This window comes from Blastochloris tepida (assembly GCF_003966715.1).
Classification (GTDB): Bacteria; Pseudomonadota; Alphaproteobacteria; order Rhizobiales; family Xanthobacteraceae; genus Blastochloris; species Blastochloris tepida.
On sequence record NZ_AP018907.1, the window covers coordinates 2,653,453 to 2,711,123 of the forward strand.

Sequence of the window (57,671 nt, forward strand, 5' to 3'; positions counted from 1 at the left end):
CGTCCCGCATTCGGGATGATTGCGAAGCTTCAGCAAATTCTGGAGCGTCCGCCAATCCGATGGAACCGGGCGGACGCTCCAGACGTCCGCGTGGTCGCATTCTCTACCGCAAAACCGGTTCCCACTTTTGCGGAGAATGCTCCTGGGCCTTTTCCACCGCGCGGGTGGCGGCGTGATGACGGGCAAACCCCGCCGCCGCGCCGATGTCGTGCTGGTGGAGCGCGGCCTGTTCGACAGCCGCGCCCGCGCCCGCGCCGCCATCGAGGCCGGGCTGGTCCGCGCCGACGGCGTGGTGCTGGCGCGCCCCTCCGACACCATCGCGCCCGATGCCGAGATCATCGCCGCGGCGCCGCACCCGTGGGTGTCGCGCGGCGGGGTCAAGCTCGCCCACGCGCTCGACGCCTTCGCCATCGATCCCCGCGGCCTCGTCTGCCTCGATCTCGGCGCCTCGACCGGCGGCTTCACCGATGTCCTGCTCGCCCGCGGCGCGGCGCGCGTCCACGCCGTCGATGTCGGCCACGGCCAGCTTCACCCCAAGATCGCCGCCGACCCGCGCGTCGTCTCCCACGAGGGCGTGGATGCGCGCGAGGTCACGCTCGAGCGTCTCGGCGCGCCGCCCGCTCTCATCGTCATCGACGTCGCCTTCATCGCGCTCACGCTGGTGCTGCCGGCGGCAACATCGGTGGCGGGGCCGGGCACGCGGCTGGCGGCGCTGATCAAGCCGCAGTTCGAGGCCGGCCGCGAGCGGGTGAAGAAAGGCGTGGTGCGCGAGCCGGCAATCCATGCCGAGGTGTGCGACAAGGTGGCGGATGCCGCGCGCGCGCTGGGCTGGACGGTCGAGGGCGTCATCCCCTCGCCGATCGAAGGCGGCGACGGCAACCGCGAATTCCTGATGGCCGCACAGTTCCTGGCGCACACATGACCACAGAAACCTTTACCATCGCCTCCCTCGGCCATCGCGGCGACGGCTGCGCCGAGACCGCCGCCGGGCCGCTCTACGTACCCTTCACCCTGCCCGGCGAGGTGGTGGAGGTGAGCCCAGTGCCGGGCAAGGACCGCGCCGAGCTGGTTGCCGTGCTCCAGCCCAGCGCCGACCGCGTGGCGCCGCCCTGCCCGCATTTCGGGGTGTGCGGCGGCTGCGCGCTGCAGCACGTGGCCGAGCCGGCCTATCGCGCGTTCAAGCGGCACCTCGTGGTCTCGGCGCTGGCCGATGCCGGCCTCGAGGCGGAGGTTGAAGACCTCGTGCCGGCGCACGGGCGCGGCCGGCGGCGCGCCACCTTCCACGCCCGTCACACCACCCACGACGTGCTGGCGGTCGGCTTCATGGCGGCGCGCGCCCACCGCGTGGTGCCGATCTCGGCCTGCCCGATTCTCGACCCGGCGCTCGATCGGGCGCTCAAGGCATGCTGGGCGCTGGCCGAGGCCCTGGTGTTCACCGACAAGCCGCTCGACCTGCAGGTCACCGCCACCGAGGGCGGCCTCGACATCGACATTCGCGGCGCCGGGCCGATCGCCGAGCGCCGCCGGCAGGATCTGGTGCGCCTCGCCGACGAGCAGGATCTCGCCCGCCTGACGCTGCACGGCGAGCTGATCGTTCGACGCCGGCCGCCGGTGGTGGTCATCGGCCGCGCCTCCGTCGAGCTGCCGCCGGGCGCCTTCCTGCAGGCGACCGCGGCGGCCGAGACGACGCTGGCGGCGCTGGTGAGCGAGATGATCGGCAAGCTGCCGGCCAAGGCCGGCGTGCTCGACCTGTTCGCCGGCGTCGGCACCTTCGCGCTGCGGCTGGCCGAAACCGTGCGGGTCTCCGCCATCGACGGCGATGCGGCGGCGATCGCCGCGCTCCAGGCCGCCGCGCGCGCCACGCAGGGGCTGAAGCCGGTCGCCGCCGAGGCGCGCGACCTGTTCCGCCGACCGCTGATCGAGCGCGAACTGGATGGTTTCCGCGCCGTGGTGTTCGACCCGCCGCGCCAGGGCGCCGAGGCGCAGGCCAAGCGGCTGGCGGCGAGCCGCGTGCCGGCGATCGTCGCGGTGTCGTGCAACCCCTCCACCTTCGCCCGCGACGCGGCGCTATTGGTGGCGGCCGGCTACCGGCTGGTGCGCGTGGTGCCGGTCGACCAGTTCCTCTATTCGCCGCATGTCGAGGTGGTGGCGCGGTTCGAGCGGTAGCCGTCAATTGTGCATGCGCTCGCGCCACATCCGCTCGCCGATGGCGCAGTCGACCCGCGGCGCGGACATCGAGGCCCGGATCACCGGCGGCATGGCCGGCGAGATGCCTGCGACCTCCATCACCAGCTTGCGGCGGATCGCCTCGGCGAACTGCTCGGGCGCGCGCACCGGCACGACGAAGGCGCCGGGACCGCCGATGACGCAGTCCTCGTAATAGAGGTCGAGGTCGGCGACATCCATCATCGCCGCGTTCGGCCGCTTGAGCTGCAGCGGCAGGCCGTTGATGACGATGCCGTCCTTCAGCACGCGGTCGCGGGCGCTGGTGACCGGCTCGCCCTGATTGTTGGCGCCATCGCCGGAAATGTCGATCACCCGGCGCAGGCCGCGATAGCCGTTGCCGTCGAACATCAGCTCGGCATAGGCGATGGCGCCGGAGATCGAGGTGCGGAAGGCGCGCCGGAGCGGGATCCGCGTGATCTTCTCCGCAATGTCCCGGGCGCTCTGCGGCCCGTCGAGCAGGGACCAGTCGAGCACCGTCTGCTGCTCGAACGCGCCGGCCCATTCGACATAGGCGATGGCGATGCGGCCGCTGGGGCCAGCCTTCACCGCGTCGAGAAACTCGCCGGACACCAGCGCCTGGGCATAGCCGTCGCGCTGGAGGCGCTGCTCGTCCTCGTCCATCGAATAGGAGATATCGACGGCGAGGATCAGCTCGACATCCACCGCGATCTCGACATCGGCGCGCGCCGGCACCGCCAACAGGGCGCCGAGCGCGGCCAGGGCGAGAAGCGGCGGCCACGGACGACGGGGGTTCGTCACGACCGGCCTCCAGCGAGACGCGGAGGAGCCGCGTCCCCGCCAGTGTGGCGGCAAGCCGTGCCGCCGTCAGGCGGTCCGGCGATCACGAATTCGCGCGGACAGGGCCGGGATGCGAATGACGGTGCAGCGGTTCAGGCTTCGTCGCCGTCGCGCGGCGGCTCACCACCGGTGCGGTTCATGAAGCGATCGAATGCAGCCCGGTCGCCGCGCGCCGCCCGCTCGGCAAAATAGTCGGCGGTTTTAAGCGCAGCGACTTTCTCGGCCACCGCCGAGACGATGAACTGGTTGAGCGTCGTGCCATCGGCGCGCGCGATCTCGGCGGCGATCGCCTTCAGCGAAGCCGGCAGGCGCAAAGCGTAATTGCTCGAGGCCATGTCAGGTCTCCTCTCGCAGGCGGGCGAGGACAGTGCCCGGACGGGCGATTTCCATACCGAACTCCGACGCTGCGGCGCCGAAATCGGCGACATTGAACGTCGCAATCATGGTTGCCCGGCCGTTCACTGCTGTCTCCAAAACCATATCGTCGTCCGGATCGCGCAATCGAGGCCGCCACAGAAAGAAGATCTCGACAGGCTCAATCCAACCGGCAAGCACGTCGAGAGTATTCCTGATATCTGCCTCGGTTGCGCCCGCAGCAATCAGATGCTCGCTCCGAGTGGCAACGGCTTCGTATTCGGCGAATAAGGCCACGCTGGCGAGCAATGTCAGCCGCCCTGTCACCGCCCGGCGCAGCAGCTCCGCCGACGCCCCGTGCGGACTTCGGATCGCAGCGACAAATGCGCTGGTATCCAGGACAACTCGCATATCATATACAATATGATGAACAGGTGTCTCCTGCAACCACTGCGGCAAGTCGATCCCGCCGTCTCGCCTCACACCAGCTCGGTGGCCAGGATCTCGATGTCGAAACCGGCGACGCCGACATAGGTGCGCGACTTGGAGGCCAGGAGGCGGATCGACACCAGCCCGAGATCCTTGAGGATCTGCGCCCCCAGGCCGATCTCGCGCCACTGCTCCTCGCGCTTGCGGGCGGATTCGGACTCCTCCGTCCCGCTTGGCGCCAGCGTCTCGTGCGGCACGCCGGCCGTGCCCTCGCGCAGATACACCAGCACGCCGCGGCCGAGCCTGGCGATACGCTCCAGCGCCCGGTCGAGCGAGCGGTCGGCGCCGAACACGTCGCGCAGGATCTGCTCGCGGTGCAGCCGCACCAGCACGTCGCGGCCGTCGCCGATGTCGCCGAACACCAGCGCCAGATGCTCGACATTGTCGAATGGCGTCCAGTAGCTGAAGCCGGTGGCGCGGCCATGGGCGGTCTCGACCGGGAACTCGGCCATGCGGCGCACAAGCTTGTCGCGGCGCTGGCGCCAGGCGATCAGGTCGGCCACCGCGAGGCGGGTGAGGCCGTGGCGCTCGGCGAATGCCTTGATCTCGTCGCCGCGCATCACCGTGCCGTCGTCGTTCATCAATTCGCCGATGACGCCGACCGGCGGCAGGCCGGCGAGCCGGCACAGATCGACCGCCGCCTCGGTGTGGCCCGAGCGCATCAGCACGCCGCCCTCGCGGGCGATCAGCGGGAAGATGTGGCCGGGCCGCACGAAATCGCCGGCGCCCATATTGCCGTTGGCGAGCGCGCGCACGGTGGTGGCGCGCTCCTCGGCCGAGATGCCGGTGGTGACGCCGTGGCGGGCGTCGATCGAGACGGTGAAGGCGGTGCCGAGCGGGGCGTCGTTGCGCGCCACCATCGGCTCCAGATTCAGCCGCCGGGCGTCGGCGGCGGTGAGCGGCGCGCAGACGATGCCCGAGGTATGGCGGATGATGAAGGCCATCTTCTCCGGCGTGCACTGCGAAGCGGCGACGATGAGGTCGCCCTCGTTCTCGCGGTCGTCATCGTCGGTGACCACGACGATCGCCCCGGTGCGGAACGCATCGATCGCGGTACGCACCCGCTCCTGGCTGTCGGTCATGGCGGCCTCCCCCTCCAGTCGAACGCGGCTCATCCGGTCTGTCCTCTATGTCGCAGATAATGGTCGGCGAGCACGGCCGCCATCATCGCCTCGCCCACCGGGACGGCACGGATGCCGACGCAGGGGTCGTGCCGTCCCTTGGTGAGGATTTCGGTGTCATTGCCGTCGCGGTCGATGGTGCGGCGCGGCGTCAGGATCGACGAGGTCGGCTTGACCGCGAAGCGCACCACCACCGGCTGGCCGGTGGAAATGCCGCCGAGAATGCCGCCGGCATTGTTGGACAGGAACTGCGGCGCGCCGTCACGGCCCATGCGCATCTCGTCGGCGTTGTCCTCGCCGGTAAGCGCCGCCGCCGCGAAGCCGGCGCCGATCTCGACGCCCTTGACCGCGTTGATGCTCATCATCGCGCTGGCGATGTCGGAATCGAGCTTGCCGTAGAGCGGCGCGCCGAGGCCGACCGGAACGCCCTCCGCCACCACCTCGACGATGGCGCCGATCGAGGAGCCGGCACTGCGGATGCCGTCGAGATAGGCCTCCCAGCGCTGGGCGGTCTCGGCGTCCGGGCAGAAGAACGGGTTCTTGGCCGTCTCCTCCCAGTCCCAGCGGGCGCGGTCGATGGCGTGCGGGCCGACCTGGATCAGCGCACCGCGAATGGTGACGAACGGCACCACCTTGCGCGCCACCGCCCCGGCCGCGACGCGGCAGGCGGTCTCGCGCGCCGAGGAGCGGCCGCCGCCGCGCGGATCGCGGATGCCGTATTTGGCGTCATAGGTGAAGTCGGCGTGGCCCGGCCGGTACTTCAGCGCGATGTCGGAATAGTCCTTCGAGCGCTGGTCGACATTCTCGATCATCAGCGCGATCGGCGTGCCGGTGGTGCGCTCGATGCCGTCGGCCGGGTCGACATAGGTGCCGGACAGGATCCTCACCGTGTCGGGCTCGCGCCGCTGGGTGGTGAAGCGGCTCTGGCCGGGGCGGCGGCGGTCGAGGTCGGCCTGGATGTCGGCGGCCGAGAGCGCGATGCGCGGCGGACAGCCGTCGATGACGCAGCCGATCGCCGGCCCGTGGCTCTCGCCGAAGGTGGTGACGCGGAACAGATGGCCGTAGGTGTTGAAGGACATTCGCGAAATGCCGGGGCTTCATACGGTTTCCGGTTGATCCCTTCGGGATACCGGGAACGGTCTCGCCGAAAACCCCTTGTTCGATAACGGGGTTTTCGGTGATCGGACTACGAAACTCCGGCCTGATCGGCCGGATTTCGTATCAGGGCATCCACCAGTCGGGCTGTGTCCGACCGGCGCGCCGGCCCTTTTGATACGGTTTCCGGCCCGCACGGCCGGACAGCGACATCCCTCTATAGAGCACTGCCGGGGCGGTGGAAACCGGCGCGCTGGGGTCCTTGGTCCAAGGTACTACCTTTGGTCCGAGGCCCTTCCTTGGTCCAAGGTCCTACCAGGGAACGCCGAGGCTCGCGGCCGCGGCGGCGGCCAGCTCGTCCAGCCGGTCGGTGGTGGGGCGGGCGGCGAGCTGCTCCCGGTCGACCCAGGCGATCTCGGGCGCCTCGGCGCTCGGCGCCGGCTCGCCGGCCGCCCATTCGGCGGCGAAGCAGGCGACCACCAGATGGCGGGCGACTCGGCCGTCCGGATCGCGGTGGATGATCTCGGCATGGCCGATCAAGGCGCAAAGCCGGATCTCGCAGCCGATCTCCTCGCGCACCTCGCGGCGGACGGCCTCGTGCAGCGTCTCGCCCACTTCCACGCCGCCGCCAGGCAGGCTCCACAGCCCTGCCATCGGGGCGCGGCCGCGGCGCGCCACCAGCATGCGGCCGTTGCGGAAGATCGCCGCGCTGGCGCCCAGCACGGGCGCTGCCGGATAATAACGGGAGACGCTCACCGCGCGGGCGGATCGGCGAACAGGGCGTCCACCCCGTCCTGGGTCTCGCGGGTGGAGGCAGCCTCCTGCAGCGGCTTGCCGTGGATCACGGCGCTCGCCTCCGACAAATATTCCTTGAGGTCGGCCAGCGCCGCCTCGACCAGCGCCCGCGCCTCGTCCTCCGCCGGGCCGGCGGCCAGCGCCGCCCGCGCCTGGACGATGATGTCGGTCATGGTGGCGCCGATCTCGTTCAGCCGGTGGCGCAGCACCGCCGGCGCCCGGTGATAGGCCTCTATCGCGAGATCGCGCGCCTTGAAGCTGGAGCGGGAGAAGTGCTGCACATAGTCCGCCGGCTCCCAGTGCGCGAGTTCCTCGGCGCAGCCGGGATCGTCGGGCACCAGTTCGAGCAGCATGATCGCTTCGTTGAAGCGGTTCAGATAGTCGGTGGCGAGCCCGGTCTCGGGGTGGAGATTGGCCGCCCTCAGGCGCTCCGGATCGAGCCGCGGCGCGGAGGCATCCGTGTGGTTTGGCTCAGCCAGGGTCATCGGTCGGACTGGTGTGTGGTCGAAACTGACCGGCGATCATCGGCCTGATCGTTAAACATCCGGATAATGCGCGGCGGCGCGACAATCCAGCGGCTGTCTTTCACACGGTTTCCGGTTGATCCCTTCGGGATACCGGAAACGGACTCGCCGAAAACCCCAGGTCCTCAAGAGAGTCTCGATACCGGGATTTTCGGCGATCGGAATACGGTTCTCCGGCTCGATCAGCCGGAAACCGTATCACAAGACCTTGCCCGGATTGAGCAGGCCGTCCGGGTCGAGCGCGCGCTTGATGGCGCGCATCAGATCGAGCTCCACCGGATCCTTGATGCCGGGCAACAGCCCCCGCTTCAGCCGGCCGATGCCGTGCTCGGCCGAGATCGAGCCGCCGTGGCGCATCACGATGGCGTGGACGAGGGCGTTCACCTCCTCCCAGCGGGCGAGATAGGCGGCGGTGTCGGCGCCCGGCGGCTGGGTGATGTTGAAATGGATGTTGCCGTCGCCGAGATGGCCGAACGGCACCGGACGCGCCGCCGGCATGAGATCGGCGACGGCCGCCGTCGCCTCGGCCAGGAAGGCCGGCACGGCGGTGAGCGGCACCGAGACGTCGTGCTTGATGGAGCCGCCCTCCGGCTTCTGGGCGGCGGGGATCGATTCGCGCAGGCGCCACAGCCCGGCGCGGGCATCGAGGCTCGCGGCAACCACCGCATCCGCGATCAGGCCGCGCTCCAGCGCCTCGGCCAGCAAGTCCTCGATTCGGCCTCGCAGCTCCGCCCCGCCGTGCGAGGACACCTCCAGCAGCACGTACCAGGGATGCGTCCCGGCCAGCGGATCGCGCGTACCCGGAATATGGGCGAGCACGAAATCGAGGCAGATGCGGGCCATCAGCTCGAAGCTGGTGACGGTGCCGCCGGCCCGCGCCTGGGCGAGGCCGAGCAGCGCCAGGGCATCGGCCGGCGAGTCGAGGCCGATCAGCGCCGTCTCGACGGCGGTCGGCGCCGGAAAGAGCTTGAGGACGGCGGCGGTGATGATGCCGAGCGTGCCCTCGGCGCCGATGAACAGATGGCGCAGGTCGTAGCCGGTATTGTCCTTGCGCAGCTTGCGCAGGCCCCGCCACACGCGGCCGTCGGCCAGCACCACCTCCAGCCCGAGAACGAGGTCGCGGGCATTGCCGTAGGCGATGACCTGGGTGCCGCCGGCATTGGTGGCGAGGTTGCCGCCGATCGTCGCCGTGCCCTCGGCGGCGAGCGACAGCGGAAACAGCCGGCCGGCCTCGGCCGCCGCATCCTGCGCCCGCTTCAGCGTCACGCCGGCCTCGCAGGTCATGGTCGCCGATTCGAGGTCGAGTTCGCGAATGCGGTCGAGGCGCAGCGTCGACAGCACGAGCTCGTGGCCGGTATCGTCGGGGATCTGGCCGCCGACGAGGCCGGTATTGCCGCCCTGCGGCACGATCGCCGTGCCGGTCTCGTGGCACAACCGCACCACGGCGGCGACCTCATCGGTCGAGCCCGGCCGCACCACCGCCAGCGCCCGCCCGGCATAGAGGCCGCGGCTCTCGGTCAGATAGGACGCGGTGTCGTCGGGCGAGACCAGGACGTGCCGCGGCCCAACCAAAGCGGCGAGGCGGTCGAGAAGGGCGGCGGGCAGGCGGCTGTCGGGCGAGACGGTCATGCTCCCAGCTTAGCGGCGCGGTGGACACTGGCGCCATAGCCGGTCCCGATGACGGCACCGTCATCCGCCACCGGACAGAGGGGGCGGGCAGCCCGGAGCGGCGGATCAGCCGCCGCTGCGGACCTTGTCGTTCTCCGCCTTCGGCTTGGCCGGGATCTGCAGGCCGTTCTTCAGCTTGGCCTCGATCTTCACCAGATCGTCAGGCTCGGGCTTCAGGTCGCGGGCGTGGCTCCACTGGAACAGGGCTTCCAGCTTGCGGCCCACCATCCAATAGGCGTCGCCGAGGTGGTCATTGATCACCGGATCGTCCGGCTTCAGCTCGATGGCGCGCTCCAGCTCGTCGACCGCCTCCTCGAAGCGGCCGAGCCGATAGTGCGCCCAGCCCAGGCTGTCGACGATGTAGCCGTCGTCCGGCCGAAGCTGCACGGCGCGGCGGATCATCTCGATGCCCTGTTCGAGATTGACGCCCTGGTCGACCCACGAATAGCCGAGATAGTTCAGCACGTGCGGCTGATCGGGGTAGAGTTCCAGCGCCTTCTTGAAATCGGCCTCGGCCTTCGGCCAGTCCTTGAAGCGCTCGTAGCAGATGCCGCGAAAATAATAGATCATCCAGTTGCGACGCTCGGGCTTCTCCAGGCTGTCGATGCCCTGGGTGTAGACCTTGGCCGCCTCCTCGAACTGCTTGCGCCCACGCAGCACGTTGCCGAGCGCGATCACCGCGTCGAGATCCTCGGGATCGTCCTTCACCAGCGCCTCGAGATGCTCGCGCGCCTCGTCGGTGCGGTCGAGCTGGTCGAGATTGAGCCCAAGCTGGATCTCGGCATTGCGCTTCAGCGGCGACGATTCGGGGACGCGTTCATAGACCTCGATCGCCAGTTCCGGCTTCTTCAGCGTTTCGAACAGGTCGGCCAGCGACAAGAGCGCCAGCGGATGCTGCGGCGTGAGATAGAGCGCGAACTGCAGATAGATCAGCCCGAGATCCTCGCCGCCCTGGCGGGCGAGCGCGGCCCCGAGGCCATAGAGCACCTCGGACGCCCCCTCCTGGGCCGAGCGCACCGGCGGCGGCAGGCTCTTGCCCTTCTCCAGCGTCTCCATCGCCTCGACCACTAGCGGGTGCTTGGGCAGCAGCTTGTCGAACCCGCGATAGACGTCGAGCGCCACCTCGCGCTGGCCGTTGCGCGAGGCCCAGCGGCCATAGGCATCCACCACCCGCAATTCGGTCGGGCTGGTCTTGTAGGCGCGCTCCAGCCGCTTGCCGGCCTCCTTCTTCTGGCCGGCGAGATCGAGAATCAGCCCGGCGTGCAGATCGCGGAAGGTGGCGTACCATTCCGGCCCCTGCAGCCGGTCGAGCAGCTCGATCGCGCTCTTGATGTCGCCGGCGCCATAGGCGGTCCAGGCGGCGAGCAGCGTCGCGGTGAGGTCGGCGATCGGCGTGCGCACCGACTGGGCGAGTTGGGCGCGCGCCGTCTGGTACTGCTTGGCCTTGATGGCGCGTACCGCGATGGCGAGGCGGGCGATGCGGTGCTGGCGGTCCAGTTGCACCAGCCGCTCGGCAAGGTTGGCGGCGTCGTTGATGTCGCCCTGGGCGAGCATCACCAGGAAGGCGCGCTCGACGACCTCGGGGCTTTTCGAATCGACCTTCAGCGCAGCCTTGAAATAATCGGTCGCGGCAGCATTGTCGCGCAGCGTCCCGGCAAGGCGGCCGGCGAGATAGGCGCCGGACAGCGACACGAATTCGGTACCGCCACCCTGGGCCATCTGCGGGCGAGCCATCGCTGCCTCCCCCGCAACCGACGACAGGACCAGGGCAGCGACCACCAAACGGCCAAGTTTCGTCAAGGAGGAATCCTCTGTTGCCGGACAGTCCGGCCAGTTGCGCGGAGAATGGACGCTTTCCCCGGCGCCGGCAAGGTTGCGGCCCGTCGCAGTAAAAGACTCTTGAACCCGCCGCAAAATTGCGGTTCATCGGGCGCCCGTATGCCATACATCGACCGCGCCCCAGCCAAAATCAATCTCACGTTGCACGTCGCCGGACGCCGCAGCGACGGCTGGCATATGCTTGAAAGCCTCGTGGTGTTCGCCGGATTCGGCGACACGCTGACGCTGGAGCCGGACGGGCCGCTGGCGCTCGACGTCGCCGGGCCGACCGCCGCCAAGGCCGGCCCGCAGGACGACAATCTGGTGCTGAAGGCGGCGCGCGCGCTCGCCGCCGAGGTCCCAGGCCTGACCGCCGGCCGGTTCGTGCTGACCAAGCGGCTGCCGGTTGCGGCCGGGCTCGGCGGCGGCTCGGCCGACGCAGCCGCCGCGCTGCGGCTTCTCGCCCGCGCCAACGGGCTGGCGCCGCACGATCGGCGGCTCTACGCCGCCGCCTGCGCCACCGGCGCGGACGTGCCGGTCTGCCTGTCCCACTGCGCCCGCATCATGCGCGGAACCGGCCATGACCTCGGCCCGCCGCTGGCCCTGCCGCCGCTGCCGGCGGTGCTGGTCAATCCCGGCGTGCCGGTGGCAACCGTGGGGGTGTTCCGGGCGCTCGCCATCCCGCCCGGAACCGACATCGGCTCGGACCATCCCGCCGAGGACCGCATTCCCGGCTCGCGCGAGGCGCTGATCGCCGCGCTGACCGGGCTGCGCAACGACCTTGAGCCGCCGGCGCGGGCGCTGGCGCCGGAGGTCGGCACGGCGATCGAGGCGGTGGCGGCGACCGCCGGGGTGCGGCTGGTGCGGATGTCGGGCTCCGGCGCCACGGTGTTCGGCCTCTACGCCACGCCGCGCGATGCCTCGCGGGCGGCAGCAAAGCTGCGGGCCGCCCATCCCGGCTGGTGGGCGCGGGCGACCCTGCTGCGCTGACCCGGAACAATTTCGGAAAAGCTGGAAGCCGCCCTGCGCGGACTGCGCCGGGGCGCCCGTCCCTGGCCGTGGATGAACGGCGACGGGGCCATTCATCGACTCCAGCACCAGACACTGGCTGCAACCGGGCGCCAGAACGACAATGGCCGGGACGAGGCCCGGCCATTGCGGAATTGTGCGTCCGACGTATGCGGCGCGCTCAGTGCACCTTGGCGACCGGCTCGTTCTCCGGCAGCTGCTGGGTGCCGCCGCCGCAGGCCATGATCTTCTCGGCCGGCGGCACGACGATGTCGTCCATCTGCTCGGTCGAGCCGCCGCAGGCGCGCATCTCGGCCACCGCCGCCGCGGTGGTCGCGGCCGCGGTGTCCTGCTTGCGCTTGGGCGCGCTCTTCCAGTCGGCCGACTGCTGGGCGATCGGCGCATCCGCCAGCTTGCGCGAGTTGTCGAACTCGAACTTGAGGAACTTCTTCGACAGCGGACCCCAATAGCCGCGCTTGCCGAGGTCGTAGAACTTGCGCTCGAACGCGCTCTTGAGGAACGCCTTGAGGCAGCCGACGAGGTAGCTGCGCCGCAGCGGGTCGCGCTCCCACATGTAGCCGAACAGCGCCTTGTTCATGTAGAACCGGCGATAGTTCTTCATCACCAGATCGAGCAACTCGGCGCGGTCGAGCGCCTTCGAGCGCATGATCGGCGTGACGAAGTTGTACTTCTCGAAGTCGAACACCTCGACCTTGTCGCCCATCTCCTTGAACAGGTCGGAGAACGGCCAGGGCGTGTACATCGACCAGTTGGCCATATCCGGGTTCCAGTCCCGGACCATGCGGTAGGTCTCCTCCAGCGTCTCGGCGGTCTCGTTCTCGAGACCGACGATGAACTGGGCCTCGGTGACGATGCCGGCGTTGCGCAGGAGGTCGATCGCCCGCTTGTTCTGGCCGACCGTGGTCTCCTTGTTGAAGATGTCGAGGTTGAGCTGCGCGGCCGCTTCCGTACCGAGCGAGATGTGGACGAGGCCGGCCTTGCGGTAGAACGGCAGCAGTTCCTCGTCGCGCATGATGTCGGTGACGCGGGTGTTGATGCCCCACTGCACCGGCAGATTGCGCTTGATCATCTCCTCGCAGAATTCGATGAACTTCTTCTTGTTGATGGTGGGCTCTTCGTCAGCCAGGATGAAGAAGCCGACCTTGTACTTGGTGACCAGCTCCTCGATCTCGTCGACCACCTTCTTGGGGTCGCGGACGCGGTAGTCACGCCAGAACTTCCATTGCGAGCAGAAGCTGCAGGTGAACGGGCAGCCGCGCGCGAGATTGGGGGTGGCGACGCGGGTGCCGGTCGGGATGTAGATGTACTTGTTCCAGTCCAGGATGCCCCAGTCGGCGACGATGGTGTCGACGTCGCGGATCGGCGGCTCGGCCTGGGTGGCGATCACCTTGGTGCCGTCGGCATAGGCGATGCCGGCGACCTGACCGCGGCAGTCGGGCCAGCGGCCTTCGTCGACCGCCCGGGCGAGGTTCAGCATCACCGCTTCGCCCTCGCCGCGCACCACGGCGTCGATCCAGGGCGCCTCCATCAGCACCTGCTGGTACATGAAGGTGCCGTGGATGCCGCCGAGCACGGTGACCACCTTCGGGTTCACCTCCTTGGCGATCTGCAGCACGCGCTCGGCCTTGTAGATCGCCGGCGTGATGGCGGTGGTGCCGACGATGTCCGCCCCCGACGCCGTAAGCTGCGCGCGCAGCTCGTCGTCCGTCAGATTATCGGTCATCGCATCGATGAAGCGGATGTCCGAATAGCCGTTGGCCTTCAGGTAGCCGGCCAGATAGGCGACCCAGGCCGGCGACCATTTGCCGGCAATCTCGGCGCCGCCGGAGTGATAGTTGGGATGGACGAGCACAATCCGCATGCGAGCCTCCGCGGGGGCGATACCCCAAACCGGCCCCCGGCCATCGAGGCGGTGGGGCGGGAGTGCTTTTTGACGGGGGCGTTGGTATGTGCGTGGCAAACAGGTGTCAACAGCGCTTTCCACGGGCGCGGCCTCATCCGTGTCACGTCGGATGGACAATTCGCCGCTTGCGGTGACGTTGCTGACCGAGCCGGCCTCGTGGCCGAAGGGTGCGGGCTTGCGGCCCATCCGCAAGCGCCGGAGCCGCAAGCGCAGAAGTCGAGGGGCGATGGGCCATCTGACATACCTGACCGGCCCCACCCGCAGCGGCAAGAGCCGGCGGGCGGTGGAGATCGCCCAAAGCTGGGGCGACGGCGTGGTGTTCGTCGCCACCTATCCAGTCGATCCTACCGACGCCGAGATGGCCGAGCGGGTGCGCCGGCATCAGGCCGAGCGCCCGCCCTCCTGGCGCACGCTGGAGGCGCCGGAGCGCGTGGCGGCGGCGCTCGCGGCCCTCGCCCCGGCGCCGGCCGGCGCCGTCATCGACAGCGTGGTGCTGTGGACGGCAACGCGCTTCGAGCAGGCGGACGACGACATCCTCGCCGCCTGGGAGACGGAGCTTGCCGCGCTCAGGGCCGCGCCCTTTCCCGTCATCCTCGTCGGCGACGAGATCGGCTGGAGTCCGGTGCCGATGGACGCCTCCCTGCGTCGCTTCCGCGATCTGGTCGGCGTGCTCGGCCAGCGCGCGGCAGCCGTGGCGGATGAGGCATGGCTGATCGTCGCCGGCTGCCCGGTGCGCCTGAAATGACCCTGCAGACCGATCCCTCCCCCCTCCCCGACAGCCCGTTCGCGCGCGAGCGCCGGGCGCTGCTCGGCGCGGTGATCTATTTCACCCGCATTCCCCTGCCGCCGCTGCCGCCGTTCGCCGACGACGACTGGCGGCGCGCCACCAGCTACTGGCCGCTGATCGGGGTCGGCGTCGGCCTCGTCGCGGCCGCCATCTATGCGCTGGCGTCGCTGGCGCTGCCGGCCGGCGTCGCGGCGGGGCTGGCGCTGGCCAGCGGCGTCGTGCTCACCGGCGCCCAGCACGAGGACGGCTTCATCGACGTGTGCGACGGCTTCGGCGGCGCAACCCGCGAGCGCATGCTCGACATCATGCGCGATTCCCGCATCGGCGCGTTCGGCGCCATCGGGCTGGTGCTGCTGGTCGGGCTGAAATGGCAGGCGCTGGCCGCCCTGCCGGCCGATGTCGCCGCCGTGGCGCTGATCGCCGCCCATGCCTTCAGCCGCGGGCTCGGCGCCATGGTGATGGCGGTGCTGAGCTATGCCCGCACCGATGCGAGCCGCGCCCGGCCGATGGTGAGCGACCTCAAGGGCGACCGGCTGGTGCTGGTGGTCGGGCTTGCCATCGTGCCGCTGATCCTGCTGCCGGCGGCCGCCATCCTGCCGGCGTTCGCGGCCGGCGCCCTGGCCTGGACCGGCTGCGTCGCCACGTTCAACAGCCGCCTCGGCGGCTATACTGGCGATTGCCTGGGCGCCACCCAGCAGGTGACCGAGCTGGCGATCCTGCTCGCGGTGCTGGGCTCGGTGGTGCTGGGCGCACATTGATGCTGGTGCTGGTGCGCCACACCCAGGTTCAAGGCGTCGCGGGCCTTTGCTACGGCCGCTTCGAGGCCGGCCTGGCCGCGACGTTCGCGGACGAGGCGGAGGCGGTGCGTGGCGCGCTCCCGGCCGAGATCGCCGCGGTCTATTCGAGCCCGGCCGCCCGCTGCCGGGCGCTGGCGGCGCAACTTCATCCCGCGCCGGTGCTCGACGACCGCCTGCACGAGCTTGATTTCGGCCAGTGGGAAGGCCGGCGCTGGGACGACATTCCGCGCGCCGAGCTTGACGCCTGGTGCGGCGATTTCGTCACCCTTGCCCCGCCCGGCGGCGAGACCTTCGCCGCACTCGCCGGCCGCGCCTCTGCCTTCGCTGAGGACATCACGCGCCGCCATGGCGATGCGCCGGTTGCCGCCATCACCCATGCCGGCGTCATCCGCGCGCTTCTCGCCCGCGGCCTTGCCTTGACGGAGGCGTTCTCCATCGACGCCCCGCCCGGCAGCGTCCACCTTGTCACGCTTGCCCCGGCCGGCGCGGTCTCGTAGCAAGCGCCACCCCCTTCGAGCCCGAGTGCCCCCGCGTGACCCAGTCCCTCGCCGACGTCGTCTTCACCCCCGCCCCCGCCGACCTGCCGAAGCGCGCCCGCACCCTGATGATCCAGGGCACGGCCTCGGACGTGGGCAAAAGCATGGTAGTGGCGGCGCTCTGCCGCGCCTACACCCGCCGCGGCCTGATCGTGCGCCCCTACAAGGCGCAGAACATGAGCAACAATGCCGCGGTGGCCGCCGACTGCGATCCCGGGCCGGACGGCGCGGTCACCCATGGCGAGATCGGCCGGGCCCAGGCGCTGCAGGCGCGCGCCTGCAAGGTGCCGCCCTCGATCCACATGAACCCGGTGCTGCTCAAGCCGCAGACCGACATCGGCTCGCAGGTGGTGCTGCGCGGCCGGGTGCTCGGCAACTGCCCGGCGCGCATCTATCACAAGATGCGCCACGCCTTGATGCCGGCGGTGCTCGACTCCTTGCGCCGCCTGCAGGCGGAGGCCGACCTCGTCATCGTCGAGGGCGCGGGCTCGGGCGCCGAGGTCTACCTGCGCTCAAGCGACATCACCAACATGCGCCTCGCCGAGTCGGCGGACCTGCCGGTGGCGATCCTGTCGGACATCGACCGCGGCGGCACCATGGCCGCGATCGTCGGCAGCCACGCGCTTTTGTCCGAGGCCGACCGCGCCCGCGTCGTCGGCTACATCATCAACAAGTTCCGCGGCGACTTCTCGCTGTTCGAGCCCGGCTGCAGGACAATCACCGAGCATACCGGCTGGCCGTTCCTCGGCGTGATCCGCTGGTTCGACCGCGCCGACCGCCTGCCGGCCGAGGATTCGCTGGCGCTTGAGCGCCCGGCCGAGTTTGGCGGGCGGGGACTCAATGTCGCGGTGCCGCGGCTCTCCCGCATCGCCAATTTCGACGATCTCGACCCGCTCGCCGCCGAGCCCGGCGTGTCGCTGAAATTCGTGCAGCCGGGCAACCCGATCCCGGCCGACACCGACGTCATCATCCTGCCCGGCTCCAAGGCCACCCGCACCGACATCAATGTGCTGCGGAAAGAGGGCTGGGACGTCGACATCCTCGCCCATGTCCGCCACGGCGGCCGGGTGGTGGGGCTGTGCGCCGGCTTCCAGATGCTGGGCAAGGTGGTGCGCGACCCGCTTGGGCTCGAAGGCCCGGCCGGCGAGACGGCGGGGCTCGGCCTCCTCGATGTCGAGACCGAGATCACCCCGGACAAGCAATTGATCGACCTCGACGTGACCGACCGGATCTCCGGCCAGCGCGTCACCGGCTACGAGATGCACATGGGCCGCACCATTGGCCCGGGCCTGGACAAGCCCTGGCTGATGCTGGGCAATGGCGCGAATGCCCGGCCCGAGGGCGCGGTGTCGTCCGATGGCCGCGTCACCGGCGCGTACGTCCACGGCCTGTTCGGCTCGGACGCCTTTCGCGCCCACTGGCTGACGACGGTGGGGGCGCAGGCCTCCGCGCTCGATTTCGAGGCGCGCACCGAAGCCGCGCTCGAAGCCTTGGCCGATCATGTCGAGGCCAATCTCGACCTCGACGCGCTGTTGAAGCTGGCGCGATAGGGCCCGGCCGGTTGAACCGGCCGGCATCCGCCCCATTTCGGAACGACACCCAACCAGCGGACCGGGAGCGGACACGAGGCGCGATGGAGCCCAAGGACACTACCTACAACGAGGCCTTCAAGGGTTTCACCAACACGGCCTGCCCGTTCTACCCCTGCCACAAGGGGGTGGAGCGCGAGTTCAACTGCCTGTTCTGCTACTGCCCGCTGATCGCCTATGAGTGCCCCGGCCCCTACAAGGTGTTCACCGACAAGCACGGGCTGAAGCGCAAGGACTGCTCGGACTGCACCCTGCCGCACAATGGCTATCGCCAGTCGTGGAACTTCATCCAGAAATGGCTGGAGCGGCCGGTGGTCTGGGACGGCCACGAGCAGACCAGCCCGCCGGTCCAGCGCCCGCGCGAGGACGAGACGGAGCGGGGGTGATCGCCCCGCCGCTCAACCCGTATGACCGCCCTCCAGGCGGGCCGACAGAACCCGCGCGATCGCCAGTTCGCGGCCGAACGGGCCGGCGGGGCCGGCGTCGATCGCAGCCGCGGCCTTGAGCCCGACCGCGCCGAAATGCGCGCGGATGCCCTCCTCCACCCAGGCCGCCTCCTGCGCGAGGCGCCGCTGAGCGAGCCGCCCGCCGGCCGCGAGATGGGCACGGTGGCGCTCGACCGCCTCGGTCAGCGCGTCGAGGCCATCGCCACGGCCGGCCGCCACCAGCACCACCGGCACCGGCCAGTCCTCATGGCCGGTGTAGAGCGTCAGCGCGCCCTTGACATCATTGGCGGCGCGCTGGGCCGGCGCGCCCATGTCGGCCTTGGTCACCGCCACGATGTCCGGCACCTCCATGGCGCCGGCCTTCATGAACTGCAGCGAGTCGCCCGAGCCCGGCTGGATGCACAGCACCACGGTGTCGACGGCAAACGCGATGTCGGTCTCCGACTGGCCGATGCCGACGCTCTCGATCAGCACGCGGTCATAGATCGCGCGCATCATCACCATGGCGGCCACCGTCTGGTCGGACAGGCCGCCGAGCCGGTCGCGCGCCGCCATCGAGCGCACGAAGATGCCGCGATCCTCGGGATCGGTGACGATGCGGGCGCGGTCGCCGAGCAGCGCGCCGCCGGTGCGCTTCGAGGACGGATCGACGGCGATCACCCCCACCGTCTCGCCGCTGCCGCGCCAGTGCTTGATCAGCGCATTGGTGAGGGTCGACTTGCCGACGCCGGGCGGGCCGGTGAGGCCCAGAACGTGGCCGCGGGCGGCGCGGCAGGCCTCGTCGAGCAGCGCGGCCAAGGCCGGCTCGCCGGCATGGGTCTCGATGGCGGCGAGCGCGCGCGACAGCGCCCGTTTGCCGCCGGCGGCGATGTCGGAAAGCGAGGGAAGCGTCATGGTGCGGGTTGCGCGAACATCTGGATGGCGAGCCATTGCGCGCCGAGAAAGCCGGCCAGCGCCACGCCGCAGCCGATGACGATGGCGCGGCCGCTGATCACCTCGGTGAGCGGGCGGCGCACCGACAGCCGAAGCGCGATCAGCGCGAGGCAGCCCAGCGCGAACAGCTCATAGAGTTGGTCGGGATCGAAGCCGCCGGGCGTCGCGCCGGCATTGAGCCCAAACGCGATGCCGAGGATCGCCATGCCGCCGAACCACCAGGTGAGCACGCGCGGCGAGACCGGCGGCCGCGGCGGCTCGGGCGTGCGGAACTTCGGCGGCGGATAGACGGGTTTGGTGGGCAGCCAGCGCATGGATCACATCGGACAAGCGCGCCGGTGACAGGCGCGACGCCACCCTCTCCCCTTGCGGGAGAGGGTGGCGAGGATGGAGCGAAGCGACATCCGAGCCGGGTGAGGGGTAACGGCGAGACGATAACGCCTCTTGCCCCTCACCCGCCCTCAGCTTCGCTTCGGGCACCCTCTCCCACGAGGGGAGAGGGAAGAAGAGGCGGCGCCGGCGCCCTCATCCTTCGAGACGATGGCTTCGCCACCTCCTCAGGATGAGGTCAAGGGCGCGAGCCCTCATGGTGACGAGCCCTCACGCCGTGCCGGAGGTGGCCGCGCCGATGGCCGCCTGCGCCGCGGCGAGGCGGGCGATCGGCACGCGGAAGGGCGAGCACGAGACGTAGTTGAGCCCGGTCTTGGCGCAGAACACCACCGAGGCCGGATCGCCGCCATGCTCGCCGCAGATGCCGAGCTTGATGTCCGGCCGCGTCTTGCGGCCACGCTCGGCGGCGATCTGGATCAGCTCGCCGACACCATCCTGGTCGATCGACACGAACGGATCGCCGGGGAAGATGTTCTTCGCGGTGTAGCTGTCGAGGAACAGCGCCGCGTCGTCGCGCGAGATGCCGAAGGTGGTCTGCGTCAGGTCGTTGGTGCCGAACGAGAAGAACTCGGCACTGGCAGCGATGTCGCCGGCACGCAGAGCCGCGCGCGGCAGCTCGATCATGGTGCCGATGTGGTAGTCGAGCTTGGTGCCGGTCTCCTGTTCGACCAGCTTGGCCATCTCGATGATGTGGCTCTTGACGAAATCGAGCTCGGCCTTGGTTGAGACCAGCGGCACCATCACCTCCGGCACCACCGGCTGGCCGGTCTTCTTGCCGGCGATCACCGCCGCCTCGAAGATGGCGCGCGCCTGCATCTCGGCGATCTCGGGATAGACCACCGCCAGACGGCAGCCGCGGAAGCCCAGCATCGGGTTGAATTCCTTGAGCTGGTTGGCGCGGGCATCGAGCTTCTGCGGATCGGCGCCGATCTCCTTGGCCACTTCCGCGATCTCGTCGGCGCCGTGCGGCAGGAACTCGTGCAGCGGCGGGTCGAGCAGGCGGATAGTGACCGGCAGGCCCTTCATGATCTCGAACAGCTCGACGAAGTCGTCGCGCTGCATCGGCAGGAGCTTGGCGAGCGCGGCGCGCCGGCCGGCCTCGTCGTCGGCGAGGATCATCTCGCGCACCGCCAGGATGCGCTGCTCGTTGAAGAACATGTGCTCGGTGCGGCACAGCCCGATGCCCTCGGCGCCGAAGGCGCGCGCGGTGCGCGCGTCGGCCGGCGTCTCGGCATTGGTGCGGACCTTCAGCGCGCGGCGCGCATCGGCCCAGGCCATCAGCGTCGCGAACTCGCCGGACAGTTCCGGCTCGATCATCGGCGCCAGACCCAGCAGAACCTGGCCGGTGCCGCCGTCGAGCGTGATGAAGTCGCCCTTCTTCAGCACCTTGCCGCCCGCCGTCATGGTGCCGGCGGCGTAATCGACGCGGATGGCGCCGGCACCGGAGACGCAGGGCTTGCCCATGCCGCGCGCCACCACGGCGGCGTGCGAGGTCATGCCGCCGCGGGTGGTGAGGATGCCCTCGGCGGCGTGCATGCCGTGGATGTCCTCCGGCGAGGTCTCGACGCGGACCAGGATGACCCGCTTGCCCTGGCCCTTCAGCGCCTCGGCCTCGTCCGAGTTGAACACGATCTCGCCGGCGGCGGCGCCGGGCGAGGCCGGCAGGCCGGTGGCGAGCACGGTGCGCGGCGCCTTGGGATCGATGGTGGGATGCAGAAGCTGGTCGAGCGAGGCGGCATCGATGCGCAGCACCGCCTCGTCCTTGCTGATCATGCCGGATTCGGCCATCTCCACGGCGATGCGCAGCGCCGCCTTGGCGGTGCGCTTGCCGGTGCGGGTCTGCAGCATCCACAGCTTGCCGCGCTCGACGGTGAACTCCATGTCCTGCATGTCGCGGTAATGGTGTTCAAGCGTCTGGGCGACGATGGCGAACTGGTTGAACACCTCGGGCATCACCGTCTCCATCGACGGCTTGTCGGAGCCGCCGGCGATGCGGGCCTCCTCGGTGATCTCCTGCGGCGTGCGGATGCCGGCGACCACGTCCTCGCCCTGGGCGTTGATCAGGAACTCGCCATAGAGCTTGTTCTCGCCGGTCGAGGGGTTGCGGGTGAAGGCGACGCCGGTGGCCGAGGTCTCGCCCATGTTGCCGAACACCATGGCCTGGACATTGACCGCGGTGCCCCAGCTCTCCGGAATGGAGTGCAGGCGGCGGTAGGTGATGGCGCGCTGGTTCATCCAGCTGCCGAACACCGCGCCGATGGCGCCCCAGAGCTGGTCATAGGGGTCCTGCGGGAAGGGTGCCTTGAGCTCCTCGCCGACGCGCGTCTTGTAGCGCGCGACGATCTCCTCCCAGTCGGCGGCGTTGAGGTCGGTGTCCTGAACGTAGCCCTTGGCGTGCTTGTACTCCTCGAGGATCTCCTCGAACACGTCATGATCGATGCCGAGCACGACGTTGGAATACATGGTGATGAAGCGGCGGTAGCTGTCGAAGGCGAAGCGGCGGTCACCCGAAGACTTGGCCAGGGCCTCGACGGTGACGTCGTTGAGGCCGAGATTGAGCACGGTGTCCATCATGCCGGGCATCGAGGCGCGCGCGCCGGAGCGGACCGACACCAGAAGCGGGTTCTCGACATTGTTGAAGCCGCGGCCGGTGATCTCGCCGACGCGCAGCAGCGCGGCCTCGACCTGGTCCCGCAGTTCCGGCGGGTATTGCCGGCCATTGGCATAGTAATAGGTACAGACTTCGGTGGTAATGGTGAAGCCCGGCGGTACCGGCATGCCGAGATTGGCCATCTCGGCGAGGTTGGCCCCCTTGCCGCCGAGCAGATTCTTCATGTCGGACTTGCCCTCGGCGGAACCGCCGCCGAAGCTGTAAACCCATTTCGCCATGTCGCCTTCCCCTCGCGATAGAGCATTCTCCGCAAACCTGGACCCGCTTTGCGAAAGAGAATGCGAAAACTCTAGACCTCGAGACGCGTCCGTTCGGAGCAGTTAAATTTTTGGACGCGACAGCCCGCGTGCAGTGGGATGCGGCCTCCGGCACGATCGACCGGAAACCGCATGAAGAACGTCCGGCCCGGGTTGGTCCGTTGGCTGGCGCGCGGCCGGCCGGCGGGTCGCCCGAAAGGCCAAGCCTTTGTGCAACATCGACTGCATTGCGGCAAGAAGACTCAGCCTTCGCCGGTGCGGCCGTAGCGACGCAGGGTGGTCGCAGTCGCATCCATTCGCGCGCACGGTGCCGCCAATCGGCGATTGAAGCCGGCTGAATTTCCCGCCGGCATGGCTGGGGACCCGCCATTGCCGGCGGAGCGGCCGCCAGAGCTGCGCGCCTTCTTCCTTCCCTCTCCCACCCGGGCCGCGCTTGCGCGCGCCCGGGCGCAGGCTCTTGCAGGAGAGGGTGGTGAGACCGAGCGAAGCGAGGGCGAGCCGGGTGAGGGTACGCTCGGCGCATGCCGGAAGATTCACCCCTCACCCGCCTCGCGATCCAAGGATCGCTCGGCACCCTCTCCCGCAAGGGGAGAGGGAAGAACACGACCGCCGGCCGGCAGACCACCCAAGCGATCGAACGCGGCCGGTCAGCCCTCGATGCGACTGAAGTCGGCCACGGTGCGGGTGGCGGCGCGGATTTCGTTCAGGAGCTTCAGGCGGTTCTCGCGCACGGCGGGATCGTCGGCGTTCACCGTCACCTTGTCGAAGAAGGTGTCGACGGGACCGCGCAGGCGGGCCAGCGCACCCATGGCGGCGGCGAAGTCCTCGGCGGCGACGGCGGCGGCCGCATCCGCCTTGGCGGTCTCGATGGAAGCGGCCAGCGCCCGCTCCTCGTCTTGGGCGAAGAGGGCCGGGTCCGGGGTGCCGTCGAAGGTGCGGCCGTCCTTCTTCTCCTCGATGCGCAGGATGTTGGCGGCGCGCTTGGTGCCGGCCAGCAGGTTCCTACCGTCGTCGGTGTCGAGGAAGGCGGCCAGCGCATTGATGCGGCGGACGATCAGCACGAGGTCGTCCTGGCCCTCCAGCGCGAACACCGCATCGACCAGATCGTGCCGCGCGCCCTGGTCACGGAGTTGGACCTTCAGGCGATCGGCGAAGAAGGAGAGGAGATTTGAAGTGATGTTCCGAAGCACCGCTCGTCCAAATTCATCCCGCTCAAGGACATCAACCGCGCGCTTGACAGACGACTTCCTCTCTTCAGGGGGGGATTCGATATCGTCAAACGCAAAAGAAAAACGCACTTCATCAAGGAGACGCAGACGACGGATCAACTCTTCGTATGCAGCCGCTCTTCTACGATAGGTTTCATCGTCTCCGTCTTCTGGGCTGAGATCCGGATCACCGATCTGATGCATGCCGATATCCGCATCAGAGCGATCAAGGAAACCATCAGAATTCAGAATGGAACGATACTTTGAATCACTCCACGAAGGCCCGGCAGACTCTGAAGTCTCCGGATCCTGGAAAGGAGCAAGACTTTCGAACCCACCTCGACATTGTTGAAGTCCAAGATCTATTAAGGAAACAAAAGTCCCTTTAAGCACATCGACAAGAGCAAGCCGCAGCCCGTTCTCCAGCACCAGCCGGATCACCCCCAACGCCGCACGCCGCAGCGCATAGGGATCCTTGCTCCCGGTCGGCTTCTCGTCGATCGCCCAGAAGCCCACCAGCGTGTCGAGCTTGTCGGCCAGCGCCACCGCGATCGAGGCCGGATCGGTCGGCACGCGGTCGGAGGGACCGACCGGCTTGTAGTGCTCCTCGATCGCGGCGGCGACCGACGCATCCTCACCCTGGGCCAGGGCGTAATACTTGCCCATCAGGCCCTGGACTTCTGGGAACTCGCCGACCACTTCGGTCACGAGGTCGAGCTTGCACAGGCGCGCCGCGCGCTTGGCTTTCTCGACATCGGCACCGACCAGCGGCGCGATCTCCGCCGCCAGCCGCTCGATGCGCTCGATGCGCTCGCCCTGGGTGCCGAGCTTGGCGTGGAACACGATCTCGGAGAGCTTGGGCAGCCGCTCCTCGAGCTTTTTCGCCAGATCGGTTTCGTAGAAGAACTTGGCGTCCGACAGCCGCGCCCGGATCACCCGCTCATTGCCGGCGATGATGGCGGCGCCGCCATCGGAGGCGATGAGGTTCGACACCAGGATGAAGCGGTTGGCCAGCCCCTCGCCTTTTCGCAGCACGAAGCACTTCTGGTTGGCGCGGATGGTGGCGCGGATCACCTCAGGGGGAATCGTCAGGAACGCCGCGTCGAACGTTCCCATCAGCGCCACCGGCCACTCCACAAGACCGGAGACCTCCTCCAGGAGGCCAGCGTCCTCCACCAGTTCGAAGCCCTGCGCGAACGCCAGATTGCGGGCGTCGTGCAGGATCATGGCGCGGCGCCGCTCGGGGTCGGCCACCACCTTGGCGGCCTCCAGCTTGGTCAGATAATCGTCCCAGCGCCTGACCGTGATCGGGCCGGGCGCGAGAAACCGGTGGCCGTAGGTGACGTTGCCGGCCCTTATGCCGTCGACCTCGAACGGCACGATCTCCGGCTCCTCGGTTTCGGGACCGAAGGTAGCGACGATGGAGTGCAGCGGCCGCACCCAGCGCAAGCTGCCCCCGCCCCAGCGCATCGACTTCGGCCAGGGGAAGGCGCGCACGATCGCGGGCAGCACCTCTGCCAGCACGTCGAGCGTGGCGCGGCCGGGCTTCTCGATCACCGCGACGTAGAACTCGCCCTTTTTCGCATCGCTCACCACCTTGGCGTGGCCGATGTCGGCAAGCCCGGCGGACTTGAGGAAGCCCTGGATGGCGGCCTCGGGCGCGCCGAGGCGCGGGCCCTTCTTCTCCTCGATCACGTCGGGCTGGCGGGCCGGCAGGCCGTGGATGGTGAGCGCAAGCCGCCGCGGCGTGGCGATGGCCTTCGCGCCCTCATAGGTGAGGCCGCGCTCGACCAGCGCATTGGTGACCAGCGACTTGAGATCCTCGGCCGCACGCGGCTGCATGCGGGCGGGAATCTCCTCGGAGAACAGTTCGAACAGAAGATCGGGCATGGCTCAGCGCTTGAGGTCGGAGGCGCGGCAGACGATGGCGAAGCGGTCGGCCAGCTCGGCCAAGGCGACGCGGTGAATCTCGGCCGCCGGAATGACCGGGCCGCCGGTGGGATCGGGCAGATGGCGGGTGGCGCAGGCGTCGGCGATCACGGTGACGCCGAGGCCGTGGTCGAGCGCGGCGCGCGCGGTGGTCGAGACGCACATATGGGTCATGAAGCCGACCAGCACGATCTGGCGGCTGCCGGTCTCGGCCACCGCCTCGGCCAGATCGGTCCCGGCGAAGGAATTGGGCTGCGTCTTCTCGACCACCCGCTCGCCGGTGACCGGCGCCGCCGGATCGGCGAAGGCGAAGCCCGGCCCGGCCGGGTCGAACGCCCCGCCGGCCGCGCCGCGATGCTGGACGTGGATGACCGGCGCCCCGGCCGCGCGGGCGGCGGCCAGCACGTCGGCGAGACGCGCCAGCGCCTCATGGACGCCGACGAGCGGCAGGTGACCATCGACATATTCGCGCTGGGCGTCGACCACCACCACGACGGCATCGGCCAGCCGCGGCGGCACGCTCGGCGCGCCGACCAGGTCACGCAATGTGCGGGGAGCGGTCATCGGCCCTCGGCTCCTGTTTGGCAGTGGCTCGACATTCCATCGAAACGCGGTTTGGGCAAGAGCGGGTGACGGGAGTTCCCCCCACTCCCGACCCCTCCCCGTCACGCGCGGTGCTCGCGGGGAGAGGGAAGAAACGCCTTCTTTCCCCTCCCCCCATGAGCGAAGCGAATGGTGGGGAGGGGTCAGGGGTGGGGGGCAAGCGTGCCCCGAAACATCCGAACGCCGCCGAACCACCCCTCAGGCGCCGCCGCCGGCCGTCTTCAGCCACGCCGCGCCGCAGGCCTTGGCCAGTTCGCGGACACGCAGGATGTAGCTCTGGCGCTCGGTGACCGAGATCACGCCGCGGGCATCGAGCAGATTGAAGGTGTGGCTGGCCTTGATGCACTGGTCGTAGGCCGGCAGCACCATCTCATGGCGCTCGTCCTTGTCGCCGGCTTCGAGATACTTGCGGCAAGCGGTCTCGGCGAACTCGAACTGCTTGAACAGCATGTCGGTGTCGGCATGCTCGAAATTGTGGCGCGAGTATTCCTGCTCGGCCTGCAGGAACACGTCGCCATAGGTGACCTTCTCGGCGCCGTCGCGGCCGTTGAAATTGAGGTCGTAGACGTTCTCGACGCCCTGGACGTACATTGCCAAGCGCTCAAGACCGTAGGTGAGCTCGCCCGCCACCGGCGAGCACTCGAAGCCCGCCACCTGCTGGAAGTAGGTGAACTGGCTGACCTCCATGCCGTCGCACCAGCACTCCCAGCCGAGCCCCCAGGCGCCGAGCGTCGGGCTCTCCCAGTCGTCCTCGACGAAGCGCACGTCGTGCAGCGCGGTGTCGATGCCGATGGCCTTGAGGCTCTGAAGGTAGAGATCCTGGATGTCGGGCGGCGACGGCTTCAGGATCGCCTGAAACTGGTAATAGTGCTGCAGCCGGTTGGGGTTCTCGCCATAGCGGCCGTCCTTGGGCCGGCGCGAAGGCTGGACGTAGGCGGCGTTCCACGGCCGAGGGCCGAGGGCGCGCAGCGTGGTGGCGGGGTGGAAGGTGCCGGCGCCGACCTCCATGTCGTAGGGCTGCAGGATGACGCAGCCCTTGTCCGCCCAGAAGGTCTGCAACGTCAGGATCAGCCCCTGGAACGAACGGTCGGGGCGCATGTGCGGCGGCAGGGTCATCAGCTTCAGCCTTCGAGCTTGCGCGCTTCCTCGGCGAGCATGATCGGGATGCCGTCGCGGATCGGATAGGCGAGGCGCGCGGAACGGCTGATCAGCTCGTTGGCGCCCGGCTGGTACTCCAGCGGCCCCTTGGTCACCGGGCAGACCAGGATTTCCAGGAGCTTGGGATCGACGCCGGTGCGGCGCTCGGGCGTCTCGGCGGCCGGGGTCTCCGGCGTGGCGGGCTGGTCGGTCATGGATGCGATCCTTCGAAAGGGCCCTGCGGCCCGAGCACTTCTAGCCCGAGCGCGCCGCGTCCGACAGGGGGAGCGGATATCCTACTGTAACGGCGTCTCGCCGTCGTCGCCGTTGCGGGCCAGCGCGAAACGGGTGACGGCGACCAGCACGTCGGCGCGCGCCGGCAGATCGGGCGCCTCCAGCATGGCCTGCTTCTCGGCCGCGCCGAAGGGCGAGATCATGCACAGCGCGTTGACCAGCAATTCGGTCGGCGCCTTGCTGATGTCCTCCCAGTCCGCCTTGAGGTCGTTGGCGTCGAGGAACTCGGCCAGCGTCTCCAGCACCAATTCGCGATCGACCTCCTCTGCCCCGGCGTCGGCGACGAAATCGCCGGCAAACGGATAGGTCACCCGGCACTGGCGGTAGGGGGTGACGACGCTCATCTCCTCCTCGACGCGGAAGCGGGCGATGCCGGTGAGCGACAGCAGATAGCGGCCGTCGCCGGTCTCGGCGAACTGGGTGATGCGCCCGACGCAGCCCATCGAATAGAGCGCCGGCCGGCTGCGCGAGGCGGCGCGGGTCTCGTCGGGCTGGATCATGCCGATCAGCCGCGCGCCCTTCAGCGCGTCGTCGACCATCGCCAGATAGCGCGGCTCGAAGATGTTGAGCGGCAACCGGCCGCGCGGCAGCAGCAGCGCGCCGGACAGCGGGAAGACCGGAATCACCTCCGGCAGGTCGTCGGGGGTGCGGTAGGCAACGTTGCTGCCCATCGGAACCGCCGGTCAGGCGAACAGGATGGAGGACAGCCGGCGGCGGCCTTCGATGGTGTGCGGATCGGCCGGCCCCCACGCCTCGAAGAATGTCACGAGCTGCTTGCGGGCGCCATCCTCGTTCCAGGCGCGGTCGCGCCGGACGATCTCCAGCAGGTGGTTCAGCGCCTCGGCGCGGCGGCCGCGGGCGTTCAGCGCCAGGGCGAGGTCGAAGCGCGCCTGATGGTCGGCCGGGTTGGCCGCGAGCGCGCCCTCCAGCCCGGCGAGGTCGCCGAGCGAGGCCGCCTGCTCGGCGATCTCGATCGCCGCGCGGGCCGCCGCCACCGCCGGGTCGTTGGCCTTGGCCTGCGGCACCAGCGCCAGGGTCTGCTTGGCCTTGTCGATGTCGCCGAGCTCGAGATGGCAGCGGGCGAGGCCGGCCAGCGCGTGGGGGTTTTCCGGTTCCTCGCCCAGAACCGCGGCGAAGGCCTCGGCCGCCGCCACCGGATCGCCGCCGACCAGCGCGGCGTCGGCCGCCTCCAGCAACTCCTTGGTGCCGCCGCCGATCGAACCCTTGGTGATGCGCTCGATGAAGGCCACCACCTGCGCCTCGGACTGGGCGCCCATGAAGCCGTCGAGCGGCCGGCCGTCGACGAAGGCGATCACCGTCGGGATCGACTGGATCCCCATCTGGCCGGCCACCGCCGGGTGCTCGTCGATATTCATCTTGGCAAGCTTCACCTTGCCCTTGGCGGCGCGCACCACCTTTTCGAGCACCGGTGTGAGCTGCTTGCAGGGGCCGCACCACGCCGCCCAGAAATCGACCAGCACCGGCTGCGTCTTCGATTCCTCGATGACGTCCTTGACGAAGCTCTGGGTGGTGACGTCGCGGACCAGTCCATCGTCCGCGCCCGTGGCTGTTCCGGTCTTCTTCGTTCCGCCGAAGGTGAACATGTTTGCCCTCGTCCCTGCCCGCGTCTTCCCCGCACGAGCGTGCCGTGTTCTTCGTCCCGTTCACATGGGGCAGGATGCGGCAGATTGCAACGCAGGAACCGGCCCGCAACATGCGAGCGAGCGGGAGTGGCGCTCAGGCACGCGCCTCGGTTTCCGCCGCCCCGGCGCGGTTGAGCGCCAGAATCTGCGGCGGGTGGCCGACCGCTTCAAGAAAGCGGATGAGATCGTCGCGCCGCAGCGTGGTGGTCATGGTGTTGACCAGGGGATGCAGCGAAATCTCCTCGGACGCCATCAGCCCGGCCTCCAGGATCACGGTGACCCGGCCGGATTCGTCATTGGCGGCGGCCAGCGTCGTCACCGAGCCCGGCGTGACGCCCAGCACCTCCTGAAGCAGCTCGGCCGAGCCGAACGACAGCCGCCCCGAGGCGCCGATGGCATGGTGCAGATGCTTCAGGTCCAATAGCGCCTCCTGGCCGGCGGTGAGCAGGAACAGCCGGCCCCGCTTGTCCTTGAGGAACAGGTTCTTGGTGTGGGCGCCGGGAATGCCGGCGCAGACATCCTGCGACTCGGCGACGGTGAACACCGCGCGGTGGCGGCCGGAATGCCGAGCCGGTCGAGCAGCGAGAACAGGTCTTCGGGCGTGCGCAGCATGGCGGGCCTCATATCGGCCGCGGCCGGCAGCGACAAGCGATGGCCCTGCGGCCCCGCCATCCCGAATCGCTCCCCCAGCGGCACGCCGATTCGGCTGGCCGGGAGACGTGCCAAGCCCACCCGCGCAAAAGGCGGCCGCCCGGCGGCGTCTGGTGGTCCCGACCAGGAGAGTTCCGGGTCGGACAATTAGAGCATTTTCCGCACAAGTGGATGCCGGTTGTGCGAAAGACCCGAAGGGCCGCGTCAGCGAAAATGCGACAAACCAGAAACTTAGAGCGTCCGATCTGATGTAGTCAGATCGGATCACGCTCTAGAGGCGTGTGGATCCGAAGCCTTTCCCGCAGAGGTGGGGGCACCGTTGCGCAAGACGATGCGGACTTTCGGAAGACGAGCGCGCCCGGCCTGAAGACGTCGGCACGAGACCGCAGGCAGAGACCGCGAGCGCAGAAGGCTCGAAGGTCGGGAAAGCTCGGAGTTCCGGTTAAATGGCCAAGCCTCCGGTTTGGCAACAGCCAAGGCAACGTTGACCCAAGGAGAGTGAAGATAGCCAACTAGATTTTCCCGCCTCATGCTGACCTGCGCCGCTGCCGCCAGACCAGACTTCGGAAGAATCGAATTGGACATCAACTTTGAGCCAATTCATCCAATTCCGGCTTGAATATCCACAGACAATGCGGTGTTTCCGCGTGCCGAGCGCCGCTCGGACGGCGAGCGAAGTTCGTAAAATCGAATCAAGTAATCAAATGCACCCATTTCTGACGGACTTATGCTTGCTTTCGATCTGCAGTTTCGCCTAGTGTTGCCACGCTCGGCGCAAGCCTAGTCGGATCGGAAATCTAGGTGACGCACCGTTACTTCCACAACATTTGTTGCACTCAATCGACATCCCAGCGAAATCCTTGAGGAATCCCATGCCCAGCCCGATACTCGGAACGTCCGATGACGATGTGTTGGACGGCACGTCCGGCGACGACATCATTTATGGAAAGGCCGGCGATGACACCCTCACCGGCGGCGCTGGCGCTGACGAACTCCGCGGCGGCCGCGGCGACGACACGGTTTCGGGCGGCGCCGGTGAGGACATCATCTATGGCGGCGACGGTGACGACAGCATCGACGGCGGCCGGGGCGACGACGAGATCTCCGGCGGCACCGGCGACGACACCATCGATGGCGGCCTCGGCAGCGACGTGATCCATGGCGGCGCGGGCGACGACACCGTCGACGGCGGCCGCGGCGATGACGAGATTTATGGCGGCACCGGCGACGACCGCATCAGCGGCGGTGCCGGCAGCGACCTGCTCTCCGGCGGCGCGGGCGACGATACCATCGACGGCGGTCGCGGCGACGACGAGATCCATGGCGGCGCCGGCGACGACAGGATCGATGGCGGCCGCGGCGACGACGAAATCTATGGCGGCGCCGGGGACGATGTGATCACCGGCGGCAAGGGCGACGATTTCATCAAGGGTGGTGCCGGCGAGGACACCGTCGTCTTCGCGGGCAACCGTGACGACTATACCATCGTCGCCGAGTCCGACGGCACGTTCTCCATCACCAACAGGATCACGGGCGAGACCGACACGGTCGATTTCGACGTCGAGAACGCCCGGTTCGACGACGGGACCGTGACGATCTGCTTCATGCCGGGCACGATGATTCGCACCCCCGCCGGCGAGGCGGCGGTCGAGACGCTCCAGGCGGGCGACCTCGTCCTGACCCGCGAAGGCGCCGCCCAGCCGGTGCGCTGGATCGGCCGCCAGACCGTCTCCACCCGATTCGGCGACCCGCTGCGCGTGCTGCCGATCCGCATCCGGGCCGGCGCCCTCGGCGACAATGTTCCGACCCGCGATCTCTTGATCTCGCCGGACCACGCCATCCTGGTCGATGGTGCGCTCATCCATGCCGGCGCGCTTGTGAACGGCACCTCGATCGTGCGCGAACGCGACGTCCCCGAGGTCTTCACCTACTACCATGTCGAGCTCGACGACCATTCGCTGGTCCTCGCCGAGAACACTCCGGCGGAAACCTTCGTCGACAATGTCGAGCGGCTGAACTTCGACAACTGGGACGAGTATCAGGCGCTCTATCCCGAGGGCAAGACGATCACCGAGCTGCCCTATCCGCGGGCCAAGGCGCACCGTCAGGTGCCGGTCGCGCTGCGGGTTCAGCTTGCGGCGCGCGCCCAGGCGATCGGCGCTGCGGTCGAGAAGGCCGTGGCCTGATGACACCGAGTTGGAGTCCGGCCCCACCGGCCGGACACCAACTTCTGCGGCTTCCGGCAGGCCGTAGGATTTCGGCCGGAGGCTGGGTGATTCTTCCACCCGAGATTCTTGCTCCCGAGATTCTTGCGCCCGTGATTTTTGCGTCCTTGATGACATGAATTTCCGGGCCGCCGATGGTCGCGCGCCCCTGCGTGCGCCGCCTCAGCCTGCCTGGGCCAATCCCCAATTGCGCAGCCCGCGCCTGTTTGGCGGCGATCCGCGGTCATGATACGAAATCCGTCCGAATGGCCGGCGGTTCGCGCCCGGCCGGCGGTGCACGAATCCCCCATGTCAGCTCGCGAGGCCGTTCCCCGGACTGCTTCCCGGCTTGGCGGCGGAATCGCCCGGAGGCTTTCGCCGCCCCCCGGGAGACGTCCGGTGCCGGCGGCTCCTGTTCCGCTTGAGACCAAGAGACTCACCCGACCCAAGGCAGACGAGTTGAAGTCTTCATCGTCTCCCTGAGTATTCCGGCATGGCCCTTCCGCCCCCCAGCTCCGACCGCCTGCTCGGCTACGCCTATCTGGTCACGGTCCTGGGCGATCAATACCGCGTTCTGGACGGGAATATTCTTGGCAGCCAGGACAGCGCGACGGTCGTCAGCGGCGACCCGGCCAGGGACGGCCAAGCCGGAGAGCGCAGGGCGGGCGATGGCGTTCACGCCAAGGCCGGCCCTGGTGCGGCGTGGGGAAATCCGGGCGACATCCGGTTGCGCATCGCCGGGTCCGGGCTGGTCAATGGCGACTACAGCCTCGTGTCGGTCGCCGAGATCGGCGGCCTGTACGGACTCATCGCCTCGAACGGCAAGCTCTGCATCTTCGTCACGCGAAACGAGTACAGGCCGTCCGATCCCAGCGCGCGGACACTGAAACTGCTCCCCGGGGCGGCCTGTCAGGCGGTTCTGGGCACGCTGGTCGAAACGCCGCGCCCTGCCGTCCGCCCCCCGCCCCCGTCATCGCCGGCCTCGCCGCCGCCCGCCAAGGCGCCCGTGCCGGTGCAGGTGCCGGTGCAGGTGCCGGCGCAGGACACGCCGTCGGCGGCGCCCGCGGTGGAACCGGCTCCCCCGGCGCAGGCTGCGGCCCCCGCCGAGGCTCCTGCTGCAGAGGCTCCTGCCATCGAGGTTCCTGCAGTCGAGGTTCCCGCCGCAGAAGCTCCTGCTGTCGCGTCCCCTGCCATTGAGGCCCCCGCCGCCGAACCGGGGCCTGTCGCCACGCCGGAGCTCGCAGCTGCCGCTCCGCCGGATATTTCGGGTCTGCTCAAGCGTGCCCACGCGCTGCGCCAGGGCGGCGATCGCGAGGCGGCGCTCGCCGCCTTCCAGACCGCGGCCGAAGCCGCGCCCGACAATGCCGATGTGCGCGTCGAGGCCGCCCACGATCTGCGCGCGCTTGGCCGGACCGGCGAGGCCGAGGCGGCCTGCCGAGCGGCGCTCGCCATCGATCCCCGGAATTTCGGCGCGGTTCGCCTGCTGGCGATCCTGTTCAAGGCGCGCGGCGCGCTCGACGAGGCGTTGCAGCAGTGGGACGCGGCGGCCGCCCTGCGGCCCGGCGATGCCGGCATTGCCGCCGAGCGCGGCAACCTGCTGCGCCAGCTCGGCCGGCTGGAGGCCGCCGAGACCGCCTTCCGCGAGGGGCTCGACCGTGATCCCGCGAATGTCGGCCTGCTTGCCGGGCTCGGCCACACGCTGCGCCAGCGCGGCGACCGCGAGGGGGCACGCGCCGCCTTCCAGGCTGCGGCCGAGGCCGCACCCGGCAATGCTACCCTGCGCGTTGATGTCGCCTATGATCTGCGCGCGCTCGACCGCGCCGGCGAAGCCGAGGCGGTGTGCCGGGCGGCGCTCGGCATCGACCCCCGCCATCTCGCCGCGCTGCGGCTGCTGGCGAACCTGCTCAAAGCGCGCGGCGCCCTCGATCTGGCGCTCCAGCAGCTGGACGCGGCGCTGGTGCTGGCGCCTGACGATGCCGGCCTTGCCGGCGAACGCAGCAACCTGCTGCGCCAGCTCGGCCGGGCAGACGACGCCGAAGCCGCCTTCCGCCAGGGGCTGGCGCAAAACCCGACCAATGTCGGCCTGCTCGCCGGGCTCGGCCACACGCTGCGCCAGCGCGGCGACCGCCAGGGCGCGCTGGCCGCCTTCCAGGCCGCGGCCGAGGTGGCGACCGGCCCGACCAACCTCAATCTGCGCGTCGATGTCGCCCACGAATTGCGCGCCCTCGGCCGCGCCGCCGAGGCCGAGGCGGCGTGCCGGGCCGCGCTCGACATCGACCCCCGGCATCTCGGCGCCCTGCGGCTGCTGGCGAGCCTGCAGAAGGGGCGCGGCGCGCTCGACGAGGCGCTCCGCCACTTGGATGCGGCCTCGGCGCTCGCCCCCGATGACGGCGGCCTCGCTGGCGAGCGCGGCAACCTGCTGCGCCAGCTCGGCCGGGCAGACGACGCCGAAGCCGCCTTCCGCCAGGGGCTGGCACGAAACCCGGCCAATGTCGGCCTGCTCGCCGGGCTCGGCCACACGTTGCGCCAGCGCGGCGACCGCCAGGGCTCGCTCGCCGCCTTCCAGGCCGCGGCCGAGGCCGCCCCCGACAATGCGAACCTGCGGGTCGACGTCGCCCATGATCTGCGCGCCCTCGGCCGCGGCGACGAGGCGGAGGCGGCGTGCCGGGCCGCGCTCGACATCGACCCCCGCCATACCGCCGCCCTGCGGCTGCTGGCGAGCCTGCTGAAGGGGCGCGGCGCAATCGAAGAGGCGCTCCGGCTTTTGGACGCGGCCTCGGCGCTCGCCCCCGACGATGCCGGCCTCGCTGGCGAGCGCGGCAACCTGCTGCGCCAGCTCGGCCGGGCAGACGCCGCCGAAGCCGCCTTCCGCCAGGGACTGGAGCGCAGCCCCGGCAATGTCGGCCTGCTTGCCGGGCTCGGCCATACGCTGCGCCAGCGCGGCGACCGCCAGGGCGCGCTCGCGGCTTTCCAGGACGCGGCCGAAGCCGCCCCCGACAACGCGAACCTGCGGGTCGACATCGCCTATGACCTCGACGAGCTCGGCCGGCCGGAGGAGGCCGAGGCGGCGGCCCGGGCGGCCCTGGACATCCAGCCCGGACATGCCGCAGCGGCGCGGCTGCTTGCGAATTTCCTGCGGCGCCGGGGCGCGTTCCAGGCTGCCGCCGCGACGCTCGAGGCGGCGGCGCAACAGGCGGGCGGCGATCCGGCGTTCGAGAACGAGTACGGCCACTTCCTGCTGCAGACCGGCGAGATCGACCGGGCGGAGGAGCGGTTCCGCGCCCTGCTCGCCGCCGACCCCGCGCATGCCGGCGCCCTGATGGGGCTCGGCCACGTCCACATGGAGCGCCAGCAGCACGCCGAGGCCGAGACGGCGTTCCGCGCCGTGCTGGCGATCGAGCCGCGGCACACCGGCGCGCATATGGCGCTTGGCCATCTCGCCCGCCGGCAGGGCCAGCGCGCGGCGGCGCTGGCGCTGTTCGAGGCCGCACGCGCCGCCGACCCGGCCGCCCCCGAGCCGCGGATCGAGACCGCCGCCGAGTTGCGCGACCAGGGCGATTTTGCGGCCGCGCGCGCCCTGCTGGAACAGGTTCTCGCCGACCGCCCGGACCACCTGCACGCCCGCCTGCAGCTCGGCCTGCTGATGCGCCGGCAGGGCGAGCGGGCGGCGGCGGCGGCCGTGTTCGAGGAGGCGGCGCGGCGCCACCCCAACCGCGTCTGGCCGCATCTCGAGCTCAGCATCGAGCGCCGCGCCGCCGGCCAGCCGGCGGAGGCCAAGGCGCTGCTGGACAAGGCCCTGTCGCTCGAGCCCGGCAATCTCGGCGTGCTGCTGCCGGCGCTCGACTTCGCCCGCCTCGCCGAGGATGCCGAGGCCGAGCGCCGGCTGATCGCCACGCTGCTTGAGCATCACGCCAAGCGGCCGGCGATCTATCCGCCGATCGCCCAGGCGCTGGCCGACCTCGGCGACGAGGCTGACGCGTTCATCGTGCTGGACCATGCCGAGCGCCGCTTCGGCCTGCGCCCGGAGATCGCGGCGACCCGCGCCGACCTGCTGCGCCAGGCCGGGCGGCTGCCCGAGGCGCAGGCGGAGCTCGACGCCGTGCCGGCGACGGTGGAGCCGAACTTCTATCTCTTCTCCCAGCGCGTGCTGGTGGCGACGGCCCTCGCCGACTGGCCGCGGGCGGAAGCCCTGCTGGCGGCACCGCCCGCCCACAACACCCACGACCGCGCCCGCGTCGCATTCTTCCGCGGCCAGATCGCCGACGCCCGGCGGCGCTACGACGCGGCAATCGCTGCCTATACCGAGGCGCTGGCGGGAAACCCGGAGGACGGCTGGGGCCATGCCGAGCTGGCGCGGGTGCGGGTTCTCACGCTCGACCCGGAGGCGGCGCGCGCCCACCTGACGCGGGCGGTGCAACTCAACGCCGCGGCCAACCGCCTGCGCGGCCAGTCGCTCAACATCTCCCAGCACCATCTCGGCCAGATTCTCGACGAGTTCCTGCTCGACCGGGCCCTGCTTGCCGAACTGCGGCGGACCCTGGCGCTGGCGGACGGCCCGGCCATCGCCGCGCTCGCCGCCATCGTGCGCGCCCATCCCGACCATACGCCGAGCGCGATGCTGCTGCTGATCCGGCTGCGGCAGGCCGGCCTCTTCGACCGACCGGCCGCCGCGCCGCGCGGGCCCGGCCCGATCCCGCGCCGCATCATCCAGTTCTGGGACGAGCCCGAGCCGCCGGCCGGCATTGCCGGGCTGATGGCGGGGTGGCGGGGCACCAACCCGGGCTGGGAGCATGTGCGCCACGACGATGCCAGCGCGCTCGCCTTCCTCAAGGCGCACCACCCGCCGGCGGTGGTGCGGGCGTTCCGGCTGTCGCGCCACCCGGCGCAGCGCGCCGACATCTTCCGGCTGGCGCATCTGGCGGTGACCGGCGGCGTCTATGTCGATGCCGACGACCGCGCGCTGACCCCGCTCGATGCGGTGATCCCGCCCGCGGTGCGGCTGTTCGCCTACCAGGAGAATTACGGCACCATCGGCAACAATGTGCTGGCCGCGGCGCCCGGCCATCCGGTGATCGCCGGCGCACTGGCCGAGGTGACCGCCGCCATCAATCGCGGCGACAACGATCATCTGTGGCTCGCCACCGGCCCGGGGCTGGTGACGCGCGCCGTGGCACGGCATCTCGCCGGCCACATCGCCACGGCCCTGCCCGCCGCGGCGCCCGGCTCATCGACCCCCGCGGCGGCGGCCGAGGCGCTCACGCGGCTGAGCCGCGACTGGCAGGGCGAGCTGGCGATCCTCGAACAGGGCGAACTGCAGCGCCATGTCGGCCTGCACTGCCGAATGCCGTATAAGAAGACACCCAAGCATTGGGGAAGAGCAAACCGTCCGTGAAGACGGACATTGAGCGCTGGTTCAGATGAACCGTGGTGCGAGGAGTGCGGCCCAGAGGGCACGCAAGATCCGCTTGGCTTGTTGTGGCCGCGATAGCCGCGGTCGACATGGATGCGCCCGACGGCGACGCCGGTGAGCCTCCCCGACCGGCGAATCCTCGCCTCCAAGAAACACGATCCTCCCGATCCGGCATCCGAAATTGCGGGAGATCCTCGGTCTTGGACAGCCACTCCTTCATGAACGAGTGCTGCCAAACGCCGATCCCTACGCCCTCTCAAGCGCCTCGCGATAACTTCGCGGGTAATTCTATTTTTAATAGAAAAAATCAATCCTAGATAAGAAGTCATTCCGCTCGCCGGCGAATCAAGCTGTCATCCGGCGCTCAGCCGAGTATGGTTACCAAACATAGACTCGAATTGAGAAGCTGCCACCCGCGCAAGGCGGCGGTTGCTTACTTTTGGGGGAAGTGACGCTTTCCGCTGTCATGTCGCTATGCTATCCGCCATATGGAACAAGGCGCGCCGGAGAAGGAAATCGCCCGTGCCGCCCGCGGCGTATCTTCACCCCCAAGGGGAATATTGCTGCGGATAATCCAGAAAAGTCGAGAAAAATTTCATCAGACTTCGATGAGCAAGACAATTATTATAAATTGGCGGACCTGATGTTGAAGGCGGCGCAATATATTCTTGGGCAATATATTCCTGGGAATGTCGTTTCGCCCCGGCGCCAACGCGCGGCCGGCGGCAGTCCCGGCCCCGGCGCGTGCCGCGGCTGGGAGACGCAACCCCGCCCGCCTGCCGGCGCCGGCCCCATCCGCCGCGCGGCCGGTCTCCCCTCCCGCACCCCATCAGCCTGAGAGCCGCCGATCATGCGTTTCGCTGGCAAGACCATCTTCGTCACCGGCGGCGCCGGCTTCATCGGCTCGGCGGTGGTGCGCCACCTGCTCGATGACACCGCGGCCCGCGTCGTCAACCTCGACAAGCTCACTTACGCGGCGAACCTCGCCTCGATCCCGCAAGCGGAAGGCCACCCGCGCTACGCCTTCGCCAGGGTCGACATCTGCGACGGTGCGGCGCTGCGCCGGCTGTTCGACACCTACGCGCCCGACGCGGTGATGAACCTCGCCGCCGAGAGCCATGTCGACCGCTCGATCGACGGGCCGGGCGCGTTCATCACGACCAATATCGTCGGCACCTTCACGCTGCTGCAGGAGGCGCTGCGCTACTGGCGCGGCCTGCCGGCGGAGCGGGCGGCCGCCTTCCGCCTGCTGCACGTCTCGACCGACGAGGTCTATGGCTCGTTGGGGCCGGAGGGCCTGTTCACCGAAACCACGCCCTATGCCCCCAACTCGCCCTATTCGGCGTCGAAGGCTTCCTCCGACCATCTGGTGCGGGCGTGGCGCGAGACCTACGGTCTGCCGACGCTGGTCACCAACTGCTCGAACAATTACGGTCCCTACCATTTCCCCGAGAAGCTGATCCCGCACATGATCCTCAAGGGCCTCGCCGGCGAGGCGCTGCCGGTCTATGGCGACGGCCAGAACGTGCGCGACTGGCTCTATGTCGCCGACCACGCCCGCGCGCTGAGCCTCGTCGTCGAGCGCGGGCGGGTGGGCGAGACCTACAATGTCGGCGGCCGCAACGAGCGCACCAATCTGGCGGTGGTCGAGACCATCTGCGACCTGCTCGACCGCTACGCGCCGCAGCCCGCCGGGCCGCACCGGCGGCTGATCAGCTTCGTCACCGACCGGCCGGGGCACGACCGCCGCTACGCCATCGACGCCACCAAGCTCGAGACCGAGCTCGGCTGGCGGGCGCAGGAGAGCTTCGACACCGGCATCGACAAGACGGTGCGCTGGTATCTGGAAAACCGGGACTGGTGGCAGGCGATCCTGGAGCGCGGCTATCAGGCGAAGCGGATCGGGGTGATGGCACGATGACAGGGACGCAGTCCGGGAAGACGCGGGTGTTGCGGCGCACGGCCGGCAAGGCGCCCGCCCCCACCGCCGGACCGAAGCCGGCCGGGGCGGTTCGCCAGGGCGGAGGCCGCCAGACCGGCCAGGATACGGGGCAGGACATGATCGCGGATGCGGGCCAGCACGCCGGCCAGATCACGAGCAGGACGCCGCCGCAGCCGGCGGCCGCAGCCGCGCTCGACGCGCCGGTGCGCCGTCCGCCCGAGGGCCGGCAAGTATCTCAGACCGTTTCGCCCCAGACCAATTCACCTCAGACCGCGTCGCCATCCCCGGGCGGCGTCCGCAGGCCGGACGAGACGCCCCGCAGCGACGCGCCCCCGGCTCCGCGCGCCTCGGCCGCCACCCCGCCGTCGTTCCTGTCGCTGTCGCAACTGCCGCATCTGATCCGCGCGCCGGCCGGCGACGTGCTCGACGGCCTGATGGTCGACTACTACGCCTATGTCGGCGATCGGCTCGTGCTGTCCGGCTGGGTGGTCGGCGCCGGCTCCGGCCGGCGGATCGACAGCGCGGACGATACGGTGCGCGCCTGCCTGTTCCCCCGGCCGGATGTCGAGACGGCGTTTCCGGGCCTGGCGGCGAGCGCGCGCGGCCTGCTTGCGGTGGTCAGGCCCGGTGAGGGCGACACCTTCACGCTGTGCGGGCGGCGGCTGCGCGCGCCGCGCCGCGCCGACGGCGAGGGCGATCCCGCGCGCATGTTCGTCGATCACCGGGCGCGCCTCGGCTTCCTGCTCGAAGCGCTGCAGGGCAGCGCGGTCTCGCTGGCGCCGCTGGTGGCGCAGCTCCAGACGGCGCCCGCCGCCTACAAGCGCGCCCGCGGCTTCCTGGAGCACGCCAAGGGCGTTCCCGGGCATGGCGGACTGGTGGTCGGCTGGACGGTCCAGGTGCCGGGCGTGACGCTGGCGCTGATCGACCAGCGCGGCCGCATCGTGCCGCTGGCCGAGGCGGTGCGCTGGCATCGCCCGGACATCGTCGACGCCTTCAGCAGCGAGTTCGGCAATTTCACCTTCAATGCCGGCATGCTGCAGGGCTGGCGGCATGGCGTCACACTGGGCGAGGAGATCCGGCTCTGCGTACTCGACGGCGACGAATGCCACGTACTGGCGTCGCGCCAGTGGGAGGCGGCGCCGGTCGAGCCGGTCAGCTTCGCCAAATGGGCGTTCGAGTTTCCGACCCCGCTCGACCGCTTCTTCGACCGGCTGGAGCAGCATGACGGCGCGGTGATCGACTCGCTGGTTGCGGCCAAGCTCGCAGCCCGCCCGCCGCGCCCGCCCGAGATCATGGTGTGCGGCCCGCAGCCCGAGAGCCCGCGCTGCTCGATCATCATCCCGCTGTTCGGCCGCTTCGATTTCATGCTGAACCAGCTCCTCGAATTCTCCGAGGACGATGAGCTCAAGGCCGATGCCGAGCTGATCTATGTGGTCGATGATCCGCGCATCCTGTCGGAGGTGCGCCAGCAGGCGCCGCTGCTCTATGAAGCCAACCGCGTGCCGTTCCGCATTGTCACCGCCGGCGAGAACCGCGGCTTTTCCGGCGCCAACAATCTCGGCATCTCGGTGGCCCGCGCGCCCAATCTTCTGCTGCTCAATTCGGACGTGATCCCGGTCGAGCCCGGCTGGCTGCAGAAGATGCTGGCGGTGATCGAGGGGCGGGCGGATGTCGGCATCGTCGGCGCGCGGCTGTTCTATCCCAACGGCGCGATCCAGCACGACGGCATGGCCTTCGTGTGGGAGCCGGCGCTCAACGCGCACATCAACAAGCACCCCGGCATGGGGCTGGAGCCGCCGGACCCGCGCGCGGGCGCGACGCCGCGCCTCGCCGTCACCGGCGCCTGCCTGCTGATGTCGCGTGCGCTCTACGACCGGGTCGGCGGGCTCGACGAGGGCTTCCTGATCGGCGACTTCGAGGATTCCGACCTCTGCCTCAAGGTGCGGAGCGCCGGCCTGTCGATCGCCTGCGTCGAGGACGTCAACCTCATCCATCTCGAACGGCAGTCGCTGGCCGGGATCGGGCAGGACCGCTTCCGCAATTTCGTGGTGCGCTACAACGCCTGGCGCCACGAGAGGCGCTGGGGCAGCGTGCTGCGCAAGATGACCGGCGCGCGGGGGTAGGCGATGAAGGTTCTGGTCATCGCCCACGGGCATCCGGATTTCTCGGTCGGCGGCGCCGAGCTGGCCGCGTTCAATCTCTACCGCTCGCTGCAGCGTCACCCCGAGGTCGAGCGCGTCGATTTCCTCGCCCGCACCGACCAGCCCTCGGTGGGCTGCGGCATGATCGGCCTGCGGCGCCCGGGCGAATATCTGTGGCGGCAGGACATGCACGACTGGTTCCTGCTGCGCACGGCCTATGCCAACGGCATGTACGATGCGCTGCGCGCCTTCCTGCGCCTCAAGCGGCCGGACGTGGTGTTCGTCCACCATTACGCCCATATCGGCCTGGAGATGCTGCGCGAGCTGCGCCGCGAGCTGCCGGACGCCTTCATCTGCCTGACGCTGCACGAATACATGGCGATCTGCGCCCATCGCGGCCAGATGGTGAAGGCGCGCTCCGGCCGGCTGTGCCACAGCGAGAGCCCGGAGGAGTGCGCCGCCTGCATGCCCGAGCGCAACGCGGAATCGTTCTGGCTGCGCAAGCATTTCATCCAGAAGCACTTCGAGGCGGCCGACATGTTCGTCTCGCCCTCGGAGTTCCTGCGCCGGCGCTACATCGCCTGGGGCATCCCGGCCGAGTACATCACGGTGATCGAGAACGGCCAGCCGCAGATCGAGGCGGCGCCGGCGGCCGAGAGCCCCGCCTTGCGCACGCGCTTCGGCTTCTTCGGCCAGATCACCGAGTTCAAGGGCGTCGAAGTGCTGCTGCAGGCGCTGCATCTGATGCGGCCGGAGGTGCGCCGCACCCTGCAGGTGGAGATCAACGGCGCCAATCTGGAGCACCAGGAGCCGAAGTTCCGCGAGATGATCGAGAAGCTGCGCGCCCCGCTGGTGGTGGAAGGGTCGCTGCGCTGGGTCGGCCCCTACGAGCCGCACGAGCTGCCGCGCCGCATGCGCAAGGTCGGCTGGGTGGTGGTGCCGTCGATCTGGTGGGAGAATTCGCCGATGGTGATCCAGGAGGCGTTCTGCTGCCGCCGCCCGGTGATCGCCGCCAATATCGGCGGCATGGCCGAGAAGGTGGAGCACGGCGTGAATGGGCTGCACTTCGAGGCGAGGAGCCCGCTCGACCTCGCCGACACGCTCACCGAGGCGGCCGGCACCAGGGGCCTGTGGGAGCGGCTGAGTGCGAATATCCGCCAGCCGATCTCGTACGAGGAGTGTGCAAAGGCGTATCTGTCATTAGTATCGTGGTAAATTCAATTAAGTAAAAAAGCATGGAGTCTGATGATGATCTGGGCCCAAAATATAGAATCTGAAATTTCGCATTGGCGCAATTGGTTAACAGATCCGAAGATGGAAGAATCTCGTAAACGGCGCATTTCGTCAACAGAGAAACTTTCATCGAGAACGTTGGAACTAATAGGAAAACCACTTGGCTCAAAGATTCGAATCTTAGACGTCGGATCTGGACCAATAAGCACAATCGGAAGAAGCGCCCCTGGATATGATGTTGAGCTTGTTTGTACCGATGCCCTTGCAGATCACTACAATAAGCTTTTGAAGGATTCCAATTTAATGCACTTGCCGTCTATTTTCCCGGTCAAGGGGGAGGATCTCGAGAGCAATTTCGGGAGGAACGCCTTCGATTTGGTGAATTGCGCAAATGCTCTAGATCACTTCGAAGATCCCGCATTGGCATTTGTCAATATGTATAATGTTTGCGCGGAAGGGGGCGTCATTACAGTACTATCAATTGAAAACGAAGGCGAGCGCGAAGGATATCGCGGGCTTCATCAGTGGAATCTGCGCGCGAACGACGATGGATTGTGGCTTTCTACAAAACTAAGGACAGAAAATATCATAAATCGAATTCCACGAACAGCAATTTACTCTTGGAAATACGTCGATCACGGGCAAAAGAATTTCAATATATTTTTAATATCAATTAAAAAGGCATCTAATTAGCATTTTTTATTATTATCTTGAAGTAGACAAGGTCGCGCTCCATTGTTCCGGCGCAGCCTTTATATTTTCTCCTTGTCAAGAATAGCGCTAACTCTTCACCGGTGTCTTCGAAGTTTCGCGATCTTGACGAGGGAGAGAGGATGGATGGGTAGCTGTAAACGTATTCACCGCATTTCGATTCAGACATTTCTGTCTTTATATTAATTAGAGGCCGGGGCTCTGACCATGTAATAAGATCACGAGATGTATTGTAAACTATTTGCCCTTTATACTTTCCGCCCGGCATTGCGCCCACAGCGATATATCTCCCTCCTTGCTCAATAACAGATCCTATTGAATACAGATTTTTCAAAATACTGCAGGGTCGCTTTGGTGAATCTTTATAAGGGTCGTGCGCGGATGGAATCCATGTGACACCATCCCAATATTCCCAATTCAAGAGGTCGCCCTGCCGTAAAGTCCTAAACAAACAATGGCCATACGGCTGACTAGGGTCGCCAGTAGTAAGTATAATTGAGTACAAATAACCATTTCTAGAAAATATATTCGTTGGCGAAAAAAATCCTCGTGGTCTTCCCTGCATGTCTTCAGAGCGAATGTTCGCCGATGCAATTGGTTTAAGGTGGTCCACTTTGTAAAAGTTCATTCCAGAATCTGTTGATTTTAAGGCAACTATACTATTATACCAACAGCTTCCAAGATCAGCAAATTTGCATTTTCCAGGATGGCGGTGAGCCTGAAATTCATGATGCCCGAGGGCAAAGACATTAACCCCGTCTTCCGTCCACGTCGCTGTTACCCAAATCTTATCGTTATATTCACTAGGATTTGAGGCGTGACTACTCTTTCGACTTATTGAACAAACTCGCTGTAGGTCAATTAAGGTATCCCCACGAAATAGCCTTACATCGAAGTGACTCGCTAGCCCGACAACGGCACCAGAGGAATCACGGAATGCCCTCAATGGACTATCCGGAATATCATCATAGGAACAACGCTGGGTAGCCCAATCAAATACGACATGAGGCCCAGAAATTATTTTTACCTCATCCAGCGCATATGAGTGGGCCGGATAGAAAAATAAAATAAACAATCTCAGAATAACTCTAAATAAAAAAATCCGCATAACATTACTTCTGGCTTATAGAAACGCTCGTCAAATCGGCTGCGATCGCGGCTTTTGCCGTCAAATCTTTGACAGGGTGAACAAATAGAGGGACGCACTCCCTCAAGCGATCGACCTTGTGTACGTTAAACTGCGGATAATGCGTGAATGGCGGGGTCGTCTTGCTAAGATCGAGCATCCTTAGGCCAACAAAATTTGCGACAGACGGCATTGTTACTTCTTGATGCCCCTTCCAGCCAAGCGCGATTTGTTCAGCATACGCATCAATGTATCTCCGAGAAAAAACGATCAAAGGAAGAAACGCGCCATAAGCGACGGAATCTGGCGACACAGATAAATCTTTAGGAAGCTCTAAAGTTTTCCACCAAACCCAATTGTTATTTCTCCATGGAGAAATATAACTACCTGCAAAATCGCAATCTTTCGTTGCGCAGATAAGCCTCTCCATTGATTGCCTGACGTCGCCCGTGGCCATGACGTCATATTCCATCCATATGTATCTCGAGTATGATTTATTCAGGCCGGACACCGCACGAATCATCTTTAAATCAACGTTTCCTGGAATTAGTCCGCGGGAAATATCCTTGCTGTGGACTACCTCCGCAAAAATTTGCTTATTGTTTAATGTTAGAATTCCATCACGCTCATTAAATGGAGGAGATTCTTCGTCTTTAACGTGAACAACCTTAATCACATCGCATATATCCCCGACACTTGAGCGATATTCCTGAAATACCTGGTCAGCAAAGCTGCCGCCCGGGGATGCCAAAAGCATGCAAATATTCTCAGACATAGCGCGCCTGTGCCGATGATGAGATATGCGATAGAGCTACAACGAAATCGCAGGAAAGGCAATACTGCTTAAATAACAATGGCATGCCGGCAAATACAACAGTTATTTGATGGCTACCAGCAAATATTCGCCCGCTTGCAGGAATTAGAAGCCATAACCGGATGCGTGAAAATGTAAAAATTCCGCAAAGTGACGCGCTGTATTTGGCGCATAGAGAGATTTTTCATATTTAAAAATGATTTTTATTGAATGCCTGAAGAGGTGACTTACGTTGTGGCTCTTCCCCAATGCTTGGGGGTCTTCTTATACGGCATTCGGCAGTGCAGGCCAACATGGCGCTGCAGTTCGCCCTGTTCGAGGATCGCCAGCTCGCCCTGCCAGTCCCGGCTCAGCCGCGTGAGCGTCTCGGGCGCTGCCTCGGGGGGCGGTGAGCGGGGCGCCGGTGAGCCGGGCGCCGCGACGCCCCTACGAATTCGGCTGCAAGGTGTCGATCGCATTGACGGCGCCGGCATCTCGGCCGGTCGCCGCCGGAAACGAAAACGGCGGCGCCGCGGCGCCGCCGTCGAGAGCCCCGGCCGGCGGCCGTCAGGCCACCGCGTCCATCGCAGCGCCGATCGCCCGCGCCCGCTCGGCCAGCATCACCCGCACCCCCACCGGCACCTGACGGTGCGCCTTGGCGCGCGGATAGGGCAATTCGCTGATCGCCTTGCCGTTCGGATACAGCGCCTGATGCTCGGACCAATTGTCGAAGGCGAGCCGGTCGACATTGTCGACGAAGGTTTCGGCCGGCACCCCCTCGGCGAGGATGAGCGAATGGTCGTCGAGCTCGACATGGTAGTAGGTGAAGACCTGCGGAACGCCGGTCTCGCGCACGATCGAGGTGCCGTTGACCAGCGCGCCGGCCTGGATCAGCGATCCGCCGACCAGGAGGGCATGGTCGGGCGACAGCAGCAGGTCGCGGACCGGCAGGTTGTCGCCCAGCGCGCCGGCCTTGACGCGGATCGGCAGCACCCGCAGCGGATCGGCGAAGCGGGTCGAGATGGTCTGCAGGCCGATCCAGGTGACCGGCATGGCGCGGCCATCGGCCGTCAGCACGCGGTCGCCGCGCGTCAAGGTCTCGACCGCCACCTCGCCATCCGGCGTGCGGATCATCGTGCCGGGATAGAAGCAGTACACGTCGATATTGACGGTATCGGTATCGGTGCCGCCGGTGTGGCCGTCGGAGGTGGTGATCGTCAGGACGTCGTCGACGTCGCCGACCGTCGTATCCTGGCTGGTGGTGAGGTAGTCGAGCCCCTGCAGAGCCGTGTTGATGTTGGCGATCGCGCCCGACAGCACGACCGTGCCGGTGCCGTTTCCGGTCACGGTCAGTCCGTCGACGCTGCCCAGCGTCAGCGTGCCGCTCCCGACGTGCAGCGTAACCGTAAGGTTCGCGTCGTTGGCGTCGGACACCCAGATGGCGTTGCCGTTCGCCGAGCTGAACAGGATGTGCGGGTTCGACTCCCAGTTCAACGCCTGCGTCGGGAGAGAACTTGAACTCGGCACGTCATAGGAGACCTTGACGTTGTCGATGTAGATGAATTCGCCCTTGTCGAGAGAGCTTGGCACCGAAAAGCGAACCGAGGTGCCGCCCGAAATGTAGGCGCTGATGTCGGCACTGAATGAGCCGTCAGCACCGTTGGCACCGAATGCGCCTAACGTCGTCCATTTTGTCCCATTGTAGATCTCAACGGTAATCTTCTCGTCGCTTGAACTCGTGTTTGAATTGTAATCGAAACTGAGATTGGCCTTGACTGCATCAGCAAGGCTTGATGCAACTTGGCGGGCAATGGAATGCGTACTGCTGCCTCCACCATTCGAGTCGTCGCCAAAACGCAACTCACCGCCGGAAACCTGAATCCAGCCGCCGGTGGTGCTCGTCTGCTCCCCACTTTCCGTCCAGTTGCCAGCCCAGTTTTCGGTTCCACTGTTCGCGCCATACCCCCCGCCGGCGAAGTCGTCAGCGTTCGTGTGGGTATTCGAAAACAGATTTACCGGCGCCACGTCGAGGTGCAGGGTCTGCGCGTCAGTACCAGTTCCTCCGAAGTGACCGGTATTCTTCGCGGTCACCGTCACGCTGCCCGGATCTACGGGCGTGTCACTGCTGTCGGTGAACGTGATACCGCGCAGGATCGACTGCCAGTCACTGGTCCTTTCATCGCCGCCAGTCAGCGTGAGCAGGCCGGTATTGGCGTCATAGCTGGCGGTAATTCCCTTACTCGCGGCGAGGGTCTGGGCCGCGGGGTCGAGGCCCAGCGTCATCGTGCTCGTATGGGTGGCGATCTGCACCGAGATGGTGTCGATGCTGTTGCTGTCAAGCACATTTGCGCTCAGCGTCGCCTGCGGAAACAGATACATCGGCGTCGGCGCGGTCGAATAGGTGGTGCCGGTGCCATTGGCATTATTGAGATTAACCGTAATCGACATTCACGCGCTCCGATAAATTGGATTGTTAACGTCTCGTTGGTTCCGGCCTCGGCGGCGATCCAACCTGCCTGCCGGCCGAAGCTCAACCGTGTCCGGCGCAGTTGAGACAAATTGCAAAGAAATTGATATGAAAAATCGTACTCTCGGATCGAACGGATAAGGCTTAAGGTTGCCTCAATTGGTAAACGATCCTGCCGTTGCGGAATACCGCGCGCCCGTCGCAAAGCCGGACAAGCGGCCTGCCGGCGCAGCCGCGAGGGCCGCTGCGCAGCCCGCCGAGGCCCGGCGCTCTCCAGTCCCGGCGTCCGAGGCGCTCGGGCGGTTCGCCCTGGCGCCGGCCGAAGGACAGCCCTCCGATACGTTCCGCGACTGGCGCGCAGGCCTCGCACCGGTGTTCGACGTCGCCGCCACGCCCGCGGAGATCGCCGCCTTTGCCGGCGGTCTCGCGGCGTGGTCGTCTGGCCGTTTCGTGCTCACCACCTGCCGGGCCACCCGACTGCACCTCATCCGTTCGCCGGAGACCGTCGGCCGAAGCCCGGTCGATCATGTCGCGATCCGGCTGATCGCCGCCGGCAGCCTCCGTGGCTCCGCCGGCGCCAGCGACGTGGCCGCCGAGGCCGGCGACATCCTCTTCCTCGACCTGCTGCAGAGCCTGACGCTGCAGCTCGGCGCCCAGGACGCAACCGAGGACATCACGCTGTGGGTGCCCCGCGCCCGCTTCGTCGCTGCCCTGTCCGACGAGCACCTGCTGCATGGCCAGGCGCTCAGGGCCGGCACGCCCGCCGGCGCGGTGATCGGCGCCGCGCTCGCCGCGCTCGTCCGTCAGGCCGACGCCATGACCCGCGCGGAGATGGATGCGCTCGCCGCCGGCATCAGTGAGCTGACGGCGCGGGTGCTCGCGCCCGTGCTTGCGGCCGCCGGACCCGCCGGCGGCGCGGAGCCGCTCGCCTCGTTCCTCACCATCCGCCGTTACATCGACCGCAATCTGGCGGCGCCCACCCTCGATCCCGACGCGGTGGCCCGGGCTTTCGGCCTCTCGCGTGCCTCGCTCTACCGCCTGTTCGAGCCGATCGGCGGCGTCGCCTGCTATATCCGCAGGCAGAGGCTGAACCGCGCCTATCAGGAGATCACCGCGCCGAGCCTGCGCGAGCAGCGCATCGGCCCGATCGCCCATCGCTGGGGCTTCCGCAACCTCAGCGCCTTCAACCGGCTGTTCGCGCAGACGTTCGGCCTGACGCCCGGCGACGCGCGCGCCGCCGCCGGGCGCTGCCGCGAGGGCCTGCTCACCCTGGCGGACGAGCCCGCAGGCAAGGGCATCCTCGCCCAGTGGCTGGAGCAGACCGCGCGCGCCTGATTTCGCAGCCGGATTTCCGACCGCTGCCCGGTGCCGGACCTGGCGCGTCAAATTGCGCCGCCGGCCGTTCCCCGCCGGCATCGTTGAACTCGCCGCGCCGGGGCCGTATGCCTCGACAATGAACACCCTCGCCGAAGCCGCCACCTCGCTCGCTGCCAAGCCGCTGTTCGCCAAGCCGCTGTTCTCCTGGTCGCCGCACCGTCCGCTGCCGCGCAGGCCCGCGCCATTCCTGCCGATGAGCCGCGCCGAGATGACGGCGCTGGGCTGGGACGCCTGCGACGTGGTGCTGGTGACCGGCGATGCCTATGTCGACCACCCCAGCTTCGGCATGGCCATCATCGGCCGGCTCTTGGAGGCGCAGGGGTTCCGCGTCGGCATCATCGCCCAGCCCGACTGGCAGTCGGCCGAGCCGTTCAAGGCGCTGGGCAAGCCGCTGGTGATGTTCGGCGTCACCGCCGGCAACATGGATTCGATGGTCAACCGCTACACGGCCGACCGGAGGCTTCGCCACGACGACGCCTATACGCCCGGTGGCGAGGGCGGCCGGCGGCCGGACCGCTGCACCCTGGTTTACGCCCAGCGCTGCCGCGAGGCCTATCGCGACGTGCCGATCGTGCTCGGCGGCATCGAGGCCTCGCTGCGTCGCGTGGCGCATTACGACTACTGGTCCGACAAGGTGCGCCGCTCGGTGCTGGCCGACGCCAAGGCCGACATCCTGCTCTACGGCAATGCCGAGCGCGCGGTGGTGGAGGCGGCGCACCGGCTCGCTGCCGGTTCTTCGCCCGCCGACCTCGCCGACCTGCGCGGCGCCGCGCTGTTCCGCCGCGTGCCGGAGCATTACGCGGTGCTGCGCGCCGACGACCTCGACTCCGCGGACGAGGCCGCGGGGCGCTGCTCGGGCGAAGCGGTGATCCGGCTGCCGTCGCTGGCGCAGGTGGAAACCGACCGCGAGGCGTATGCGCGGGCCTCGCGCGTGCTGCACCGGGAGAGCAATCCCGGCAATGCGCGCGCACTGGTCCAGCGCCACGGCGACCGCGATCTGTGGCTCTCCCCGCCGCCGGTCCCGCTCACCACCGAGGAGATGGACGCGGTCTACGAGCTTCCCTACGCGCGGGCGCCGCACCCCGCCTATGACGGCGCCAAGATCCCCGCCTGGGACATGATCAAATTCTCGGTGACGATCATGCGCGGCTGCTTCGGCGGCTGCACCTTCTGCTCGATCACCGAGCACGAGGGCCGCATCATCCAGAGCCGCTCGGAAGGCTCGATCCTGCGCGAGATCGAGAGTATCCGCGACAGGACGGCGGGCTTCACCGGCGTGATCTCCGACATCGGCGGGCCGACCGCCAACATGTACCGGATGGCCTGCAAGGATAGCGAAATCCAGCGCGCGTGTCGCAAGCCGTCCTGCGTGTTCCCGGACATCTGCGACAATCTCGACACCTCGCACGAGGCGCTGATCGGGCTCTATCGCAAGGTGCGCAAGGTCAAGGGCGTCCGGAAGGTGATGGTCGCCTCGGGCGTGCGCTACGACCTCGCGGTCGAGAGCCCCGACTATATCCGCGAGTTGGTCGCCCACCATGTCGGTGGCTACCTCAAGATCGCGCCCGAGCACACCGAGCGCGGCCCGCTCAACAAGATGAGGAAGCCCGGGATTGCCGCCTATGACCGCTTCAAGGCGATGTTCGACGCCGCCGCGAAAGAGGCCGGCAAGCAGTATTATCTGATCCCCTACTTCATCGCGGCGCATCCCGGCACGTCCGACGAGGACATGATGAACCTCGCGCTGTGGCTCAAGAAGAACCGCTACCGCGCCGATCAGGTGCAGACGTTCCTGCCCTCGCCGATGGCCACCGCGACGGCCATGTTCCACACCGGCATCAACCCGCTCCATGCGGTGCGCCACGGCGCCTCCGAGCCGGTCGAGACCGCCACCGGGCTCCGCCAGCGCCGGCTGCACAAGGCCTTCCTGCGCTACCACGACCCCGAGAACTGGCCGATCCTGCGCGAGGCGCTGACGGCGATGGGCCGCGCCGACCTGATCGGCTCAGGCCCGGACCAGCTGGTGCCGGCCTTCCAGCCGCCCGGCACCGGCAAGGCTGCTGCAATGCCGCGCCCGGCGCGCGGCCCCGGCCGGACCCAGCGCTTCACCACCCGGGGGCTTTCCACGGACAGGTGACGGGAAATCCGGCCGGAAGGCCGTATCGGCCAGGGGATTCGCGAGAGAAATCAAGGACCTTTCAGAGGTTGGCTGGGGCGCCTGGATTCGAACCAGGGAATGGCGGAATCAAAATCCGCTGCCTTACCACTTGGCTACGCCCCAAGATTGGCCGGAAGCCCGGCCGCCGGTGCGGCGCCAGCGGCGCTGCCCGAAGCTGCCGACACATAGCGGCGGCTCCGGCAGGACGCAACGCCACAGCACGGCGCAGAGCGGCCAAACCCATCTCGCCGCTTGCGTCGCGCGCGCCACGGTGCCATGACGCGCCCGCCTTATCTGGGGGAGTTCTGATCATGGCGTTCGCACAGCGCGTGTTCTCGGGCATGCAGCCGACCGGCAACCTGCATCTCGGCAACTATCTCGGCGCGCTGGTCAATTGGGTGAAGATGCAGGACACCCACGACTGCGTCTATTGCGTCGTCGACATGCACGCCATCACCATGTGGCAGGATCCCGCCGCGCTGAAGAGCGCTATCCGCGAGGTCACCGCGGCCTATCTCGCCGCCGGGCTCGACCCCAAGAAGAGCATCGTGTTCAACCAGTCGAAGGTGCCCGAGCACGCCGAGCTTGCCTGGGTGTTCAACTGCGTGGCGCGCCTGGGCTGGCTCAACCGCATGACCCAGTTCAAGGAAAAGGCCGGCAAGGACCGCGAGAACGCGTCGGTCGGCCTCTACGCTTACCCTTGCCTGATGGCCGCCGACATCCTGCTCTACCGCGCCACCCACGTGCCGGTGGGCGAGGACCAGAAGCAGCACCTGGAGCTGACCCGCGACGTCGCCCAGAAGTTCAACAACGACTTCCGGCCGCAGATCGAGGCGGCGGGCTTCGCCGAGGGCTTCTTCCCGATGACCGAGCCGGTGATCCAGGGCCCGGCGACGCGGGTGATGAGCCTGCGCGACGGCTCCAAGAAGATGTCGAAGTCGGACGCCTCCGACTATGCCCGCATCAACCTGACCGACGATGCCGACGCCATCGCCCAGAAGGTGCGCAAGGCCAAGACCGACCCCGAGCCCCTGCCCTCCGAGCCCAAGGGGCTGGAAGGACGGCCGGAAGCCGAGAACCTGGTCGGCATCTATGCCGCGCTGTCCGAAAGGTCGGTCGAGGCGGTGCTGGCCGAGTTCGGCGGCGGCCAGTTCTCCACCTTCAAGAACGCGCTGGCCGATCTGGCCGTGACCAAGCTCGCGCCGCTCAATGCCGACATGCGCCGCCTGCTGGCCGACCCCGGCCATGTCGACAGCGTGCTGAAGGACGGCGCCGAGCGGGCGCGGGTGCTCGCCACCGAGACGATGAACCACGTCAAGGACATCGTCGGCCTGCTGCGCTGAGGTGGGTTGCAGCATCGGCCGGGCCGGAAGGGTTGTCGCCCCCCGCCCGGCCGTGCCAGCATCCGGCGGGATCGCGGCAGGGGGGTGCCGATGAGCCGCAAGCGGCGCGCCTATGAATCCGGCCACAAGCCGAAATTCCTGGTCATTGTCGACGACACGCCCGAGTGCGACCGCGCGGTGCGCTTCGCCGCGCGCCGCATCGCCCGCATCGGCGGGCGGCTGCTGATGCTGCGGGTGATCCAGACCGCCGACATGGACCAGCAATGGCTGGGGGTGGCCGACCTGATGCGGGCGGAGGCACACGAGGCCGCCGCCGCCACGCTGGAGCGCTTCGCTCGCGAGGTGCGCGCGCTCGCCGGCATCGAGCCGGAATGCGTGGTGCGCGAGGGCGAGAAGGCCTCCGAGATCATGTCGCTGATCGACGAGGACGAGGACATCGCCGTGCTGGTGCTGGCGGCCGGCACCGGCTCGGAGGGGCCGGGGCCGCTGGTCTCGACCCTGGCCGGCAAGGCATCGGGTACCTTCCCCATTCCGCTGGCCATCGTGCCCGGGCACCTCAGCGACGACGAGATCGACGCCCTGGCGTGATGGCTTGGGTGTCAGGGGCCGGCTTGACGGCGCTTGTCATTTTTCTTCTCCTGCCCACCTGCTAGAGCATTCCCCGCAAGAGCGGATACCGGTTTTGCGGAAGAGAATGCGAGAACTCAAGAACTTAGAGCAGACATCGGTGACCCGCCCGCCTTGACCGGGCTTTCCGGAGTACCCCCATGTTCATCCAGACCGAAGCCACCCCCAATCCGGCGACCCTCAAGTTCCTGCCCGGCCGGGCCGTGCTGGAGGACGGCACGCTCGACCTGCGCGATGCCGAGGCCGCGGCGCAATCGCCGCTGGCCGAGCGGCTGTTCGCCATTCCCGGCGTCGTCGGCGTGTTCTTCGGCGGCGACTTCATCTCGGTCACCAAGGCGGGGGGCGACTGGCAGCACCTGAAGCCGGCGATCCTCGGCGCGATCATGGAGCACTACATGTCCGGCAGCCCGCTGCTGCGGGACGAGGCCGGGGCCGACGCGGCCGACGACGAGTTCTTCGATGAGGCCGACAGCGAGACGGTCGAGATCATCAAGGAGCTGATCGAGACCCGCGTGCGGCCGGCGGTGGCCAATGACGGCGGCGACATCACCTTCCGCGGCTTCAAGGAAGGCGTCGTCTACCTGTCGATGCGCGGCGCCTGCTCGGGCTGCCCGTCGTCGACCGCCACGCTGCGCCACGGCATCGAGAACCTGCTGCGCCATTACGTGCCGGACGTCATGGAAGTCCGCCCGGTCTGACCGGCCGCCGCCCCCCTCCCCTGCGGGGTCCCCGGCTCCGGCGGAGCCGGGGTGTCATTTCCGCGCGCGTGCCGGCTTTTCTTCCGGGGCGATTCACCGCATGAAGGGCCGCGGAGGTTCAGGTTGCGCGTCCTCGCCCTCGATACGGCTCTCACTGCCTGCTCGGTCTGCCTGTTCGATGCAGCGGCGGACGAGATTCGTGCGGTCCAGAGCCTGCCGATGCACCGCGGCCATGCCGAGGCGCTGATCCCGCTGGTCGAGCGGGTGATGTGGGTGGCCGGCCTCGGCTTCGACGACATCGACCGCATCGTCACCACCGTCGGCCCGGGCAGCTTCACCGGCCTCCGGGTCGGCATCGCCGCGGCGCGCGGCTTCGCGCTGGCGCTCGGCCGGCCGGCGGTCGGCGTTACCACGCTGGCGGCGCTGTCGGCGCCGGTGATGGCCCAGGACGACCGGGTGCCGGTGGTGGCGGCCATCGATGCTAAGCACGGCAATGTCTTCATGCAGATCGCCGGCCCCGGCGGGCGGGCGATGATCTCGCCGCGGGTGTCGAGCCTCCGGGACGCCGTGCGGGTGGCGGCGATCGGCAAGGTGCGGCTGGTCGGCTCCGGCGCGCCGCTGCTCGCCGCGGCCTGGCCGGCGGTCGAACGGCCGCCGCTCCTGGTCGATCCGCGCGGGGCGCCCGATATCGCCTGGGTGGCCCGGCTCGGGGCCGCCGCCTCGCCCGACGCCCTGCCGCATCCGATCTATCTGCGCCCGCCCGATGCAAGGCCACAGGACGGCGCCCGAATCGCCCGCTGCTGATGCCCGTCTTCCCGGTCTTTCCGCCCGTTCCCCCGCCGCCGATGCGCCCGGCTCGGGCCGCCGATTCCGCCTCGCTGGCCGAGCTGCACGCCACCGGCTTCGATCGCGGCTGGAGCGAGGACGAGTTCGAGCGGCTCCTCACCGACCCCGCCAGCGTCGCCCATGTCGCGCTGGGGCCGGACGGGCCCGGCGACATCATCGGCGCCTTCCTGTCGCGGCGGGCGGAGACCGAGGCGGAGGTCCTCACCGTGGTCGTGCGCCCCGCCGAGCGCGGCTTCGGCGTCGGCCGGGCGCTGCTGGACCACCACCTTGCCGCGCTGGCGGCGAGCGGCGTGCGCGAGGTTTTCCTGGAGGTCGCCGAAGACAATGCCGTGGCCTGCCGGCTCTATGATGGTGCCGGCTTCGTTGAAGTCGGCCGCCGCAAGGCGTATTACGCCCGCCCGGGCGAGCCTGCGACCGCGCTTGTGCTGCGGCGGACCCTGGGATGACGCTGCGTCGTCTTGCGGTTCGCCGTGCAGGCCGCTCCACACGGGGTTGCGCGCGGCGTTCCGGCCCGACAAAGTGACTGCTCCCTGCGTTGCTGAACCGCAGGTCGGAACTCTGAGACAGTCGGCGAGCCGGCACAGCGCAGCCGGTGGATTGCGGCGAAGGGGACAGATTTCGTGATGATCTCCAAGACGAGCCTGATCGAGGCGCTGTGTGCCGCCAAGGGAATGCGGATGACCGAGCAGCGCCGGGTCATCGCCCGGGTGTTGGCCGAGGCCGAGGACCATCCGGACGTCGAGGAGCTGTACCGGCGCGCCTCCAAGGTGGACGAGCACATCTCGATCTCGACCGTCTACCGCACGGTCAAGCTGTTCGAGGATGCCGGAATCATCGAGCGCCACGATTTCCGCGACGGCCGCTCGCGCTACGAGCAGCGCACCGAGACCCACCACGACCACCTGATCAATCTGCGCACCGGCGACGTGATCGAGTTCCAGTCCGACGAAATCGAGTTGATTCAGCGCGAGATCGCCCGCAAGCTGGGCTATCGCCTTGTCGACCACCGGCTGGAGCTCTACTGCCTGCCGCTCGACGACAATACGAGTGACCCGTCGCGCACCGGCTCTTGATGCCCGTCATCCTTGTCATTCCGGCCCTCGTGCTGGTCACGCTGGTGCTGCTGCCGGTGCAGTGGGCGGCGGTGGGGCTGAAGCTGCCGATCCGGCGCATCGTGCCGCTGGCCTATCACCGGGCGGTGCTCAAGCTTCTCGGCATCCGGGTGTGGGTGAGCGGCGAGCCCGCCAGCGGCCGGCCGCTGCTGGTGGTCTCCAACCACGTCTCCTGGCTCGACATTCCGGTGCTGGGCTCGCTGTTCCCGCTGGTGTTCGTCGCCAAGCAGGAGATCGCCGGCTGGCCGGTGTTCGGCCTGCTCGCCAAGCTGCAGCGCTCGGTGTTCGTCGACCGCACGCGCCGGCTGAAGACCGGCGACGTCAATGCCGAGATCGCCGCCCGCATGGCCGAGGGCGAGCCGGTGGTGCTGTTCGGCGAGGGCACCTCGTCGGACGGCAACCGCGTGCTGCCGTTCCGCTCGGCGCTGGTCGGCGCAGCCCATGACGCGCTGGGCAGCGCCGACGACGGCAAGGTGACGATGCAGCCGGTGTCGATCGCCTATACCAAGCTCGACGGCCTGCCGATGGGGCGCTTCCTGCGCCCCCACGTCGCCTGGTACGGCGACATGGACATGCCGCCGCACCTGATGAACCTGCTGAAGCGCAGCACCATCGACGTGGTGGTGAGCTTCGGCCCGCCGGTGCCGTTCGACGGCAATTCCGGCCGCAAGGAGACCACCCGCTCGCTGGAATCGGCGGTGCGGGCGATGACCGCGGCTGCGCTGCTGGGACGGGACCTGCCGCATACCGCCGCCGTTCCCTTTTTGCCGGAAACCCGCTAAGAGACCGGCGTTACGCAAAGAGGTCCGTTCCCTGGCGCCCCGCGCGGGCGGCGGGATGTCGCCGGCGGCAGGTGCGGCGTTACCGGCCAGGATCTGCTATGGCCGCGTCCCGGTTTCACAGTCCCGTCGCATCCGGCCGCGACACTCGGAAAGATCGATTCGCGCAGACGATGACTGACGACCAACGGACTGACGCCCCTCGGACCGACGCCCCCCGCCCGTGCCCCGGCCCGGCCGCCGCGCCGCGCGGCGCCGCGTCGCCCCGGAAGCTCTACGTCAAGTCGTTCGGCTGCCAGATGAACGTCTATGACGCCGAGCGCATGATCGACACCCTGGCGCCGGAAGGGTTCATCAGCGTCGAGGTGGCCGAGGATGCCGACCTCGTGGTGCTCAACACCTGCCACATCCGCGAGAAGGCGGCCGAGAAGGTCTATTCGGAGCTCGGCCGGCTGCGGGTGCTGAAGGAGGCCGCCGCCGCCGAGGGCCGGAAGCTGATGGTCGCCGTCGCCGGCTGCGTCGCCCAGGCCGAGGGCGCCGACATGGTGCGCCGCGCTCCGGTGGTCGATCTCGTGGTCGGCCCGCAGAGCTATCACCGCCTGCCGGAGCTGGTGGCGCGCGCCGCCGACCGCCCCGGCCTCGTCGAGACCGCGCTCACGCCCGAGGACAAGTTCGACCGCCTCGCCCCGCCCTCGCCGGCGGCGATCGCCGGCCGGGGGACCGCGGCCTTCGTCACCATCCAGGAGGGCTGCTCGCGCTTCTGCACCTTCTGCGTGGTGCCGGGCACCCGCGGCGGCGAGGTCTCCCGCCCGGTCGCGGCGGTCCTTGCCGACGTGACGCGGCTCGCCAATGCCGGGGTGCGCGAGATCACCGTGCTCGGCCAGAACGTCAACGCCTATCGCGGCGAAGGGCCGGACGGGGCGCCGTGGAAGCTGCCGCGCCTGCTCGCGCGCCTCGCCGAGGTTCCGGGCATCGCCCGGCTGCGCTATGCGACCAGCCATCCGCGGGCGATG

The 57,671-nt window shown here is 68.1% G+C and carries 47 protein-coding genes and 1 tRNA gene (1 of these 48 running past the window's edge); 24 read left to right on the forward strand and 24 right to left on the reverse strand.

Translation table 11 applies throughout. The features are described from left to right. Positions 1 to 175: 175 nt before the first annotated feature. Both BLTE_RS12105 and BLTE_RS12110 read left to right on the forward strand, forming a co-directional pair. Positions 176 to 922 carry a TlyA family RNA methyltransferase gene (locus BLTE_RS12105; RefSeq protein WP_126400938.1) on the forward strand — a complete coding sequence of 249 codons (747 nt, stop codon included), beginning with the start codon at positions 176 to 178 and terminating at the stop codon, positions 920 to 922. Continuing rightward, positions 919 to 2,166 carry a class I SAM-dependent RNA methyltransferase gene (locus BLTE_RS12110; RefSeq protein WP_126400940.1) on the forward strand — a complete coding sequence of 416 codons (1,248 nt, stop codon included), beginning with the start codon at positions 919 to 921 and terminating at the stop codon, positions 2,164 to 2,166. The genes BLTE_RS12105 and BLTE_RS12110 overlap by 4 nt, the downstream gene beginning before the upstream one ends. 3 nt (positions 2,167 to 2,169) lie before the next feature. Here BLTE_RS12110 and BLTE_RS12115 read toward each other — a convergent pair whose 3' ends face one another. The 9 genes from BLTE_RS12115 to BLTE_RS12155 all read right to left on the reverse strand — a co-directional run bounded on the left by BLTE_RS12115 (position 2,170) and on the right by BLTE_RS12155 (position 10,804). After that, a complete protein-coding gene (locus BLTE_RS12115) occupies positions 2,170 to 2,985 on the reverse strand; it encodes a DUF1194 domain-containing protein (protein WP_244599977.1) in 816 nt (271 codons plus the stop codon). Between the two features lie 131 nt (positions 2,986 to 3,116). Continuing rightward, positions 3,117 to 3,359: a toxin-antitoxin system HicB family antitoxin gene (locus BLTE_RS12120; protein ID WP_126400942.1), complete on the reverse strand. Its 243-nt coding sequence runs from the start codon at positions 3,357 to 3,359 to the stop codon at positions 3,117 to 3,119. Position 3,360: 1 nt separating this feature from the next. Beyond that, positions 3,361 to 3,837, reverse strand: a complete 477-nt coding sequence (locus tag BLTE_RS12125) for a putative toxin-antitoxin system toxin component, PIN family (RefSeq protein WP_244599978.1) — start codon at positions 3,835 to 3,837, stop codon at positions 3,361 to 3,363. Between the two features lie 20 nt (positions 3,838 to 3,857). After that, positions 3,858 to 4,982 carry a 3,4-dihydroxy-2-butanone-4-phosphate synthase gene (ribB, locus tag BLTE_RS12130; RefSeq protein ID WP_425290274.1) on the reverse strand — a complete coding sequence of 375 codons (1,125 nt, stop codon included), beginning with the start codon at positions 4,980 to 4,982 and terminating at the stop codon, positions 3,858 to 3,860. Continuing rightward, a complete protein-coding gene (aroC, locus tag BLTE_RS12135; protein WP_126400944.1) occupies positions 4,979 to 6,067 on the reverse strand; it encodes a chorismate synthase in 1,089 nt (362 codons plus the stop codon). Before aroC ends, ribB begins: the two co-directional genes overlap by 4 nt. A gap of 328 nt (positions 6,068 to 6,395) precedes the next feature. Further along, positions 6,396 to 6,839, reverse strand: coding sequence for an NUDIX hydrolase (locus BLTE_RS12140; protein WP_244599979.1), 444 nt, complete (start codon positions 6,837 to 6,839; stop codon positions 6,396 to 6,398). Next, positions 6,836 to 7,363 (reverse strand): hypothetical protein, encoded by a 528-nt coding sequence (locus BLTE_RS12145; protein ID WP_126400946.1) that lies wholly within the window; start codon positions 7,361 to 7,363, stop codon positions 6,836 to 6,838. Before BLTE_RS12145 ends, BLTE_RS12140 begins: the two co-directional genes overlap by 4 nt. Before the next feature lie 237 nt (positions 7,364 to 7,600). Next, complete coding sequence (locus tag BLTE_RS12150; RefSeq protein ID WP_126400948.1) at positions 7,601 to 9,031, reverse strand: FAD-binding oxidoreductase; 1,431 nt, start codon at positions 9,029 to 9,031, stop codon at positions 7,601 to 7,603. A gap of 105 nt (positions 9,032 to 9,136) precedes the next feature. Next, entirely contained in the window at positions 9,137 to 10,804 is a 1,668-nt protein-coding gene (locus BLTE_RS12155; RefSeq protein ID WP_126400950.1) for a tetratricopeptide repeat protein, read from the reverse strand. A gap of 204 nt (positions 10,805 to 11,008) precedes the next feature. Here BLTE_RS12155 and BLTE_RS12160 point away from each other — a divergent pair, with 204 nt between their 5' ends. Beyond that, entirely contained in the window at positions 11,009 to 11,878 is an 870-nt protein-coding gene (locus tag BLTE_RS12160; protein ID WP_126400952.1) for a 4-(cytidine 5'-diphospho)-2-C-methyl-D-erythritol kinase, read from the forward strand. Between the two features lie 199 nt (positions 11,879 to 12,077). Here BLTE_RS12160 and bchE read toward each other — a convergent pair whose 3' ends face one another. Beyond that, positions 12,078 to 13,778 carry a magnesium-protoporphyrin IX monomethyl ester anaerobic oxidative cyclase gene (gene bchE / locus BLTE_RS12165; RefSeq protein ID WP_126400954.1) on the reverse strand — a complete coding sequence of 567 codons (1,701 nt, stop codon included), beginning with the start codon at positions 13,776 to 13,778 and terminating at the stop codon, positions 12,078 to 12,080. Positions 13,779 to 14,046: 268 nt separating this feature from the next. Here bchE and BLTE_RS12170 point away from each other — a divergent pair, with 268 nt between their 5' ends. The 5 genes from BLTE_RS12170 (at position 14,047) to BLTE_RS12190 (ending at position 17,915) form a co-directional block, all read left to right on the forward strand. Further along, positions 14,047 to 14,565, forward strand: a complete 519-nt coding sequence (locus BLTE_RS12170) for a bifunctional adenosylcobinamide kinase/adenosylcobinamide-phosphate guanylyltransferase (protein ID WP_126400956.1) — start codon at positions 14,047 to 14,049, stop codon at positions 14,563 to 14,565. Then, positions 14,526 to 15,365, forward strand: a complete 840-nt coding sequence (gene cobS, locus BLTE_RS12175) for an adenosylcobinamide-GDP ribazoletransferase (RefSeq protein WP_126400958.1) — start codon at positions 14,526 to 14,528, stop codon at positions 15,363 to 15,365. The genes BLTE_RS12170 and cobS overlap by 40 nt, the downstream gene beginning before the upstream one ends. Continuing rightward, a complete protein-coding gene (cobC, locus tag BLTE_RS12180) occupies positions 15,365 to 15,901 on the forward strand; it encodes an alpha-ribazole phosphatase family protein (protein WP_126400961.1) in 537 nt (178 codons plus the stop codon). The genes cobS and cobC overlap by 1 nt, the downstream gene beginning before the upstream one ends. 107 nt (positions 15,902 to 16,008) lie before the next feature. Further along, a complete protein-coding gene (locus tag BLTE_RS12185) occupies positions 16,009 to 17,490 on the forward strand; it encodes a cobyric acid synthase (RefSeq protein ID WP_197723297.1) in 1,482 nt (493 codons plus the stop codon). Between the two features lie 83 nt (positions 17,491 to 17,573). Beyond that, entirely contained in the window at positions 17,574 to 17,915 is a 342-nt protein-coding gene (locus tag BLTE_RS12190; RefSeq protein WP_126400964.1) for a cysteine-rich small domain-containing protein, read from the forward strand. A gap of 12 nt (positions 17,916 to 17,927) precedes the next feature. Here the strand turns inward: BLTE_RS12190 and BLTE_RS12195 are convergent, their stop codons facing one another. The 10 genes from BLTE_RS12195 to BLTE_RS12240 form a co-directional block, all read right to left on the reverse strand. Continuing rightward, positions 17,928 to 18,869: an ArgK/MeaB family GTPase gene (locus tag BLTE_RS12195; RefSeq protein WP_126400966.1), complete on the reverse strand. Its 942-nt coding sequence runs from the start codon at positions 18,867 to 18,869 to the stop codon at positions 17,928 to 17,930. Next, positions 18,866 to 19,222, reverse strand: a complete 357-nt coding sequence (locus BLTE_RS12200) for a hypothetical protein (protein WP_126400968.1) — start codon at positions 19,220 to 19,222, stop codon at positions 18,866 to 18,868. Before BLTE_RS12200 ends, BLTE_RS12195 begins: the two co-directional genes overlap by 4 nt. A gap of 286 nt (positions 19,223 to 19,508) precedes the next feature. After that, positions 19,509 to 22,187 carry a pyruvate, phosphate dikinase gene (ppdK, locus tag BLTE_RS12205; RefSeq protein ID WP_126400970.1) on the reverse strand — a complete coding sequence of 893 codons (2,679 nt, stop codon included), beginning with the start codon at positions 22,185 to 22,187 and terminating at the stop codon, positions 19,509 to 19,511. 686 nt (positions 22,188 to 22,873) lie between these two features. Then, complete coding sequence (gene glyS, locus BLTE_RS12210; protein ID WP_126400972.1) at positions 22,874 to 25,324, reverse strand: glycine--tRNA ligase subunit beta; 2,451 nt, start codon at positions 25,322 to 25,324, stop codon at positions 22,874 to 22,876. A 3-nt stretch (positions 25,325 to 25,327) separates the two neighbouring features. After that, a complete protein-coding gene (locus tag BLTE_RS12215) occupies positions 25,328 to 25,927 on the reverse strand; it encodes a cysteine hydrolase family protein (RefSeq protein ID WP_126400974.1) in 600 nt (199 codons plus the stop codon). Between the two features lie 237 nt (positions 25,928 to 26,164). After that, on the reverse strand, positions 26,165 to 27,085 hold the full coding sequence (locus tag BLTE_RS12220; protein ID WP_126400975.1) for a glycine--tRNA ligase subunit alpha: 921 nt from the start codon (positions 27,083 to 27,085) through the stop codon (positions 26,165 to 26,167). Positions 27,086 to 27,087: 2 nt separating this feature from the next. After that, a complete protein-coding gene (locus BLTE_RS12225; RefSeq protein ID WP_126400976.1) occupies positions 27,088 to 27,318 on the reverse strand; it encodes a Trm112 family protein in 231 nt (76 codons plus the stop codon). Between the two features lie 81 nt (positions 27,319 to 27,399). Then, on the reverse strand, positions 27,400 to 28,068 hold the full coding sequence (locus BLTE_RS12230; protein WP_126400977.1) for an LON peptidase substrate-binding domain-containing protein: 669 nt from the start codon (positions 28,066 to 28,068) through the stop codon (positions 27,400 to 27,402). 12 nt (positions 28,069 to 28,080) lie between these two features. After that, complete coding sequence (gene trxA / locus BLTE_RS12235) at positions 28,081 to 29,001, reverse strand: thioredoxin (protein WP_126400978.1); 921 nt, start codon at positions 28,999 to 29,001, stop codon at positions 28,081 to 28,083. 133 nt (positions 29,002 to 29,134) lie between these two features. Beyond that, on the reverse strand, positions 29,135 to 29,584 hold the full coding sequence (locus tag BLTE_RS12240; protein WP_342211492.1) for a prolyl-tRNA synthetase associated domain-containing protein: 450 nt from the start codon (positions 29,582 to 29,584) through the stop codon (positions 29,135 to 29,137). Between the two features lie 979 nt (positions 29,585 to 30,563). Between BLTE_RS12240 and BLTE_RS12245 the strand changes: the two genes are divergently transcribed. From BLTE_RS12245 to BLTE_RS12270, 6 genes are all read left to right on the forward strand, one after another. Next, entirely contained in the window at positions 30,564 to 31,877 is a 1,314-nt protein-coding gene (locus BLTE_RS12245) for a Hint domain-containing protein (RefSeq protein ID WP_126400979.1), read from the forward strand. Positions 31,878 to 32,388: 511 nt separating this feature from the next. Continuing rightward, positions 32,389 to 37,287, forward strand: coding sequence for a tetratricopeptide repeat protein (locus tag BLTE_RS12250; protein ID WP_126400980.1), 4,899 nt, complete (start codon positions 32,389 to 32,391; stop codon positions 37,285 to 37,287). An 868-nt stretch (positions 37,288 to 38,155) separates the two neighbouring features. Beyond that, positions 38,156 to 39,226 (forward strand): dTDP-glucose 4,6-dehydratase, encoded by a 1,071-nt coding sequence (gene rfbB / locus BLTE_RS12255; protein WP_126400981.1) that lies wholly within the window; start codon positions 38,156 to 38,158, stop codon positions 39,224 to 39,226. Between the two features lie 137 nt (positions 39,227 to 39,363). Further along, complete coding sequence (locus BLTE_RS12260; RefSeq protein ID WP_126400982.1) at positions 39,364 to 41,370, forward strand: glycosyltransferase; 2,007 nt, start codon at positions 39,364 to 39,366, stop codon at positions 41,368 to 41,370. A 3-nt stretch (positions 41,371 to 41,373) separates the two neighbouring features. Continuing rightward, positions 41,374 to 42,603 carry a glycosyltransferase family 4 protein gene (locus tag BLTE_RS12265; protein WP_126400983.1) on the forward strand — a complete coding sequence of 410 codons (1,230 nt, stop codon included), beginning with the start codon at positions 41,374 to 41,376 and terminating at the stop codon, positions 42,601 to 42,603. Positions 42,604 to 42,633: 30 nt separating this feature from the next. Next, entirely contained in the window at positions 42,634 to 43,314 is a 681-nt protein-coding gene (locus tag BLTE_RS12270; protein ID WP_126400984.1) for a class I SAM-dependent methyltransferase, read from the forward strand. Here the strand turns inward: BLTE_RS12270 and BLTE_RS12275 are convergent. The 3 genes from BLTE_RS12275 to BLTE_RS12285 all read right to left on the reverse strand — a co-directional run bounded on the left by BLTE_RS12275 (position 43,307) and on the right by BLTE_RS12285 (position 47,699). Beyond that, positions 43,307 to 44,440, reverse strand: a complete 1,134-nt coding sequence (locus BLTE_RS12275) for a glycoside hydrolase family 183 protein (RefSeq protein ID WP_126400985.1) — start codon at positions 44,438 to 44,440, stop codon at positions 43,307 to 43,309. The two genes, BLTE_RS12270 and BLTE_RS12275, sit on opposite strands and share 8 nt — an antisense overlap. A gap of 4 nt (positions 44,441 to 44,444) precedes the next feature. Continuing rightward, complete coding sequence (locus BLTE_RS12280) at positions 44,445 to 45,233, reverse strand: hypothetical protein (protein WP_126400986.1); 789 nt, start codon at positions 45,231 to 45,233, stop codon at positions 44,445 to 44,447. 585 nt (positions 45,234 to 45,818) lie between these two features. After that, on the reverse strand, positions 45,819 to 47,699 hold the full coding sequence (locus BLTE_RS12285; protein ID WP_244599980.1) for a Hint domain-containing protein: 1,881 nt from the start codon (positions 47,697 to 47,699) through the stop codon (positions 45,819 to 45,821). A 178-nt stretch (positions 47,700 to 47,877) separates the two neighbouring features. Between BLTE_RS12285 and BLTE_RS12290 the strand changes: the two genes are divergently transcribed. Both BLTE_RS12290 and BLTE_RS12295 read left to right on the forward strand, forming a co-directional pair. Further along, positions 47,878 to 49,053, forward strand: coding sequence for a helix-turn-helix domain-containing protein (locus BLTE_RS12290; protein ID WP_126400987.1), 1,176 nt, complete (start codon positions 47,878 to 47,880; stop codon positions 49,051 to 49,053). A gap of 235 nt (positions 49,054 to 49,288) precedes the next feature. Continuing rightward, positions 49,289 to 51,232, forward strand: a complete 1,944-nt coding sequence (locus tag BLTE_RS12295) for a YgiQ family radical SAM protein (protein ID WP_244600228.1) — start codon at positions 49,289 to 49,291, stop codon at positions 51,230 to 51,232. Positions 51,233 to 51,301: 69 nt separating this feature from the next. On the opposite strand, the gene BLTE_RS12300 is transcribed toward BLTE_RS12295, so the two are convergent. After that, a tRNA-Gln gene (locus tag BLTE_RS12300) sits at positions 51,302 to 51,376 on the reverse strand. A gap of 188 nt (positions 51,377 to 51,564) precedes the next feature. Here BLTE_RS12300 and trpS point away from each other — a divergent pair. The 8 genes from trpS to miaB form a co-directional block, all read left to right on the forward strand. Then, positions 51,565 to 52,596, forward strand: a complete 1,032-nt coding sequence (gene trpS, locus BLTE_RS12305; protein ID WP_126400989.1) for a tryptophan--tRNA ligase — start codon at positions 51,565 to 51,567, stop codon at positions 52,594 to 52,596. A 90-nt stretch (positions 52,597 to 52,686) separates the two neighbouring features. Further along, positions 52,687 to 53,184 (forward strand): universal stress protein, encoded by a 498-nt coding sequence (locus BLTE_RS12310; protein WP_126400990.1) that lies wholly within the window; start codon positions 52,687 to 52,689, stop codon positions 53,182 to 53,184. 179 nt (positions 53,185 to 53,363) lie between these two features. After that, positions 53,364 to 53,921, forward strand: coding sequence for a NifU family protein (locus BLTE_RS12315; protein WP_126400991.1), 558 nt, complete (start codon positions 53,364 to 53,366; stop codon positions 53,919 to 53,921). A 123-nt stretch (positions 53,922 to 54,044) separates the two neighbouring features. Next, the gene (gene tsaB / locus BLTE_RS12320; RefSeq protein WP_126400992.1) at positions 54,045 to 54,725 is read left to right on the forward strand and encodes a tRNA (adenosine(37)-N6)-threonylcarbamoyltransferase complex dimerization subunit type 1 TsaB; all 681 of its coding nucleotides are present in this window, start codon (positions 54,045 to 54,047) and stop codon (positions 54,723 to 54,725) included. Continuing rightward, complete coding sequence (locus BLTE_RS12325) at positions 54,725 to 55,213, forward strand: GNAT family N-acetyltransferase (protein ID WP_244599981.1); 489 nt, start codon at positions 54,725 to 54,727, stop codon at positions 55,211 to 55,213. The genes tsaB and BLTE_RS12325 overlap by 1 nt, the downstream gene beginning before the upstream one ends. A 177-nt stretch (positions 55,214 to 55,390) precedes the next feature. Further along, the gene (locus BLTE_RS12330; protein WP_126400993.1) at positions 55,391 to 55,840 is read left to right on the forward strand and encodes a Fur family transcriptional regulator; all 450 of its coding nucleotides are present in this window, start codon (positions 55,391 to 55,393) and stop codon (positions 55,838 to 55,840) included. Then, positions 55,840 to 56,661, forward strand: coding sequence for a lyso-ornithine lipid O-acyltransferase (gene olsA, locus BLTE_RS12335; RefSeq protein ID WP_126400994.1), 822 nt, complete (start codon positions 55,840 to 55,842; stop codon positions 56,659 to 56,661). Before BLTE_RS12330 ends, olsA begins: the two co-directional genes overlap by 1 nt. A gap of 296 nt (positions 56,662 to 56,957) precedes the next feature. Continuing rightward, on the forward strand, positions 56,958 to 57,671 hold the 5' portion of the coding sequence (gene miaB / locus BLTE_RS12340) for a tRNA (N6-isopentenyl adenosine(37)-C2)-methylthiotransferase MiaB (RefSeq protein ID WP_244600229.1). The gene runs 615 nt beyond the window's last position; only the first 714 of its 1,329 coding nucleotides appear in the window; its start codon is at positions 56,958 to 56,960; its stop codon lies off the right edge, out of view.

Bases quoted from the DNA above. Each gene is read 5' to 3' on its own strand.
- BLTE_RS12260 (WP_126400982.1), top strand. From the start codon at position 39,364: ATGATCGCGGATGCGGGCCAGCACGCCGGCCAGATCACGAGCAGGACG.
- BLTE_RS12280 (WP_126400986.1), bottom strand. From the start codon at position 45,233: ATGTCTGAGAATATTTGCATGCTTTTGGCATCCCCGGGCGGCAGCTTT.
- cobS (WP_126400958.1), top strand. From the start codon at position 14,526: ATGGCTGATCGTCGCCGGCTGCCCGGTGCGCCTGAAATGACCCTGCAG.
- aroC (WP_126400944.1), bottom strand. From the start codon at position 6,067: ATGTCCTTCAACACCTACGGCCATCTGTTCCGCGTCACCACCTTCGGC.
- BLTE_RS12315 (WP_126400991.1), top strand. From the start codon at position 53,364: ATGTTCATCCAGACCGAAGCCACCCCCAATCCGGCGACCCTCAAGTTC.
- BLTE_RS12230 (WP_126400977.1), bottom strand. From the start codon at position 28,068: ATGGGCAGCAACGTTGCCTACCGCACCCCCGACGACCTGCCGGAGGTG.
- olsA (WP_126400994.1), top strand. From the start codon at position 55,840: ATGCCCGTCATCCTTGTCATTCCGGCCCTCGTGCTGGTCACGCTGGTG.
- BLTE_RS12110 (WP_126400940.1), top strand. From the start codon at position 919: ATGACCACAGAAACCTTTACCATCGCCTCCCTCGGCCATCGCGGCGAC.
- cobC (WP_126400961.1), top strand. From the start codon at position 15,365: ATGCTGGTGCTGGTGCGCCACACCCAGGTTCAAGGCGTCGCGGGCCTT.
- rfbB (WP_126400981.1), top strand. From the start codon at position 38,156: ATGCGTTTCGCTGGCAAGACCATCTTCGTCACCGGCGGCGCCGGCTTC.
- trpS (WP_126400989.1), top strand. From the start codon at position 51,565: ATGGCGTTCGCACAGCGCGTGTTCTCGGGCATGCAGCCGACCGGCAAC.
- BLTE_RS12245 (WP_126400979.1), top strand. From the start codon at position 30,564: ATGCCCAGCCCGATACTCGGAACGTCCGATGACGATGTGTTGGACGGC.
- BLTE_RS12105 (WP_126400938.1), top strand. From the start codon at position 176: ATGACGGGCAAACCCCGCCGCCGCGCCGATGTCGTGCTGGTGGAGCGC.
- BLTE_RS12270 (WP_126400984.1), top strand. From the start codon at position 42,634: ATGATGATCTGGGCCCAAAATATAGAATCTGAAATTTCGCATTGGCGC.
- BLTE_RS12330 (WP_126400993.1), top strand. From the start codon at position 55,391: ATGATCTCCAAGACGAGCCTGATCGAGGCGCTGTGTGCCGCCAAGGGA.
- BLTE_RS12310 (WP_126400990.1), top strand. From the start codon at position 52,687: ATGAGCCGCAAGCGGCGCGCCTATGAATCCGGCCACAAGCCGAAATTC.
- BLTE_RS12285 (WP_244599980.1), bottom strand. From the start codon at position 47,699: ATGTCGATTACGGTTAATCTCAATAATGCCAATGGCACCGGCACCACC.
- BLTE_RS12225 (WP_126400976.1), bottom strand. From the start codon at position 27,318: ATGACCGACCAGCCCGCCACGCCGGAGACCCCGGCCGCCGAGACGCCC.
- BLTE_RS12145 (WP_126400946.1), bottom strand. From the start codon at position 7,363: ATGACCCTGGCTGAGCCAAACCACACGGATGCCTCCGCGCCGCGGCTC.
- BLTE_RS12160 (WP_126400952.1), top strand. From the start codon at position 11,009: ATGCCATACATCGACCGCGCCCCAGCCAAAATCAATCTCACGTTGCAC.
- BLTE_RS12265 (WP_126400983.1), top strand. From the start codon at position 41,374: ATGAAGGTTCTGGTCATCGCCCACGGGCATCCGGATTTCTCGGTCGGC.
- BLTE_RS12170 (WP_126400956.1), top strand. From the start codon at position 14,047: ATGGGCCATCTGACATACCTGACCGGCCCCACCCGCAGCGGCAAGAGC.
- BLTE_RS12325 (WP_244599981.1), top strand. From the start codon at position 54,725: ATGCCCGTCTTCCCGGTCTTTCCGCCCGTTCCCCCGCCGCCGATGCGC.
- BLTE_RS12150 (WP_126400948.1), bottom strand. From the start codon at position 9,031: ATGACCGTCTCGCCCGACAGCCGCCTGCCCGCCGCCCTTCTCGACCGC.
- BLTE_RS12250 (WP_126400980.1), top strand. From the start codon at position 32,389: ATGGCCCTTCCGCCCCCCAGCTCCGACCGCCTGCTCGGCTACGCCTAT.
- BLTE_RS12295 (WP_244600228.1), top strand. From the start codon at position 49,289: ATGAGCCGCGCCGAGATGACGGCGCTGGGCTGGGACGCCTGCGACGTG.
- BLTE_RS12190 (WP_126400964.1), top strand. From the start codon at position 17,574: ATGGAGCCCAAGGACACTACCTACAACGAGGCCTTCAAGGGTTTCACC.
- BLTE_RS12195 (WP_126400966.1), bottom strand. From the start codon at position 18,869: ATGACGCTTCCCTCGCTTTCCGACATCGCCGCCGGCGGCAAACGGGCG.
- BLTE_RS12275 (WP_126400985.1), bottom strand. From the start codon at position 44,440: ATGCGGATTTTTTTATTTAGAGTTATTCTGAGATTGTTTATTTTATTT.
- BLTE_RS12200 (WP_126400968.1), bottom strand. From the start codon at position 19,222: ATGCGCTGGCTGCCCACCAAACCCGTCTATCCGCCGCCGAAGTTCCGC.
- ppdK (WP_126400970.1), bottom strand. From the start codon at position 22,187: ATGGCGAAATGGGTTTACAGCTTCGGCGGCGGTTCCGCCGAGGGCAAG.
- BLTE_RS12120 (WP_126400942.1), bottom strand. From the start codon at position 3,359: ATGGCCTCGAGCAATTACGCTTTGCGCCTGCCGGCTTCGCTGAAGGCG.
- BLTE_RS12185 (WP_197723297.1), top strand. From the start codon at position 16,009: ATGATCCAGGGCACGGCCTCGGACGTGGGCAAAAGCATGGTAGTGGCG.
- ribB (WP_425290274.1), bottom strand. From the start codon at position 4,982: ATGAGCCGCGTTCGACTGGAGGGGGAGGCCGCCATGACCGACAGCCAG.
- BLTE_RS12155 (WP_126400950.1), bottom strand. From the start codon at position 10,804: ATGGCTCGCCCGCAGATGGCCCAGGGTGGCGGTACCGAATTCGTGTCG.
- bchE (WP_126400954.1), bottom strand. From the start codon at position 13,778: ATGCGGATTGTGCTCGTCCATCCCAACTATCACTCCGGCGGCGCCGAG.
- BLTE_RS12215 (WP_126400974.1), bottom strand. From the start codon at position 25,927: ATGACCGCTCCCCGCACATTGCGTGACCTGGTCGGCGCGCCGAGCGTG.
- trxA (WP_126400978.1), bottom strand. From the start codon at position 29,001: ATGTTCACCTTCGGCGGAACGAAGAAGACCGGAACAGCCACGGGCGCG.
- glyS (WP_126400972.1), bottom strand. From the start codon at position 25,324: ATGCCCGATCTTCTGTTCGAACTGTTCTCCGAGGAGATTCCCGCCCGC.